The 56519-nt window shown below is 66.7% G+C and carries 59 protein-coding genes, 1 tRNA gene and 1 pseudogene (1 of these 61 running past the window's edge); 34 read left to right on the forward strand and 27 right to left on the reverse strand.

Going from position 1 to position 56519, the window contains the following annotated elements; all coding sequences use genetic code 11:
* From ON22_RS09780 to ON22_RS09790, 3 genes are all read right to left on the reverse strand, one after another.
* Positions 1-232 (reverse strand): hypothetical protein (locus ON22_RS09780; RefSeq protein ID WP_043739974.1); only part of this gene is annotated, 232 nt, incomplete at its 3' end.
* 39 nt (positions 233-271) lie between these two features.
* Entirely contained in the window at positions 272-874 is a 603-nt protein-coding gene (locus tag ON22_RS09785) for a maleylpyruvate isomerase family mycothiol-dependent enzyme (RefSeq protein WP_033245166.1), read from the reverse strand.
* 46 nt (positions 875-920) lie between these two features.
* Positions 921-2504, reverse strand: coding sequence for a serine/threonine-protein kinase (locus ON22_RS09790; protein WP_231508647.1), 1584 nt, complete (start codon positions 2502-2504; stop codon positions 921-923).
* Positions 2505-2700: 196 nt separating this feature from the next.
* Here ON22_RS09790 and priA point away from each other — a divergent pair, with 196 nt between their 5' ends.
* The 4 genes from priA (at position 2701) to hisI (ending at position 5509) form a co-directional block, all read left to right on the forward strand.
* Positions 2701-3432, forward strand: coding sequence for a bifunctional 1-(5-phosphoribosyl)-5-((5-phosphoribosylamino)methylideneamino)imidazole-4-carboxamide isomerase/phosphoribosylanthranilate isomerase PriA (gene priA, locus ON22_RS09795; RefSeq protein ID WP_033245167.1), 732 nt, complete (start codon positions 2701-2703; stop codon positions 3430-3432).
* 100 nt (positions 3433-3532) lie between these two features.
* Entirely contained in the window at positions 3533-4387 is an 855-nt protein-coding gene (locus ON22_RS09800; protein ID WP_033245168.1) for an inositol monophosphatase family protein, read from the forward strand.
* Positions 4384-5157, forward strand: coding sequence for an imidazole glycerol phosphate synthase subunit HisF (hisF, locus tag ON22_RS09805; protein WP_033245169.1), 774 nt, complete (start codon positions 4384-4386; stop codon positions 5155-5157). Before ON22_RS09800 ends, hisF begins: the two co-directional genes overlap by 4 nt.
* 1 nt (position 5158) lies before the next feature.
* A complete protein-coding gene (hisI, locus tag ON22_RS09810; protein ID WP_033245170.1) occupies positions 5159-5509 on the forward strand; it encodes a phosphoribosyl-AMP cyclohydrolase in 351 nt (116 codons plus the stop codon).
* A gap of 241 nt (positions 5510-5750) precedes the next feature.
* Here hisI and ON22_RS09815 read toward each other — a convergent pair whose 3' ends face one another.
* A complete protein-coding gene (locus ON22_RS09815) occupies positions 5751-6626 on the reverse strand; it encodes a sigma-70 family RNA polymerase sigma factor (protein WP_033245171.1) in 876 nt (291 codons plus the stop codon).
* A 470-nt stretch (positions 6627-7096) separates the two neighbouring features.
* Here ON22_RS09815 and ON22_RS09820 point away from each other — a divergent pair, with 470 nt between their 5' ends.
* On the forward strand, positions 7097-7453 hold the full coding sequence (locus ON22_RS09820) for a DoxX family protein (RefSeq protein ID WP_086007699.1): 357 nt from the start codon (positions 7097-7099) through the stop codon (positions 7451-7453).
* A 238-nt stretch (positions 7454-7691) separates the two neighbouring features.
* Here the strand turns inward: ON22_RS09820 and ON22_RS09825 are convergent, their stop codons facing one another.
* Entirely contained in the window at positions 7692-8159 is a 468-nt protein-coding gene (locus tag ON22_RS09825; RefSeq protein ID WP_033245173.1) for a MarR family winged helix-turn-helix transcriptional regulator, read from the reverse strand.
* Positions 8160-8305: 146 nt separating this feature from the next.
* Positions 8306-8770, reverse strand: a complete 465-nt coding sequence (locus ON22_RS09830; RefSeq protein ID WP_033245174.1) for a peroxiredoxin — start codon at positions 8768-8770, stop codon at positions 8306-8308.
* A 66-nt stretch (positions 8771-8836) separates the two neighbouring features.
* Here ON22_RS09830 and ON22_RS09835 point away from each other — a divergent pair, with 66 nt between their 5' ends.
* From ON22_RS09835 to ON22_RS09875, 9 genes are all read left to right on the forward strand, one after another.
* Positions 8837-10429 (forward strand): anthranilate synthase component I, encoded by a 1593-nt coding sequence (locus ON22_RS09835; protein ID WP_033245175.1) that lies wholly within the window; start codon positions 8837-8839, stop codon positions 10427-10429.
* Positions 10426-11562, forward strand: coding sequence for a TIGR02234 family membrane protein (locus tag ON22_RS35235; protein ID WP_063820566.1), 1137 nt, complete (start codon positions 10426-10428; stop codon positions 11560-11562). Before ON22_RS09835 ends, ON22_RS35235 begins: the two co-directional genes overlap by 4 nt.
* A gap of 144 nt (positions 11563-11706) precedes the next feature.
* Entirely contained in the window at positions 11707-12525 is an 819-nt protein-coding gene (gene trpC / locus ON22_RS09845; RefSeq protein ID WP_033245176.1) for an indole-3-glycerol phosphate synthase TrpC, read from the forward strand.
* Positions 12522-13814: a tryptophan synthase subunit beta gene (gene trpB / locus ON22_RS09850; RefSeq protein WP_051157386.1), complete on the forward strand. Its 1293-nt coding sequence runs from the start codon at positions 12522-12524 to the stop codon at positions 13812-13814. The genes trpC and trpB overlap by 4 nt, the downstream gene beginning before the upstream one ends.
* The gene (trpA, locus tag ON22_RS09855) at positions 13811-14611 is read left to right on the forward strand and encodes a tryptophan synthase subunit alpha (protein ID WP_033245177.1); all 801 of its coding nucleotides are present in this window, start codon (positions 13811-13813) and stop codon (positions 14609-14611) included. The genes trpB and trpA overlap by 4 nt, the downstream gene beginning before the upstream one ends.
* A 178-nt stretch (positions 14612-14789) precedes the next feature.
* Positions 14790-16085 carry a prolipoprotein diacylglyceryl transferase gene (lgt, locus tag ON22_RS09860; protein ID WP_051157401.1) on the forward strand — a complete coding sequence of 432 codons (1296 nt, stop codon included), beginning with the start codon at positions 14790-14792 and terminating at the stop codon, positions 16083-16085.
* 286 nt (positions 16086-16371) lie between these two features.
* Positions 16372-16947: a TM2 domain-containing protein gene (locus tag ON22_RS09865; protein WP_033245178.1), complete on the forward strand. Its 576-nt coding sequence runs from the start codon at positions 16372-16374 to the stop codon at positions 16945-16947.
* A 212-nt stretch (positions 16948-17159) separates the two neighbouring features.
* Positions 17160-18578, forward strand: a complete 1419-nt coding sequence (gene pyk / locus ON22_RS09870; protein ID WP_081595455.1) for a pyruvate kinase — start codon at positions 17160-17162, stop codon at positions 18576-18578.
* A 25-nt stretch (positions 18579-18603) separates the two neighbouring features.
* Complete coding sequence (locus tag ON22_RS09875) at positions 18604-19497, forward strand: acyl-CoA thioesterase (protein ID WP_231508649.1); 894 nt, start codon at positions 18604-18606, stop codon at positions 19495-19497.
* 15 nt (positions 19498-19512) lie between these two features.
* On the opposite strand, the gene ON22_RS09880 is transcribed toward ON22_RS09875, so the two are convergent.
* From ON22_RS09880 to ON22_RS09895, 4 genes are all read right to left on the reverse strand, one after another.
* Positions 19513-19920 carry a hypothetical protein gene (locus ON22_RS09880; protein ID WP_033245179.1) on the reverse strand — a complete coding sequence of 136 codons (408 nt, stop codon included), beginning with the start codon at positions 19918-19920 and terminating at the stop codon, positions 19513-19515.
* A 140-nt stretch (positions 19921-20060) separates the two neighbouring features.
* Positions 20061-20687 (reverse strand): arsenate reductase/protein-tyrosine-phosphatase family protein, encoded by a 627-nt coding sequence (locus ON22_RS09885; RefSeq protein ID WP_033245180.1) that lies wholly within the window; start codon positions 20685-20687, stop codon positions 20061-20063.
* Positions 20688-20739: 52 nt separating this feature from the next.
* Entirely contained in the window at positions 20740-21780 is a 1041-nt protein-coding gene (locus tag ON22_RS09890; RefSeq protein WP_051157387.1) for an SDR family NAD(P)-dependent oxidoreductase, read from the reverse strand.
* A gap of 29 nt (positions 21781-21809) precedes the next feature.
* Positions 21810-23099 (reverse strand): M24 family metallopeptidase, encoded by a 1290-nt coding sequence (locus tag ON22_RS09895; protein ID WP_033245181.1) that lies wholly within the window; start codon positions 23097-23099, stop codon positions 21810-21812.
* 203 nt (positions 23100-23302) lie between these two features.
* Between ON22_RS09895 and ON22_RS09900 the strand changes: the two genes are divergently transcribed.
* Positions 23303-24148 carry a helix-turn-helix transcriptional regulator gene (locus ON22_RS09900; RefSeq protein WP_033245182.1) on the forward strand — a complete coding sequence of 282 codons (846 nt, stop codon included), beginning with the start codon at positions 23303-23305 and terminating at the stop codon, positions 24146-24148.
* A gap of 4 nt (positions 24149-24152) precedes the next feature.
* Here the strand turns inward: ON22_RS09900 and ON22_RS09905 are convergent, their stop codons facing one another.
* Together ON22_RS09905 and ON22_RS09910 are read right to left on the reverse strand one after the other, a co-directional pair.
* A complete protein-coding gene (locus ON22_RS09905; protein WP_033245183.1) occupies positions 24153-24455 on the reverse strand; it encodes a hypothetical protein in 303 nt (100 codons plus the stop codon).
* The gene (locus ON22_RS09910) at positions 24445-24687 is read right to left on the reverse strand and encodes a hypothetical protein (protein ID WP_033245184.1); all 243 of its coding nucleotides are present in this window, start codon (positions 24685-24687) and stop codon (positions 24445-24447) included. Before ON22_RS09910 ends, ON22_RS09905 begins: the two co-directional genes overlap by 11 nt.
* A 216-nt stretch (positions 24688-24903) precedes the next feature.
* Between ON22_RS09910 and ON22_RS09915 the strand changes: the two genes are divergently transcribed.
* A complete protein-coding gene (locus tag ON22_RS09915; protein ID WP_483414268.1) occupies positions 24904-26223 on the forward strand; it encodes an NsdA family TPR-like regulatory protein in 1320 nt (439 codons plus the stop codon).
* Positions 26220-26801 carry a GNAT family N-acetyltransferase gene (locus tag ON22_RS09920; RefSeq protein ID WP_063820567.1) on the forward strand — a complete coding sequence of 194 codons (582 nt, stop codon included), beginning with the start codon at positions 26220-26222 and terminating at the stop codon, positions 26799-26801. Before ON22_RS09915 ends, ON22_RS09920 begins: the two co-directional genes overlap by 4 nt.
* A 46-nt stretch (positions 26802-26847) precedes the next feature.
* Here the strand turns inward: ON22_RS09920 and ON22_RS36625 are convergent, their stop codons facing one another.
* From ON22_RS36625 to ON22_RS09965, 9 genes and pseudogenes are all read right to left on the reverse strand, one after another.
* Positions 26848-26991 carry a hypothetical protein gene (locus tag ON22_RS36625; RefSeq protein WP_156052345.1) on the reverse strand — a complete coding sequence of 48 codons (144 nt, stop codon included), beginning with the start codon at positions 26989-26991 and terminating at the stop codon, positions 26848-26850.
* On the reverse strand, positions 26991-27389 hold the full coding sequence (locus tag ON22_RS34535) for a hypothetical protein (RefSeq protein ID WP_156052346.1): 399 nt from the start codon (positions 27387-27389) through the stop codon (positions 26991-26993). Before ON22_RS34535 ends, ON22_RS36625 begins: the two co-directional genes overlap by 1 nt.
* A gap of 48 nt (positions 27390-27437) precedes the next feature.
* Complete coding sequence (locus ON22_RS09930) at positions 27438-27782, reverse strand: hypothetical protein (RefSeq protein ID WP_051157389.1); 345 nt, start codon at positions 27780-27782, stop codon at positions 27438-27440.
* Between the two features lie 187 nt (positions 27783-27969).
* Positions 27970-28194 carry an AAA family ATPase gene (locus ON22_RS38495; RefSeq protein ID WP_373280848.1) on the reverse strand — a complete coding sequence of 75 codons (225 nt, stop codon included), beginning with the start codon at positions 28192-28194 and terminating at the stop codon, positions 27970-27972.
* Between the two features lie 845 nt (positions 28195-29039).
* On the reverse strand, positions 29040-29978 hold the full coding sequence (locus ON22_RS09945) for a hypothetical protein (RefSeq protein ID WP_043739980.1): 939 nt from the start codon (positions 29976-29978) through the stop codon (positions 29040-29042).
* Positions 29971-30285, reverse strand: a complete 315-nt coding sequence (locus tag ON22_RS09950; RefSeq protein WP_033245189.1) for a hypothetical protein — start codon at positions 30283-30285, stop codon at positions 29971-29973. Before ON22_RS09950 ends, ON22_RS09945 begins: the two co-directional genes overlap by 8 nt.
* Position 30286: 1 nt before the next feature.
* Positions 30287-31078 carry a hypothetical protein gene (locus ON22_RS36630; protein WP_156052347.1) on the reverse strand — a complete coding sequence of 264 codons (792 nt, stop codon included), beginning with the start codon at positions 31076-31078 and terminating at the stop codon, positions 30287-30289.
* Positions 31079-31265: 187 nt separating this feature from the next.
* A pseudogene (locus ON22_RS37895) lies at positions 31266-31730 on the reverse strand (transposase); the annotation flags it as partial.
* 446 nt (positions 31731-32176) lie between these two features.
* Positions 32177-32263, reverse strand: a tRNA-Leu gene (locus ON22_RS09965).
* A gap of 220 nt (positions 32264-32483) precedes the next feature.
* On the opposite strand from ON22_RS09965, the gene ON22_RS09970 reads away from it, so the two are divergent.
* The 9 genes from ON22_RS09970 to ON22_RS10005 all read left to right on the forward strand — a co-directional run bounded on the left by ON22_RS09970 (position 32484) and on the right by ON22_RS10005 (position 42859).
* Complete coding sequence (locus ON22_RS09970) at positions 32484-33080, forward strand: ANTAR domain-containing response regulator (protein WP_033245191.1); 597 nt, start codon at positions 32484-32486, stop codon at positions 33078-33080.
* Positions 33081-33311: 231 nt separating this feature from the next.
* The gene (locus ON22_RS09975; RefSeq protein ID WP_033245192.1) at positions 33312-34532 is read left to right on the forward strand and encodes a branched-chain amino acid ABC transporter substrate-binding protein; all 1221 of its coding nucleotides are present in this window, start codon (positions 33312-33314) and stop codon (positions 34530-34532) included.
* A gap of 91 nt (positions 34533-34623) precedes the next feature.
* On the forward strand, positions 34624-35661 hold the full coding sequence (locus ON22_RS09980) for a branched-chain amino acid ABC transporter permease (RefSeq protein ID WP_033245193.1): 1038 nt from the start codon (positions 34624-34626) through the stop codon (positions 35659-35661).
* Positions 35658-37061 carry a branched-chain amino acid ABC transporter permease gene (locus ON22_RS09985; RefSeq protein ID WP_033245194.1) on the forward strand — a complete coding sequence of 468 codons (1404 nt, stop codon included), beginning with the start codon at positions 35658-35660 and terminating at the stop codon, positions 37059-37061. Before ON22_RS09980 ends, ON22_RS09985 begins: the two co-directional genes overlap by 4 nt.
* 41 nt (positions 37062-37102) lie before the next feature.
* A complete protein-coding gene (locus ON22_RS09990) occupies positions 37103-38101 on the forward strand; it encodes an ABC transporter ATP-binding protein (RefSeq protein ID WP_081595470.1) in 999 nt (332 codons plus the stop codon).
* Complete coding sequence (locus ON22_RS09995; protein ID WP_033245195.1) at positions 38101-38853, forward strand: ABC transporter ATP-binding protein; 753 nt, start codon at positions 38101-38103, stop codon at positions 38851-38853. Before ON22_RS09990 ends, ON22_RS09995 begins: the two co-directional genes overlap by 1 nt.
* Positions 38854-39062: 209 nt before the next feature.
* Positions 39063-41807, forward strand: coding sequence for a DNA polymerase I (gene polA / locus ON22_RS10000; RefSeq protein ID WP_051157390.1), 2745 nt, complete (start codon positions 39063-39065; stop codon positions 41805-41807).
* 386 nt (positions 41808-42193) lie between these two features.
* A complete protein-coding gene (locus tag ON22_RS37900) occupies positions 42194-42328 on the forward strand; it encodes a hypothetical protein (protein ID WP_255218523.1) in 135 nt (44 codons plus the stop codon).
* A 90-nt stretch (positions 42329-42418) separates the two neighbouring features.
* Positions 42419-42859 carry a 2-isopropylmalate synthase gene (locus ON22_RS10005; protein WP_033245196.1) on the forward strand — a complete coding sequence of 147 codons (441 nt, stop codon included), beginning with the start codon at positions 42419-42421 and terminating at the stop codon, positions 42857-42859.
* Between the two features lie 103 nt (positions 42860-42962).
* On the opposite strand, the gene trxA is transcribed toward ON22_RS10005, so the two are convergent.
* Positions 42963-43346: a thioredoxin gene (trxA, locus tag ON22_RS10010; protein ID WP_033245197.1), complete on the reverse strand. Its 384-nt coding sequence runs from the start codon at positions 43344-43346 to the stop codon at positions 42963-42965.
* Between the two features lie 125 nt (positions 43347-43471).
* Entirely contained in the window at positions 43472-44005 is a 534-nt protein-coding gene (locus ON22_RS10015) for a 2'-5' RNA ligase family protein (RefSeq protein ID WP_033245198.1), read from the reverse strand.
* Between the two features lie 238 nt (positions 44006-44243).
* On the opposite strand from ON22_RS10015, the gene ON22_RS10020 reads away from it, so the two are divergent.
* The 3 genes from ON22_RS10020 to ON22_RS10030 are packed head-to-tail and all read left to right on the forward strand — an operon-like array spanning position 44244 to position 46752.
* Positions 44244-45107, forward strand: a complete 864-nt coding sequence (locus ON22_RS10020; RefSeq protein ID WP_081595457.1) for an ABC transporter substrate-binding protein — start codon at positions 44244-44246, stop codon at positions 45105-45107.
* The gene (locus ON22_RS10025; protein ID WP_373280849.1) at positions 45104-45976 is read left to right on the forward strand and encodes an amino acid ABC transporter permease; all 873 of its coding nucleotides are present in this window, start codon (positions 45104-45106) and stop codon (positions 45974-45976) included. Before ON22_RS10020 ends, ON22_RS10025 begins: the two co-directional genes overlap by 4 nt.
* Positions 45973-46752: an amino acid ABC transporter ATP-binding protein gene (locus ON22_RS10030; protein WP_033245199.1), complete on the forward strand. Its 780-nt coding sequence runs from the start codon at positions 45973-45975 to the stop codon at positions 46750-46752. Before ON22_RS10025 ends, ON22_RS10030 begins: the two co-directional genes overlap by 4 nt.
* A 359-nt stretch (positions 46753-47111) precedes the next feature.
* On the opposite strand, the gene ON22_RS10040 is transcribed toward ON22_RS10030, so the two are convergent.
* Positions 47112-48197, reverse strand: coding sequence for an isocitrate/isopropylmalate dehydrogenase family protein (locus ON22_RS10040; protein ID WP_033245201.1), 1086 nt, complete (start codon positions 48195-48197; stop codon positions 47112-47114).
* 196 nt (positions 48198-48393) lie between these two features.
* On the opposite strand from ON22_RS10040, the gene ON22_RS10045 reads away from it, so the two are divergent.
* Both ON22_RS10045 and ON22_RS37225 read left to right on the forward strand, forming a co-directional pair.
* Positions 48394-49278: an SPFH domain-containing protein gene (locus ON22_RS10045; RefSeq protein ID WP_033245202.1), complete on the forward strand. Its 885-nt coding sequence runs from the start codon at positions 48394-48396 to the stop codon at positions 49276-49278.
* The gene (locus ON22_RS37225) at positions 49278-49451 is read left to right on the forward strand and encodes a type II toxin-antitoxin system antitoxin (protein WP_169332459.1); all 174 of its coding nucleotides are present in this window, start codon (positions 49278-49280) and stop codon (positions 49449-49451) included. Before ON22_RS10045 ends, ON22_RS37225 begins: the two co-directional genes overlap by 1 nt.
* A gap of 72 nt (positions 49452-49523) precedes the next feature.
* Here the strand turns inward: ON22_RS37225 and ON22_RS10050 are convergent, their stop codons facing one another.
* Positions 49524-50384: a class I SAM-dependent methyltransferase gene (locus tag ON22_RS10050; RefSeq protein WP_033245203.1), complete on the reverse strand. Its 861-nt coding sequence runs from the start codon at positions 50382-50384 to the stop codon at positions 49524-49526.
* Positions 50385-50551: 167 nt separating this feature from the next.
* Here ON22_RS10050 and rpsA point away from each other — a divergent pair, with 167 nt between their 5' ends.
* Positions 50552-52012, forward strand: a complete 1461-nt coding sequence (gene rpsA / locus ON22_RS10055; RefSeq protein WP_033245204.1) for a 30S ribosomal protein S1 — start codon at positions 50552-50554, stop codon at positions 52010-52012.
* Between the two features lie 142 nt (positions 52013-52154).
* On the opposite strand, the gene ON22_RS35600 is transcribed toward rpsA, so the two are convergent.
* Positions 52155-52373 (reverse strand): hypothetical protein, encoded by a 219-nt coding sequence (locus ON22_RS35600; protein ID WP_081595458.1) that lies wholly within the window; start codon positions 52371-52373, stop codon positions 52155-52157.
* A gap of 196 nt (positions 52374-52569) precedes the next feature.
* On the opposite strand from ON22_RS35600, the gene coaE reads away from it, so the two are divergent.
* Positions 52570-53742 carry a dephospho-CoA kinase gene (coaE, locus tag ON22_RS10060; RefSeq protein ID WP_033245205.1) on the forward strand — a complete coding sequence of 391 codons (1173 nt, stop codon included), beginning with the start codon at positions 52570-52572 and terminating at the stop codon, positions 53740-53742.
* A gap of 496 nt (positions 53743-54238) precedes the next feature.
* Here coaE and ON22_RS10065 read toward each other — a convergent pair whose 3' ends face one another.
* Entirely contained in the window at positions 54239-54763 is a 525-nt protein-coding gene (locus ON22_RS10065) for a ribonuclease FAU-1 family protein (protein ID WP_033245206.1), read from the reverse strand.
* A gap of 111 nt (positions 54764-54874) precedes the next feature.
* Between ON22_RS10065 and uvrB the strand changes: the two genes are divergently transcribed.
* A protein-coding gene (gene uvrB, locus ON22_RS10070; RefSeq protein ID WP_269322826.1) for an excinuclease ABC subunit UvrB crosses the window boundary here: on the forward strand, positions 54875-56519 show its 5' portion. The gene runs 548 nt beyond the window's last position; the window shows 1645 of its 2193 coding nt (coding positions 1-1645); the start codon lies at positions 54875-54877; the stop codon falls past the right edge of the window.

Consider the following 56519-nt stretch of genomic DNA (forward strand, 5'->3'; position numbering starts at 1 on the left):
CACCGTTGCTGTCGTACTGCAGGACCTTCAGCCTCTCGGGGTAGGCGTCGTCGGTCCCCATGACCCAGGTTCTTTCGATAGCGGGATCGGGCACGGTATAGCGCACCAGGAGGAAGGCCTCGCCGGCCAGCCACTCGATCGTCGTCAGCCCGGCGACGTCGGGATACTTATCGGTGGTCGTCTTCCATTCACCGATCATCGCCGCCATGGCGGCGAGTGGCGAATCGGTCATCTGCGCATCTCCCATCGGTGAAGCGAACTTCCGGATGTTTCAGCTGCAGCGGCGGCGCAGTTCCCCGACGCCTTCGCCGTCGAGTTCGTCGAGGACCACGGGCCGGCCCACCATTGCCAACGCTAGCGCCTCACCCCGCCCGCGCACCGTAGGTCCCGATCCCTTGACCCAGTCGAAATCTGTCGCGACGAACTGTAACCCTCTGGTGAGGCGTCCGGGGCGCGCGAACGGGTCGGGATGGTCGAGTACGGCCTTCAACCGGTCGGTGGGGATTTCGCGGGGCCGGCCCAGGGGGCGCCGGATGTCCTGCTGGTGGACCAGTAGATCGGCCAGGCCCAGTCGCGGCCACAGCCGCGATACCGTGCGTGGCGCGGATTCGAATTCGGCCAGCAGTTCCGCCGGTGTCCGGCGCGCCCCCTCGGCGGCCATGGCGTTGTTGACGCCGTCGATGGAGAAGCGGTTGCGTACGGCGATACCGGCGTACTCGGTGAGCGGGATCGCGTCGTAGCGCAGATGCCCGGCCAGCTCCCGGACCCGCCAGCCGGTGCACAGTGTCGGCGCGTCCCATTCCTCGTTCCCCAGGCCGCGCAGCAGAGCGGTGAACTCGGCTCGCTCGGCGGCGAGCATCCCCCGAATATTCATGCCGCACACCATAGCCCGGCTCCGGGCGGTGAGTTCGGATTACGGATCAGCGGGTATCGCTGTCGATGAGTAGCGACCCGCCGGAACTCACCACTCGCAGTATCGGATTGCCGGTCTGACCGCCGTAGCTGAGGTTGTTCACCCGCATATCCACCGAACCGTCGGGGTTGTTGCCCTTGAAGGCTTCGATGCGGCTGAAGCTCTGCACCGTCCGGGTCGACCAGTACTGTTCGAACTCCTGCCGGCTGCCGTAGGCCTGTTGCGCGGCCGGGGTCAGCAGCGACCACGAACCCGCCGGATCCATGTAGAACTGCTCGAGCAGCCGGCCGGCCTGGACCCATTCGACCTGTCCGGTACTGGGCGTGCTCCCCAGCGCGGGGGCGGACGCCGCCGTGGTCCCGGGTGTCCGGGGCGCCGACGAGGTCACCGAGGTATCGGCCTGCGCCGATCCGCCGTCGCCGGAATCCGAGGAACTGAACCACAGGACACCGCCGACCACTGCCGCCCCGGCGATACCGCCGATGAGCACCGCCCGCCGGACCCCGCCACCGGAGCCTTCCGGAACGGGCTGGGTGGTGGTGGGGGGATTATTCGGTGCCCGCCGCGGTGGGCGGTCGCCGTTTCCGCCGTGGCCGGCGTCCGCGCGAGGTTCGGCCCGCCGGCGCGGGGCCGGGGCGGGTGCGGGGCCGCGGGTGCGGCCGGGGACCGGTGTTTCCATCGTGCTGACGGCGGCTCCGCCGGAGTGCCCGTTGCGGTCGAAGGCCTCGCGCGCCGGTACGAACCCGGCATGCTCGGAATTCGCGCCCGGATATCCGGCGAACTGCGCCAGCTGTTCGCGGGCCTCCTGCATGGTGGGCCGCAGCCGCGGATCGGCTTCCAGCAGGTCGAGCAGGAAATCGGTGGCCGGGCCGGCGTTCTGGGGTTCGCTGACCTGGCCGTTGGCCGCGGCATACAACACCTTGAGCGGGTTACCGGACCCGAAGGGCGGTTCCCCTTCGAGAGCGTGGAACAGCGTCGCGCCCAGGGCGAACACATCCGCGGCCGGCGTCGGATCCGCGCCGCGCGCGACCTCGGGTGCCAGGTAGGCGGCGGTTCCGCAGATCAACCCGGTCTCGGTGAGCGTCACATCGCCGGTGGCGCGCGAGATACCGAAATCGGTGATCTTGACGGTGCCGTGATCGTCGAGCAGGACATTGCCCGGTTTCACATCGCGATGCACGATCCCGGCCTGATGCGCCGCGATGAGTGCCGCCGCGACCTGTTCCCCGATCCGCGCGACCTGCGGTAACGGCAGCGGCCCCTCGGAGGACAGCACCTGCGCGAGGCTGCGCGACTTCATGTACTCCATCACCAGGCACGGATCGCCGCCGTGTTCGGTGATATCGAACACCACGATGGCATTCGGATGCTGGAAACGGGCCGCGTTGCGGGCTTCGCGGGTGGCGCGCTGGCGCAGCACATCGCGCTCGGCGGGCGGCAGGCTGGGCTTTATATGGATCTGTTTGATCGCCACCGACCGTTGCAGACGTTCGTCGACGGCACGCCAGACCACGCCTGTGCCGCCGCTACCAATCTGCTCGACCAGGCGGTAGTGATCCGCGATCAACTGACCGGTATCGATGGCGCCCACTCCGAACTTTCTCGAATCGTGACCTGACGCGTCGGTGACCTCTCACGCGTTCGGGACGAGTGTAGCGGGCACCCCGACCGGCCCAGTGGGTGATATCACCCAACGCTCGTCGCCCCCCGTTGCCGCAGCGCGCGGCCGACCGACTCGCCACCGGGCGCGCGGCGCGGGCGAACCCCGGGCTACTAGGCTATTGCGCGTGAGTCTTGTGTTGCTGCCTGCTGTCGATGTCGCCAATGGAGAGGCCGTCCGCCTGGTACAGGGCGCGGCGGGCAGCGAAACCAGTTACGGTTCGCCGCGCGATGCCGCCCTCGCATGGCAGGACGCGGGCGCCGAATGGGTGCATCTGGTGGATCTCGACGCCGCGTTCGGCCGCGGATCCAACCGGGAGCTGCTGGCGCGGGTGGTCGGCGAACTCGATGTCGCCGTCGAACTGTCCGGCGGTATCCGCGACGACGAATCGCTGAAGGCCGCGATGGCCACCGGCTGCGCCCGGGTCAACCTGGGCACCGCGGCGCTGGAAGATCCGCAATGGTGCGCCCGGGCGATCGCCGAATACGGGGACCGGGTGGCGGTCGGGCTGGACGTCCAGATCGTGGACGGCGACTACCGGCTGCGCGGCCGTGGCTGGGTCAGCGACGGCGGGGACCTGTGGGAGGTCCTGGAGCGGCTGGAACGGGACGGCTGCTCGCGTTACGTCGTCACCGATGTCACCAAGGACGGCACCCTCACCGGTCCCAACCTGGATCTGCTGCGCGAGGTGTGTATGGCCACCGACGCGCCGGTGATCGCTTCCGGTGGGGTCTCGGCCCTGGCCGATCTGACCGCGATCGCCGAACTGGTGCCGGAGGGCGTGGAAGGCGCGATCGTGGGCAAAGCCCTGTACGCGGGCCGGTTCACCCTGCCCGAGGCGCTGGCCGCCGTCCGTTGACCGCGCGCGGGGTCGTACCGGCCGGGCTCGGGCGCAAGGGCATACGCACCGTGCGGGCGCACGGCCGCACACCGACCGTGAGAAACCGGGAGCCGAAGCGATGACCAGGGCAGAGACCGAACTGGCGGGGCTGTTGACTACGGCGGCCGAAATACTCGACGGTGTCGGTGACCGTTTCCTCGAGGGACGCGGCGCTCCCAGCGCGGTGGCCAAGGGCTCCCGGGATTTCGCCACCGAACTCGATCTGGAACTCGAACGCACCATCTCCGAGCAGCTCGTGGCACGGACCGGTATCGAGGTGCACGGCGAGGAATTCGGCGGGCCGTCGCTCACCGGCGGCACCGCATGGGTACTGGACCCGATCGACGGCACCTTCAACTATTCGACCGGCCATCCGCTCACCGGAACCCTGCTCGCGTTGATCCGCGACGGCGAACCGGTTCTCGGGCTCGCGTGGTTCCCGCCGCTGGACCGCCGGTACGCCGCCGTCGCCGGCGGGCCACTCCTCGTGGACGGGGTGGCCCGGCCGCCGCTACCTCCTGCGCTGCTCGACGAGGCGATGATCGGGTTCGGTGCCTTCAACATCGAATCCACCGGGCGCGTCCCGGGCCTGTTCCGGCACCGGGTACTCGGCGCTCTGAGCCGGTTGTCGTCCCGTGTGCGCATGCACGGCTCCACCGGAATCGACCTCGCCTTCACCGCCGACGGAACGCTCGGCGGCGCGATCGTGTTCGGTCACCATCCGTGGGACAACGCGGCGGGCGCGCTGATGGTGCGGTGCGCCGGCGGGATCGTCACCGACCTCGAGGGTGCGGACTGGACGATCGAATCCGGTTCGGTGCTGGCGGCGGCGCCCGGGGTGCATGCCGAACTACTCGAAATGATCGCCGCGACCCGCGGTACCGGATTCGCCGCGCCCGGTAGTGATCGCGATACCGGTGAGGAGCGCTCATGACCCTGGCGACACGTGTCATCCCCTGCTTGGACGTCGATGCCGGGCGGGTGGTCAAAGGCGTCAACTTCCAGAATCTGCGCGATGCCGGCGATCCGGTGCAGCTCGCCGCCGCCTACGACGCCCAGGGCGCCGACGAACTCACCTTCCTCGATGTCACCGCCTCCAGCGGTGATCGCGCCACCATGTTCGACGTGGTCACCCGGACCGCCGAACAGATCTTCATCCCGCTCACCGTCGGCGGCGGCGTGCGCACCGTCGACGATGTGGACCGGCTGCTGCGCGCGGGCGCGGACAAGGTGTCGGTGAACACCGCCGCCATCGCCCGCCCCGAGGTGCTGCACGAGATGTCGCAGCGGTTCGGATCGCAGTGCATCGTGCTGTCGGTCGACGCCCGTACCGTGCCCGACGGCGAACCGGATACCCCGTCGGGCTGGGAGGTCACCACACACGGTGGTCGCCGGGGCACCGGGATCGACGCGGTCGAATGGGCGGTGCGCGGGGCCGAGCTCGGCGTGGGGGAGATCCTGCTCAACTCGATGGATGCCGACGGCACCAAGGCGGGGTTCGATCTGCCGATGATCCGCGCCGTACGTGTCGCGGTCTCGATTCCGGTGATCGCCTCGGGCGGTGCCGGCGCGGTCGAGCATTTCGCCCCCGCGGTGCAGTCCGGAGCGGACGCCGTACTGGCCGCCAGCGTTTTCCACTTCGGCGATCTCACCATCCCGCAGGTCAAGGACGCCCTGCGCGCGGCCGATCTGGTGGTGCGCTGAGATGGCCCTGGATCCGGCGATCGCCGTCCGGCTCAAACGTAACGATGCCGGGCTGGTGGCCGCGGTGGCGCAGGAACGCGCGACGGGCGCGGTGCTGATGATGGCGTGGATGGACGACGAGGCGCTGGCCCGCACCCTCGAAACCCGCCGCGCCACCTATTATTCCCGGTCCCGGAAGCAGTACTGGGTCAAGGGGGAGACCTCCGGGCATACGCAGTATGTGCACGAGGTCCGGCTGGACTGCGACGGCGATACGGTGCTGCTGGTGGTGGATCAGCGGGGAGCGGCCTGCCACACCGGCACACATACGTGTTTCGACACCGACGTGCTGCTGCCTTCCGAACAGGTGTGACGACAGGCCGGTTGGAGCGCAGCACTGTCGAGTGCCTGTGACGTCACACCGGCGGGCCGACTGCAGGTGGCAGGCCGGCGCCGGGATCGGCGATAGCTGGGTTCGTACCGGGAGTGGCCGAGGAATCGAGGGCTCCGCATGCTCGGACGTTCCGGGCCCGCCATCAGGCGGAGTTGCTCGGGCCGGCCACGACCTCGGTTGTGCCGATATCGGCACCGACGGCAGCTGGGACCGCGCGGTGTCAGCTCGGCGATATCGTGCCGGGCGTATAGCGGCTGATCTCGATTTCCCGGACGAACCGGCCCTCGATCCGGAAACGGATGAGTGCGAACGGGTGCCCGCCGGGGGCGATAACCGCCGCTGGGCGGTCGGCGAGGAGAAGTGTCGCGGTGACGGCGATCCGGTCGGCGAAGAACCGTGTCTCCTCGGCGACGGCCGTGGCGCCGCGAACCTCGGTGGCCGCGCCCGCCGGGAGCAGGCGCGGATCGGCGATCCGGACGGCATCGGGCGCCATGAGGGTGATCAGCCGGGCGATATCACCGCCGCGAGCAGCGGCCAGGAATGCCTCGACGATCTCGAGATGTGTGGCGATATCGGGAGGGCCGGGGGTGCCGGGATATCCGGTGGCAGTGCTGGATGCGGGTGGGCGGGCATCGCGCAGCCTGGTGCGGGCCCGGCTGGCGAGTTTCTTCGCTGCCGCCGGGGTCGCGTCGAGTACCGTGGCGACCCGGTCGAACGGCACCGCGAAGAGATCGTGCAGCACATAGGCCACCCGCTGGGCCGGTGACAGTTCGCCGAGCAGCACGAGTAGTGCCCGGGACACGTCCTCGCGCCGGAGGAACGCTTCGTCGGCTCCGGCCTGTTCACCGCCGATATCGTCGAGCACCAGCGGAAGTTCGCCGCGGCGCTCCCGGGCCCGGAGCAGATCCAGGCACAACCGCGCTGTCACGGTGGTGAACCAGGCGTCCGGTTCGGCCACCTCGGACAGGTCCGCTGCCTGCACCCGGGTCCATGTGGTCTGCACAGCATCTTCGGCGTCCTGGTACGAGCCGACGATCCGGTAGGCGAGCGAGAGCAGCCGCGGCCGGGCCGCCTCGAATTTCTCGACCGTTTCCACGAGCGCGTCACCTTTCGTGCGTGCGGGACGTCAGAAGGGGTGAGACGAACCATCCGACGTGCACGCCCCCGAGGAGGCATCATGAGCGTACCGATCCGCCGATTTCTTTCCGGAACCGATCCAACCCCCGGCAACATCGGCGCGAACCCGGGAGTCCGGGCGGCGACCGCCGGGTTCCCGTCGCCGAACCCGGCCGTTGCGCCGCCGGCCGCGACCGCGCCGCCTGCGTGCCCTGATCACGATTCCGTTCGGCACCGCAGTGCATTCGCCGCGGACACTCTGTGCCGGCTTCCTGGACACAGAGTGGGCAGGCGAAAGTTGGACTTCCGACCGGCCGCATCCCGCATCGGCGCCGCTGTGGCGCCGATATACGAGGTGGCGCCGGAGTTCGCGTCGTGGACCGGGCGCGGTGCTTGCCGCCCTGCCCCGGTGGCCATGCTGTGGCAGGGCGGCGTCCGGTGAACGGGGCGATCGAGATCGCACTACTCGCCGCGACCGTGGGTTGTGTGCTGGCCAATGCCGGGGAGGTGGTCGCGAAGGTCGTGCGCGCGCAATTCGTGGTGCAGAATTCCGCCGAGGTGGGCGTGGCGCCGACATGGATTCCGTACCTGGCGGTGATCGAGGGCGCCGGGGTGGCCGGGTTGGTGGCCGGATTGTTCGGGGCGGAATCTCTCGGGCTGGCCGCCGCGATCGGGCTGGTGCTGTTCTTCGTGGGAGCGGTCGCCGCCCATATCCGGGCACGGGTGTTTCACAACATCGCGTTTCCCGGAGGTTTCCTCGTACTGGCGCTGGCCGCCACTGCCTTCTTCGCCTGGGCAGCGGGCTGAACAGGAACCGGTTGCCGGCCACGGTGACCGGCGAATCGCCGCAAACCGGAACACCGACTGCTCCGGAGACCTCCGTACCCCGGTGTCGGAAGGAACCGTGCCTCGGCGCACCGCACCGCCCGCGTACACCACCATCAACCTGCCCGGCCGGATGGCCGATGGTGGTGCGGGCGGTCCGGCCGATACGCCTTCCCGGGGGTCGGCAGCGAACCCTCGCCGTGGGGTGCGCGGGCCCCGATTACGGGGCGGTGCGGCCGAGGACCGTGCCCAGGTGGGTGGCGAGCGTATCGCCGAGATCCGCCATCGCCGCGGTCTGCTCCGCGTTGAGCCCGTCGAACACCAGCCGACGCACCACATCCATGTACCCGGGCGCGGCTTCCACGACCTTCTGGTGGCCGTCGTCGGTGAGTTCGGCCAGGACGCCGCGGCGCCCGGTGGTCGCGGTGCGCGTGGCCCAGCCCATCCGCTCGAGTTTGGACACCACATGCGAAAGTCTCGATAGCGATGAATTTGCTCGATGTGCGAGCTCGCTCATCTGCAGCCGCCGGTCCGGCGCCTCCGAGAGCAGGGTGAGCACCCAGTACTCGAAATGAGTCACGCCGGACTCGCGCTGCAGATCGGTGTCCAATGCCCCTGGCAGGCGGTTCAGCACCGCGACCACTGCGCGCCAGGCCCGTCCCTCGACCGGGTTCAGCCACTCCGTCACTAATCCGCCTTCTCTCCGGCCCGGTGGCGATTCCGGCACATGCCACCGGGCTACCCGAAGAAAAGTTTGCCACGACTTCGCTCGAACTTGGGGCATCTCGGAAACGAAGGTGAGGCCATTCACACGAACTGAGCGGATCTCAGCCGCTACGCGCTTTTTCGCGTGCGGAGAAAATCCAGGGCGCGGTCGGCGTGTACATTCGCGCGCAATTCGCTGCTGATCACGGTGAGAACGCTGCGGTCGGTATCGATGACGAAGGTATGCCGTTTCACCGGCATGAGCTTGCCCAGCAGTCCGCGTTTGACCCCGTAACTTTCCGCGACCGCCCCGTCGGCATCCGACAACAGCGGGTATTCGAGTCGCTGCGCCCCCGCGAACCCGGCCTGGACATCGACGGCATCGGCACTGATCCCCGCGCAGCTCGCGCCGAGTGCCGCGAACTCGGCGGTGAGATCGCGGAAATGGCAGGCCTCGGCCGTGCACACCGGTGTATTCGCGGCGGGATAGAAGAACAACACCAGTGGCCCGCCGGCCAGCAGTGAATCGAGGGAACGGAGGGCGCCGGTCTGATCCGGGAGTTCGAATGCCGGGGCGGGCTGGCCGATCTGCATACCCGGACACTACCGCCGGCGGCGGGTCCCGCGGGGTGCGTCGAGCACGCCGGGCACCCGGCTGGAATGATGGTTCGAATGCACGGCGCGACCGCTCCCGCGACTACCACCCGCGAACGATTCCACGAACTCGCCGCCGAGCACCGGGTCGTCCCGGTGACCCGGAAGGTGCTCGCCGATTCGGAGACCCCGCTGTCGGCCTACCGCAAACTGGGCGGTGACCGGGCGGGCACGTTCCTGTTCGAATCCGCGGAGAACGGCCGATCCTGGTCACGCTGGTCGTTCATCGGCGCGGGCAGCCCCTCGGCACTCACCTCGGTCGACGGCGCCGCCACCTGGCTGGGCGCCACCCCCGCCGGTGCTCCCGCCGGGGGCGACCCGCTCGACGCCCTGCGCGAAACCCTCGAACTGCTGCGCACCGAACGGCTCCCCGGTCTGCCCCCGCTGACCGGCGGGATGGTCGGCTACCTCGGCTACGACGCGGTGCGCCGCATGGAACGGCTGCCCGAATACGCCGAAGACGATCTGCACCTACCCGAGATGGTGCTGCTGCTGGCCACCGATCTGGCGGCGTTCGACCATCACGAGGGCGCGATCACCTTGATCGCCAACGCCGTCAACTGGAACGGCACCGCCGACAATGTGGACGCCGCCTACGACGACGCCCTCGCCCGGCTCGACCGGATGACCGCCGCGCTCGCCGCGCCCGCGGTCTCCACGGTTTCCGTCTTCGACCAGCCCGAACCGGATTACCGGCGCGCCCGCACCCCGGACGAGTACGGCGCCGGGGTCCGCCGCCTGGTCTCGGAGATCGAGGCCGGGGAAGCCTTCCAGGTGGTGCTGTCGCAGCGTTTCGAAATGGACTACGGCGGCACCCCCATCGATCTGTACCGGATGCTGCGCGCGGCCAACCCCAGCCCGTACATGTTCCTGCTGCATATCCCGGACGGCGACGGGAACACCGCGTTCTCCATCGTCGGGTCCAGCCCGGAAGCTCTGGTGGCAGTGCAGGACGGGGTCGCGACCACGCACCCCATCGCGGGCACCCGCTGGCGGGGCGCCACCGAGGAAGACGATCTGCTGCTCGAAAAGGGCCTGCTGGCCGACGAGAAGGAGAACGCCGAACATCTCATGCTCGTCGATCTCGGACGCAACGATCTGGGCCGGGTCTGTGTGCCCGGGACGGTGCGGGTCACCGAGTACCGCCACGTCGAGCGCTACAGCCACGTGATGCATCTGGTCTCCACGGTGACCGGCCGCCTGGCGCCGGGCAAGATCGCACTCGACGCGGTACGTGCCTGTTTCCCGGCGGGCACGCTGTCCGGCGCCCCCAAGGTGCGGGCCATGCAGTTGATCGAGGAACTCGAACCCACCCGGCGCGGCGTGTACGGCGGCGTGGTCGGTTACCTCGATTTCGCCGGTGACGCCGATACCGCGATCGCCATCCGCACCGCCCTCCTCAAGGACGGCACCGCCTACGTCCAGGCGGGCGCGGGTGTGGTGGCCGATTCCGAGGCCGAATACGAGGACACCGAATCCCGGAACAAGGCGATGGCGGTGCTGCGTGCGGTCGCCGCCGCCGAAACGGTGCGCGCCTTCGGTGGGGAGGAGACAGCCGGCCGGGAATCGGTATCCGTGACATCCGGAGGCGGCGTATGACGGCCGACGACCCCACCCGCCGCCCGCTGACCGGGGACCCCGGCGGTGCAGCCCGCAGCGGCATCCAGGGGGAGTTCGTGGCCACCGGCACCGGTACGGACGGGACGGACTCCGCTGTTTCCGAAGCGGCTGAGGCCGCCACGAACGACGCAGGCGCTGTGGCGGCGACCGACCCGGGTGCCGGAGCAGCCGGCTCCGTCGCCGCGCGATCCCGGCCGATCGACTGGGGCGACGAGGAAATTGCACCTGCCGCCGAGGCCGGGACCGCTCGGGGTGGCCGGCAACCGGTTACCGCCCTGGTATTGCTCGCCCTCGGTGCTGCCGCGCTGTGGGGGTCTTCCCGGCTCACCTGGGTGACCGTGACTTCTGCGGACGGTTTGACCGAGCCACGCACCGACGAACTGAACGGCGGGGTCTGGTTCGGTGCGCTGACGCCGCTGGCGCTGGTTCTGCTGGCTGCCATCGCCGCTGTCCTGGCGACCCGGGGCTGGATGCGCCGGCTGGTCGGTGTGGTGGTCGCCCTGATCGCCGCTGTGACCGCGGTACCGGCGCTGGCGCTGCTCACCGGGTCCGGGGCCACCGAGCAGCGGGCCGCGGATCTGGCGGAGCTGCCGGGCCGGGCACAGGTACAGGAGCTGGTGACCTCGAGTGGTCCGGCTGCGCTCACGCTGTGCGGTGCGCTGGCCGCGTTCGGTGCGGGCTTGTTACTGGCCCGGATGCCGGCCGGTACCAAGCAGCTGTCCGGAAAATACGACAACCCGGCGACGCGAAAGGCGGCGGCCACCCAGGCGGTGCAGCAGCGTGAGTCCGGCGATGTGCTGCCCGAACGGGTGCTGTGGGACGCGCTGGATGCCGGTGCCGACCCGACCGACCCGACCGACCCGACCGGCGCGGACGACCCGACCGACCCGACCGACCCGACCGGCGCGGACGACCCGACCGGGGCGACCGATGCGGCCGCCGCAACTGGTGCGGCCGGCGCGACCGGTGCGGACGAGCCGCCCACCCGCACCGGCCCGGCGAACGAAACGGCTCGGTCTGCCTCGGCCGAATCGGCGAAACCGGCGGACGGCGACGCGACGGTCCGTGACGAAGATCGCTCGGCTGCGCCGCGGTCCGGTGATACCCCCTAGCAGCCCGGTCGCGGCAGGGTGACCCGCCCCCGGCGTCAGGGTGCCGCGGCCTGCCATTTACTCTTGTTCAGCATCGGTGAGACAGCTCCTGGGGGAATCCTTCAGGCGTAAGTTGCGTGTCTCCCCAGAAAGGATTCGAGCCAGATGACGGTACTCGACTCGATTCTCGACGGGGTCCGCTCGGATGTAGCCGCTCGGGAGGCGGTGCTCGACTTCCCGGCGGTGAAGGCAGCGGCCGCCGCCGCGACCCCGCCGCTCGATGCGAAGGCGGCCCTTCTCGAAGACGGTATCGGCGTGATCGCCGAGGTCAAGCGGGCCAGTCCCTCCAAGGGCGCGCTCGCCGATATCGGTGACCCGGCCAGCCTGGCCAAGGCCTACGAGGACGGTGGCGCCCGGATCATCAGCGTGCTCACCGAGGGCCGGCGCTTCCACGGATCACTGGACGATCTGGACGCCGTCCGCGCCACCGTCGATATTCCGGTGCTGCGCAAGGACTTCGTCGTCGGCCCGTACCAGATCCACGAGGCGCGGGCGCACGGCGCCGATGTGATCCTGCTGATCGTCGCGGCCCTGGAGCAGGACACGCTGGCTTCGCTCATCGATCGCACCGAATCTCTCGGGATGACCGCGCTGGTCGAGGTGCATACCGAGGAGGAGGCCGATCGGGCCCTCACCGCGGGCGCGAGCGTGATCGGTGTGAACGCGCGCAACCTGAAAACTCTCGAGGTCGACCGGGACTGCTTTGCCCGGATCGCGCCGGGGCTGCCCACCGAGGTCGTGCGGATCGCCGAATCCGGTGTCCGCGGCACCGCCGATCTGCTCGCCTATGCGGGCGCCGGCGCGGACGCGGTTCTCGTCGGCGAGGGCCTGGTCACCAGTGGTGATCCCCGGGCCGCGGTATCGGAGCTGGTCACCGCCGGCACGCATCCGTCCTGCCCGAAACCGGCCCGGCGGGGGCGATGATGGTGGCATCCGGGTCTTCCACCGACCATGCCCTGCCCGCCGCGAGCCGCGGGGTGGCGCAGCGTAGCGAACACGAACCCGACGAGGGCGGCCATTTCGGCGTCTACGGCGGCCGGCATGTGCCCGAGGCGCTGATGGCGGTGATCGAGGAGGTCACGGCCGAATACGACAAGGTCCGCCTGGACCCCGATTTCCTCGCCGAACTCGATCGGCTGCAACGCGACTACACCGGTCGCCCCTCGCCGGTCTTCGAATGCACCGGACTGGCCGAACACGCCGGCGGTGCGCGGATCCTGCTGAAACGCGAGGATCTGAACCACACCGGTTCCCACAAGATCAACAACGTGCTGGGGCAGGCGCTGCTGGCCAAGCGGATGGGCAAGACCCGGATCATCGCCGAAACCGGCGCCGGGCAGCACGGGGTCGCCACGGCCACCGCCTGTGCGCTGCTCGGGTTGCGCTGCATCATCTACATGGGTGCGGTCGATACCGCCCGTCAGGCCCTGAACGTGGCCCGGATGCGGCTGCTCGGCGCCGAGGTCGTCTCGGTGACCCTCGGTTCGCAGACGCTCAAGGACGCGATCAACGAAGCGTTGCGCGACTGGGTCACCAACGCCGACGACACCTACTACTGTTTCGGCACCGCCGCCGGCCCCCATCCGTTCCCGATGATGGTCCGCGATTTCCAGCGGGTCGTCGGGATGGAGGCCCGCGCCCAGGTCCAGAGCCTGACGGGCCGGCTGCCCGATGCCGTCGCGGCCTGCGTGGGCGGGGGATCCAATGCGATCGGGATCTTCCATGCCTTCATCGACGACCCCGGCGTCCGGCTGGTCGGTTACGAAGCCGCCGGTGACGGCGTGGAAACCGGCCGGCATGCGGCGACCTTCGCCGGTGGCTCCCCGGGCGCCTTCCAGGGCGCCTACTCGTACCTGCTGCAGGACGAGGACGGACAGACCATCGAATCGCATTCGATCTCGGCCGGCCTGGACTATCCGGGTGTCGGCCCCGAGCATGCGTTCCTGAAGGATATCGGCCGCGCCGAGTACCTGCCGGTCACCGATACCGCCGCGATGGACGCGCTACTGCTGCTCAGCCGTACCGAGGGCATCATCCCGGCCATCGAATCCGCGCACGCGGTCGCGGGGGCGCTCGAACTGGGCCGCGAACTGGGCGAAGGCGCAATCATCCTGGTGAACCTGTCCGGGCGCGGCGACAAGGATATGGATACCGCCGCCCGCTGGTTCGGGCTCTTCGACGATCCGGACACCGGCAAGGAGAACGGTCAGTGAGTTCCGAATCCCGGCTCGGCGCCACCTTCGCCGCCTGCAAGGCCGATAACCGCGCGGCGCTCATCGGGTACCTACCCGCCGGCTATCCGGATCTCGACGGGTCGCGCAAAGTCGTGCGGGCGATGGTCGAATCCGGTTGCGATATCGTCGAAGTCGGCGTCGCCTATTCCGATCCGGTGATGGACGGGCCGACCATCCAGGCCGCCGCCGATCAGGCGCTACGCGGCGGTGTCCGGGTCCGCGATGTGTTCTCCGTGGTCGAAGCGGTAGCCGATGCGGGTGCCCAGGCGGTGGTGATGAGCTACTGGAATCCGGTCCTCAAATACGGCGTCGACCGGTTCTCCCGCGACCTCGCCGCCGCCGGTGGTGCCGGCATCATCACGCCCAATCTCATTCCCGAGGAAGCGGACGACTGGTTCAGCGCCTCGGCCGCGCACCACCTCGACCGCATCTTCCTGGTGGCGCCGTCGTCCACCGAGGAACGCCTCGCCGCCACCCTCGACGCCAGTTCGGGTTTCGTCTACGCCGCGTCGACCATGGGCGTCACCGGCGCCCGGGACGCGGTCTCGACCATGGCGCCCGCGCTGTGCGCCCGGATCCGCGAGCACAGCGATATTCCCATCGGGGTCGGCCTCGGGGTCCGCTCCGGGGCGCAGGCGGCCGAGATCGCGGCCTACGCCGACGGGGTGATCGTCGGCTCCGCGCTGGTCAGCGCCGCCGCCGAGGGGCTGGACGCGGTCCACACCCTGACCGCGGAACTGGCCGGCGGTGTCCGCGCCGCCACGGTCGCGTCCTGAACCGTCCCCGGCGCGTATGACACCGCGGTAGGAGGCCGGCACCGGCCACGCCCGGGCGGGAGAGAACACGCGAGCCGGAGGCCGAACTTGCCAACGTGGCCTCCTGGACTACGGTTGCCCCGTGACCGTTCTCGCCGTACCGGAAACCACCTCGACCGTCGTATCGCCCGCCACCGAGCTGCTGGCCTATCTGCCCAGCCCGCCGCAGGGCGTCTGGGATATCGGGCCGTTCCCGCTCCGCGCGTACGCGGTCTGCATCATCCTCGGAATCATCGTCGCCATCTGGTGGGGCGAGAAACGCTGGCAGTCCCGTGGGGGTGAGGCGGGCACGATCCTGGACGTCGCCGTATTCGCCGTACCGTTCGGGCTGATCGGCGGCCGGATCTACCATGTCGCCACCGACTGGCAGAAGTACTTCGGGGAAGACGGCAACCCCGTGGACGCCCTGAAGATCTACCAGGGCGGTCTCGGCATCTGGGGTGCGGTGTTCTTCGGCGCGATCGGCGCCTGGATCGCCTGCCGGATCTACAAGATTCCGCTGCCCGCCCTCGGTGACGCGATCGCCCCGCCGATCCTGCTCGCCCAGGCCATCGGCCGGCTCGGCAACTACTTCAACCAGGAGCTCTACGGTCGCGAAACCGATCTGCCCTGGGGCCTGGAGATCTACCTGCGCTTCGACGACGCCGGCCGGCTCGACATGATGAACGGTGTTTCCTCCGGCGAGGTCCACTCCGTCGTGCATCCCACGTTCCTCTACGAGCTGCTGTGGAATGTCGCGATCGTGCTCGCACTGGTCTATATCGACCGGCGTTTCCGCATCGGGCACGGGCGGCTGTTCGCCCTGTACGTCGCCGGTTACTGCTTCGGGCGCTTCTTCGTCGAACTCATGCGTGATGACGAGGCCACCCTGATCGCGGGTATCCGGGTCAACACCTTCACCTCCGGTCTGGTCTTCCTGGCCGCGATCGCGTACTTCCTGTTCGCCACCAAGGGCCGGGAAACTCCGGAACAGCTCCGCCCCGGGTGGGGGCCGCGCCCGTGGCCCTGGCAGTTCGGTGCGTTGCGGACTGCAGCCGCGGCGTCCGAGACCGGTTCCGGCGCGGAAGCTTCCGCCGCACCCGATTCCGAGACCGGAAACGAGTCCGGGAAGTCCGGTCCTGCCGATCCGCTCGAGAAGGCGGCGGTGTCGAAGGAGGCCGGCGAGTCCGGCACCGGCGATGCGCTCACGAAGCGGCAGGGCAGCAGCGAATCCGCGAAATCGGACGCCCCCGCCGATTCCGCCGCCGGTCCGCAGGATTCGCCCGCCGATGCCGACTCCACGGAGCCGGGCGGGTCCGCGGAGTCGCCGAAATCCGCGACAAGCGAAGCGGCCGTCGATCCGAAGTCCAGCGCGAACGAATCCGACGCTGCACACACCGATTCGGTGTCACCAGCGGATCCGGATTCCGCGGCCACCGCACCGAAGAACCCCTGAGCCGACCGGAACAGCCTTCCACAGCCCGACCTCGAGATACGGGCCCCGAACCTCAGGCTGCCGGAGGCAGCGCCATGACACAGCGGGGGAGCGAGCAAAGAACAACGACACAGATACCCCGGCCCTGCGCCGCCGAAGAATCTCTCCGCCGAAGGGTCCGTCCCATGATTGCCCACCCCAATGGTTCGGGGCCCGTCTCGTTCTGGAGCGGCGGAGTGAAGAACGAGACCCATGGGGCCCCGAACCCCGCGGCGCCGGAGGCGGCGCCATAAACACAGGAGGAGCAGTGACCGATCCGTACCAGCAGGGCGGACCGCAGTACGGCCCGCCGGGCACCGGCCCGGATCTGGGTAAATCGCCGGGGTATCCGTCGCAGCCGCAGGCGCAGCCCTACCCGTCCCAGCCGTACGCCTCGCAGCCGCAGCCGTATCCGGGTCAGCCGGACCCGCAGTACGGGGCCGCACCCGGCTATGGGCAACCGGGCCCCGGGTACGGGCAGCAGGACCCTGCATACGGTCAGCCGGGCGCATATGGGCAGCCGGGCGCGTACGGTCAGCCGGTGCCTGGCTACGGCGCGCCCATGGGGTACAACCCGATGGATCCGGAGGCCCCTTACGGCCGCGATATGTACGGCGTACCGCTGTCCGACAAGCAGAAGCTGGTGGCGGGCCTGCTGCAGATCTTCCTCGGCTCGCTCGGGATCGGCCGGTTCTACCTCGGTGATACCGGGATGGGCGTCGGCCAGATCGCGGCCAGCATCGTCACCTGCGGTATCGCCGGAACGATCTGGGGTCTCATCGACGGTGTCCTGATCCTTACCGGCAAGGTGACCGATAACCACGGTCGTCCCCTGCGGGACTGAAATGCCCCGGTGTGCAGAGTGCGGGTCCACTACGGCGGGCCCGCATTCGTGTATCCGAGGCGATTCGTAGCGCCGAGATAACAGTCGCGTAAGGACTCCGGTTCATCATGAGGCGGGCGGCGTTGGGCCGCCGTTCACCCAGAGTTCGGTGCTCTCGCCGCCGCCCGCGGGCCGGGCGGGACGCCGTAGCGCGGCAGGATTAGGCTCGACACGTGATGCGACGGACGAAGATTGTGTGCACCCTCGGCCCGGCCACTGCCACCGAGGAACGTATTCGAGAGCTCGTCGAAAGCGGTATGGACGTCGCCCGGCTGAATTTCAGCCACGGCGAGCACTCCGACCACGCCGAAAACTACAAGAAGGTGCGGCAGGCCTGCGAAGATCTCGGCCGCGCCGTCGGTATTCTCGCCGATCTGCAAGGCCCCAAGATCCGGCTGGGGCGTTTCGCCGAGGAACGCACCATCTGGGCGACCGGTGAGGTCGTCCGCATCACCGTCGACGATATCGTCGGTGATCACGACCGTGTCTCCACCACTTACAAACAGCTCGCCGAAGACGCCAAATCCGGTGACCGGCTGCTCGTCGACGACGGCAAGGTCGGGCTGGAGGTGATCCGCGTCGAGGGTAACGACGTGGTGTGCGAGGTGACCGAAGGCGGCCCGGTCAGCAACAACAAGGGTGTGTCGCTGCCGGGTATGGACGTTTCGGTACCCGCGCTCTCCGAAAAAGATATCGAGGATCTGGAATTCGCCCTGAACCTGGGCGTGGATTTCATCGCCCTCTCGTTCGTCCGCTCACCGTCGGATATCGAACTCGTCCACGATGTGATGGACCGGGTGGGCCGGCGGGTCCCGGTGATCGGCAAACTGGAGAAGCCCGAGGCGATCGACAACCTCGAGGCCGTGGTCCTGGCTTTCGATGCGGTGATGGTGGCCCGCGGCGACCTCGGTGTCGAATTGCCGCTCGAGCAGGTGCCGATCGTGCAGAAGCGTGCCATCCAGATGGCGCGCGAGAACGCGAAACCGGTGATCGTCGCGACCCAGATGCTCGAATCCATGATCGAGAACTCGCGGCCCACCCGCGCCGAGGCCTCCGATGTGGCCAATGCGGTCCTCGACGGCGCCGACGCGGTGATGCTGTCCGGTGAGACCTCGGTCGGCAAGTATCCGATCGAGACCGTGCGCACCATGGCGCGCATCGTGCACGCGGTGGAAACCGAATCCACCAACGTGCCGCCCCTGACGCATACCCCGCGCACCAAACGCGGTGTCATCTCGTATGCCGCCCGCGATATCGGGGAACGGCTCAACGCCAAGGCGCTGGTGGCCTTCACCCAGTCCGGCGATACGGTGCGCCGTCTGGCCCGCCTGCACACTCCGATCCCGCTGCTGGCGTTCACCCCCCTTCCGGAGGTGCGCAGCCAGCTGGCGCTCACCTGGGGCACCGAAACCTTCATCGTGCCCACCGTGGACAGCACGGACGCGATGATCAAACAGGTCGATCAGGCGCTGCTGAGCATGAACCGCTACGCCAAGGGTGACCTCGTGGTCATCGTGGCGGGCTCCCCACCGGGTACCGTCGGGTCCACGAACCTGATCCACGTGCACCGTATCGGCGAGGAGGACCACTGATGCCGAGCAATTCCGGAGTCGCCCGGTGAGCGCGCCGGTCGACGAGACCGTGACCGGCCGGCACCGCGATCTCGACACCCTGCTGGAGCTGCTGGACCTCGAGGAGGTGTCCGAGGATGTGTTCCGCGGGCACCATCCGGAGAAGGTCGCCAGCCGCACCTTCGGCGGGCAGCTCGTCTCGCAGGCGGTGATCGCCGCCGGCCGCACGGCCGGGGATCGGCCGATCCACGTGCTCAACGCGCATTTCGTGCGGGGCGGCGATGTGAAGAAGCCGATCGATTTCCACGTCGAACGGCATCGTGACGGGCGTGCGTTCGCCAACCGCACCGTCACCGCGGTCCAGGACGGCCAGGAACTGTTCGTCATGCTGGCCTCCTTCCAGGGGTGGGGTAAGGGGCTCGAACACGCGCACGAACGGCCGGAGGTCCCGGATCCGGAGACGCTGCCGCGGATCCAGGAGAGTTTCGCCGGGTTCGAGGACAAGCTGGAGATGTTCGTCAACGCTCCGCACCCGATCGATATGCGCTACACCAACGATCCGGCCTGGATCCTGAAGGGCACCGGCGAGAAGCTGAACCACAACCGCGTGTGGATGCGCGCCGACGGCACCCTGCCCGACGATCCGTTGCTTCATGTGGCCGCGCTGAGCTATTCCTCCGACACCACGGTGCTGGATTCGATCATCACCACGCACGGCCTGTCGTGGGGTCTGGACCGGATCGTCGCCGCCACGGTGAACCACTCCATCTGGTTCCATCGCCCGTTCCGGTTCGACGAATGGGCGCTGTACGCCACCGAATCCCCCGTGGCCGCGGGCTCACGGGGGCTGGCGACCGGGCGTTTCTACTCACGGTCGGGTGATCTGCTGGCCACCACCGTCCAGGAAGGCGTTATCCGCCATTTCCCGGCGCGGCGCTGACCGCGGCCGAGCGGTTCAGAGCCGCTCGGCCGACAGCAGTTCGAGATCGACATCGGTGCGCTGTTCGGCGCTGAGCGTGAACGGTGCCCCGGGGCCGAATTCGTCCAGACCCCGCAGCAGCCGGTGCTCCAGCGCATCGATATAACCGTCGGTCAGTTCGGCGGGATCGCCGACCAGGCTGAGCGCGATCTCGAATGTTGCATGCCCGCAGGGTTCCGCGCCGGGATTCCCGGCGCGCCAGCGGCTGTCGAATTCCCGGTGCCGCGAATCGTCCTCGGCGACCGGCAGCGTGAACCGCCACGCGCAGACCTCACCGTCATCGAGGTGTTCGGCCAGATCCGTGCGCACGGATTCGACGAGTCTGTCCAGGGTTTCCGGTGTCACATAAACATGAAGCGAAACATCCGAAATGCGTTTCGGCATGCGCGATTCCTGTCGTGTGTCGAACCTGCAACGGGATGGGATTGTCGGTGTTCCGGACCGCGAGTGTAGTGGGCGCGGCCGGGAAAGTCAGACTCCGAGTCGCCATCGTTGTCGATTACCGAAATTCGCGGCGCCCGTATTCACGCGTACCAGCCGGTGTGCTGGGCGGCGACCAGCGGTGACAACCGTGCCGCCGAAGGCGCCGGCTGCACCACCAGCGGCGGCCGTCCCCACTGCCGCTCGGCCGGTGTGCTCACCGGTGCCAGCGCCACCAGCAACGGCACCAGTGCCTCCGCGATCGTATCCCCGACCTCGCAATACGCCTGCGCCGAAAGTCCTACCGGATCGCCGATGTTCTCCCGTCCGACCAGCGACAGGTTGTGCCGGCTGCGATGCAGTTCGGCCACGCTGCGCGCCCCGGTGACCCGGGCGATCCGATACGCCTCCGGCAATGTGAAAGTCCGTGGCCCCGCCGCCCCCATCTCGGCAACCTCGTCCCGGATGTTCTCGGTCATGGTGAGAACCAGATCCGCGCGATCGATATGCTCGGCTTTGAGTTTGCGGGCCCGGAAGTTACTCGGATCCCCGCCCAAGCCGGTGATGGCCTCGGCAGCCCGCGGTTCCACCGGAAAACCCACCAGAGCGCGGGTACCGGCGCTTTCGGCGGTGATCCCGGTCAGCCGGTATTCGACCGCGATGGAACGGGTGAGTCGTTCGGCTATCGCCGACCGGCACACATTGCCATTGCAGACGAACAGGATGTGCATGTGGCTACGGTAAGACGCCCGCGACCTGCGCAGAACCGGTGTTCGCTCAATATCACATCACCCGGCCGGTGAATTCATCTCCGCTTAGCACGGTGTTTCTCTGCGACCCCGGCGCGTTACGAAATCGCTGGCGCAGTGGGGCAGATTCCTCATCCGAGCGGAGGCCGACGAGCCGCTTCGAATCGTTCCACAGCGTAAGCGCGCGCTCCTCGTCGTAGGAAACCTTCGACGACCGCCGCTGCAGGAGCTTGCCCTCCTGGGCTTGAAAATACTTACCGGAGACCGTGGCGTACTCCTTGCCGACGGCGAGATCGGCCAGCGCGGCACCGGAGAACGCGACTGTCGATGTCGTGACGCCGATGCGTGTGGATACCGATTTCATCAGAGAGCTCGTTGCCAGCCGTTGCACCGCTTTCGGCATATCTCGTAAGAAGCCTGTCTCGGGAACCGATCCGGGGTCGTAGGCGATGGCCGAGATCCCACTGCCGGCGCGGTCGAGGCGGCGCGCCAGTTCGTAGGCGTACAGGACGGTGCACAGTTTCGAGGTCGAATAGCGTTTGCCGGCCGGTAAGGGCTTCGCCCCGTTCAGCCCGCCGCCGGCCAGCATGGTGGCGTTCGGCTCGACAGCGGCGCCGACCAGCTTGCCGTCCATGGTGGCGGGGTCGTGCGTACCGCTCGCGGTGAACACGATCCGACCGTTCGTGGATATCGCCGGAACCAGGAGTTCGACGAGGAGAAAATGACCGAGGCAGTTCGTCGCGAATGTCAGTTCGTAGCCGTCCGGGCTGTATTTCTCCTTGCCGTCGAACCGGCCACCTGCGTTGCAGATCAGCGCCTGCAGCGGCGCGGCCGCACCACGTTCGATCAGCGAACTGTACGTGGCGGCCGCCGTGCGCACCGAGGCGAGGGACGACGTATCCAGTTCGACCGTCGCCACGTCGATATCGTGCGCCGCGCGCAATTCTTCGGCGACCGTCTGCATTTTTTCCGGGCTTCGGCCGGCGAGTACGAGGTCGACTCCCCGGGCGGCGAGCTGCCTGGAGCATTCGAGTCCGATGCCGGAATGACCGCCGGTGATGAAAACTGTTGTCACACTGTCTCCTTGACTGGGGCGCGTAGCGGCTATGCCGATACGGCCGGGTTGTCGCCTTGGGCGCGCAGAATCTGCGCGGTGTACGGATTGAGTTCGATCGGGTCGGGGTCGCCGACGATCACGGTGCCGCCGAGGTAGGCCAGGTGCCGGCCGAAGACGTAGTTGGGCTCCATGGCGAAGGTCATGCCGGGCCGGAGTTCCAGGTCGGCACCGATCGTGGGGTGGTCGGTCTCGGGTGGGTAGGCCTCGGCGCCGGGAATCCACTGCCCGGCGTCTGCGGGGAAGCCGCTGAGCGCGATCGCCGGGTTGAGCGCATGCACGGACGGCCCGAACTCCCAGCCGTCGGCGGCGTCCAGCACCTCGCGCATGGCATCGACGACGTCGCCGAATGTCCGGCCCGGGCGCAGCGACTGCAGACCCGCGTCATACGTCGCGCGGGCAACCTCGGCGGCGCGCAGCAGATCCGGATGCGGTTCGCCGACCGTGATCGTGACCTGATGCTGCGTATGACGTCCGCCCAGGTTGGCGAAAACCTCCGCCGAAACGACATCACCGTCGGCCAGGATGCGCGGCGCCTGCGGACGGTAGCTCCACGGCGGCAAGGCCCGGGCCAAAGGGGCGGGGCCCGAGTACAGATGCATCGCAGCCGGCGTGGCGCCCCGTGCGTAACCCGCAGCCATTCCCGCGGCGTAGACGTCGCTTTCCGAGACACCGGCCGCAGCGGTGGCGACCATGGCTGCCACCATGGCATCTCCGATGCTGCCCGCGCGGCGGACGACGGCGATCTCTTCGGCACTCAGCGGCATGATCAGACGGGACAGCGGCCGGGCGACGGGGATGAATTCCGCATCGGGGAACGTATCGAGGATGGTGTTCCACTGCCGGTAGGGCACGAGCCCTTCGGGATGCCACGGCGGATACGGCTCCAGGCCTACGACGCCGATCGTTGCCGTCGACAGTCCGAGTGCGGTGAGCGTCTCGGCAATCGCCGCCGAGTTACGAGACGCCCGGATGTTATCGGGAGTGATCCAGGAGATGCCGCCGCGGCGGCTGCCCTCGAGATAGTCCCGCCAGAACATCTCCATCGGCAACAGCGACAGCGGGTCACCGTCGCGGGCAAAGACGACCGTCGTACCCGCCCTGGCGTTGGTGAACCACGTGTCGAAGGCGAACGGCGCGGGACCGGCGTCTTCGTGCTCACCGAAAACCAGCAGTGCATCCAGGCCTTCACGCTGCATGAATTCGCGCGCCAGGCGCCAGCGGCGATCACGCTCGGCGATCGAGTAGCCGGGCACTTCTGCGTTGTCTCCGCTGTTCATATCGTCCTCCTCGGGACTTTCCGACGATCGAATAGGTGGGGATGCCGGGAGCTGCCCCGTATGCGTAGTCGGGGGGAATCTGTGTGCTCGCGACCGGCACCTGACACCACGATGGCCCGGTGGTGGGAGGTGGTCCAGAGACCTCCGAAGCTAGGAGTCGCGGTACCAGGACAGCGAGCCTCCGGCCGAGGAAACTCGGATGCATGGATCGTGCCGAACTCGCCAATGTGCTGAAAGCCGCGCGGGCACGTATCGCGCCCGAAGAAGTGGGCCTCGCGGCGGGCCCCAGGAGGCGGGTTGCCGGTCTGCGACGTGAGGAGGTCGCGCAACTCGCCGGGCTCAGCGTCGACTACGTGGTGCGCCTCGAACAGGGTCGCGCGCCGCGCCCATCGATTCAGGTGCTCACCGCGCTGACCAGGGCGTTACGGTTCGACCGCGACGGACGCGATCAGGTCTTCCGGCTCGCCGGCAGCGCCCCGCCGCTGGCAGGGCGGGTCGAGATGTCGCTGAGGCCGAGTGTGCTGCGGCTGCTGCAACGGATGACCGATCTACCCGCGCTCGTACTCTCGGCAAAAGGTGATGTGCTGGTGCAGAATTCGATGGCCCGCGCTCTCCTGGGCGATCTCGCCGACCGGCCGGAGGGACAACGCAACCTGTTCCGCCAGCGCTTCCTCGGCACCGGCGACACTCGCGTGGCACTCGATCCGGAGGCAGCCGAATCGACGGAGCAGCAGGCAGTCGGATCGCTACGCACCGCGCTCTCGCGCTACCCCGACGACCCCCACCTGCGTGCGCTGATCGCCGAGCTGATGGCCGGCAGCCGCCGATTCCACCGGATATGGCAGGAGGGAAACTCCACGACATGGCGGTCGATGCACAAGACCATCGATCACCCGGACTTCGGACTGCTCGTCCTGGACTGCGATACCCTGCTGCTGCCCGACACCGACCAGTCGATGATCGTCTATTCCGCCGCAGCCGGCACCCGCGAAGCCTCGGCACTCGACATGATGCGCGTAACCGGCACCGAGCGGATGACCACCCGATGAGGTGTCACGCGGGATCGCACCCATAGCGGCCGCCGTCGACGGTGACGATATCGGCGAGCCCGGCTACCGCTTGCCATCGCCGCTCGGCCCGGATCTCGGCAGCGGTGAGATGCGGGATCACCACTACTTCGGCGTCGTGTTCGAGGATGTGCTGGACGGCGATCAGTGTGACCAGCTTCGGCGCCGAGGGGCCGAAGACTGTGAAAACCACCTCGAGATGGTGGCGAGTGATGAGTTCGTCCAGGCCGGAGATTTCGGTGCCGTATCTGCGGACGACGATCGCGCGTCGGCGCTTCTCAGCGGGCACGTCGCACCTCACTCGGGTGCGCGGCGCGCCACCGGGCGATCACACCGTCTATCTCGGATTGCGGTCCGGTGGTTGTCGGCGTATCGAGCGCGCGTAACCCCTCGAGGCACAGTTCGAGCGTTTCGCGGTCGCAGCATTCGGCTTCACCCCATAGGGGAAGTGCTGCGGCTATCGCCTGGTCGGTCGCCCGCCTCGGCAGCGGTGGCGGGGGCTGGGTTTCCTCGCTGTGCATGGCGTCTCCTCGCGTGTTCCCGTTGCGGAGCGCCCGGCGCCGGGGTGATCCACGGATCGGCGAGATGCGGTACCGAATGTCGTGATATCTGTGCCCACCCGGCGCCGGGGCTGCTCCCAGCGTTGTTCACCCATTGGTTCCGGAGAAGCCTCGAAAAGACCACGGAGGGAATATGCTTCGGATACCAGCAGGTGGGACATGACTTCGAGGGGCGGGATGGCGGTCAGTAGATGGTCGAGCACGGAAGTCCGGGCGCTCCGCGTGGCCGCGCTCCGCGAAACTCGAGAGGAATTCGCCGAGCGTGCCGGGTATTCGCTCGCGACGATCAAGAAATGGCATCGGGCGACATGGGATAAACCGGTGCGGGCGCGTTCGGCGGAAACGCTCGACACGATGCTGCGCGATCTGGACACCGATCAACGTGCCCGGTTCGACGCAGAAATAGCGGCTGTGAGCGATCCTGGGCGGCGTAGCGTGGAGGTCGTCGGACAGTCGAGCATGACGCTCGGTGGGTATGCCTGGGAAGTCGATAGTTGTATGAGGCGTCGTGATTTCGGGAAGCTGGCCACCGCGGCCACGGTGACGGCAGTGGCCTGGCCGTTCGGGGAACGCATCGGACCGGCAGACGCGCAGTGTCTGCTGAGAGCTGTTCACGAGCTGGGCGAGCAGGATCAGCAGATCGGCAGCGGGGCCCTGGTCCAAAGCGCTCTCGAACAACTCGCACACGCCAAACACACCCTGGATACCGCGAGTTATGACACCACGACCGGCAACGCCTTCGCCTCGGCGACAGGGTACTTGGCGGTGCTCGCGGGTTGGTTGGCCTACGATTCCGACCTCCACCAGGTGGCGCGGCGTTGTTACGCCGACGCCCTCGCGCTGGGCAGTGAAACGGGCGACGAGGACCTGGTAGCCCACACCTGCCTGTATTCGGCGAACCAGTCGATCGCACTTTCCCGGGACGGGCAGGGCAGCCCGCACCATGCCTTGAAACTGATCGACCGTGCTCGAGTACTGATGCGAGGTCGGCCGCCGGGCCGGATTCACGCCTTGATTGCTGTACGAGAAGCCCAGACGCAGGGATTGCTGGGGAACCAGATGGGGTTCGGACGTGCAATAGGCACTGCGTGGCGCGAGATGGAGCAGGCCATCGGTTTCGAAGCGCTCGAAGAGTGCCCCCAGTGGCTAAGGTTCGTGTCGCCCTCGGAAGTACGTGGACACGAGGCACGCGGTTTGGGCGAGATCGGCGAAACACGCAAGAGCATTGCGCTTCTCGAAGTTGCGGCGGCGGAGGAGACAAGCACCCGCAACGCTGCTAATGATCGGGCGCACGCCGCCGTAGCTCATGCCCGCATGGGGGACGTCGAGTCGGCTCTCGCTTTGGGGACAGCTGTGCTGGCCGACCTGGAGAACGTCACGTCGAGCCGGACACTGCGAGTTATGGAACCGATCCGAACCATCCACCATCCTGCGGCCGAAGAGTTCCGCGACGGGTTCGCGGCACTGGAGAGTTCCACCCGAAAGGAAATGGTGTGATCGAACCAGATTTCCGGCATCACACTGCTGCCCAAGCTCGCGAGATACGAGCTGTTGTCGAAGACGTCTACCAGCGTTCTTATACCGATGCGATTGCTTCTGGCGACCCGTTCGATTCCCCTGAAGCGTTCATGCACAGATACGACGCCTACACCGACCCCGCACGTAGCTTGGGGTTCGACCTGGTGGTCGCGTATATCGACGGTGCTGCGGCAGGGCAGACGTGGGGCTGGCCGCTTCGACCCGGCGCAGCGGGGTGGGATGGCCTGCACCTCGACGACGGCGGTCTCGAAGACAACAACCTGGATGAGTTCACCGCCGAGACCGGTGACCGGACATTCGCCCTGTCGGAGATCATGGTGTGCGCCGACCACACCGGCCGCGGGCTCGCCCGCGCCTTGCACGACGAGCTGCTGCGCAGCCGGCCCGAGCAGCGCGCGACATTGCTGGTGGAGCCGGACAACGAACGCGCCTATGCGCGGTATCGGAAATGGGGCTGGTACCGGGTCGGTTGGCTGCGCCCGAACTGGGAGAACGCCCCCACGTTCGATGTGCTGATGCACAACCTGCCACTCTGAACAGGTCCGGCGGACCGAGCGTTGCGGACAGGTTGGCGCGCCGGCATCAAATCCAGCGAGCCAGGTGCCCCCGGGCCCGGTTGACAGCCAGATCCAGGTCCACAGCATCTCCGGTGGCAGCAGCAGTCTCGTTGGCGGGCCATTCGATAGACGCGCTGTCCAGCCGGGCCAAGACATCCGCCGCTGCCACTACTCCTGCGTCGACCAGTGCGTAATGAACGTCTTGTCCTTTTCCCTGCCGGCTATAGCCTTCGCGACGCAGAGGTCGACAGGATCGAGGCAGTACCCGATGTGACCGTATTCGGCCAAGGGGGTGAAGCGTACGAGGCGGCCTTCCCATCCGCGAGGAAGGGCAACTGTGTCCCGGTGGATAGCTTCGACGTAGAAGCCGAAGGTCTCATGGAAGGGGGAGTTCTCGCCTAGATCAGCATTGACCTGCCAGAGTTTCATATTCAACTCTGGTTCGGAAAGGCTGTGCTGTACCGCCTTGCCTGGGGTGATATCGACCTCTATCGAAAGCGCCGCTTCTGGTGGTAGTTCAGACTCCGGATGCGAGCCCAGCAGTGATTGGGATCCGAACACCACCACACAGGGTTCATTGAGCAGCGCGCATCGCGTGCGCGAGTTCTTCTTGGTTCATACCGGCTGCAGGGTGTTCGAAACCCCGTGTAACTCGCGCAGAACCTCGAGCCGCTGATCCTCGCTGAGCAGGGCATTCAACGGCGAGAGCGTAAGCATCTGCATCGAGTACTCGTCCTCCGACCCGTCCAGGCGGCGAATCGAGTCAACATCTCGCAGGAGGATCCAACGTTCCCACTGATCGAGGTATCGATGCATTCCGGAGCCGTGAACCCCTCTCCGGAGCAGCTCGAGCCGCCATAGCACACAGGGGTCGTCGATGCGCACCTCGCCGCGCTCCAAGAGGGCGAGCACGCGACTGAACATCAACCCGGAACGCCGGTCTTTCATCGTCCGGATCATCGGGGCTCTCCTTCCTGGCTTGCGATGGATAAAGCACGGTCTACGTGCATTGTGGCACAAATTGCCAGCACTGGAACCGGGGTGCGGTGAGCAGTGCGGGGACTCGCTGGATCTCAGCGATCGCGAGAAGTCCCCCGGGGGTACTGCGCAGCGAACCCATCGGGATCGGCCTCGGCGGCCTCGTAGTCTACGGTGTCGTCGAGGCTACTACCCGTGCGTCATGGTCACGGACGAGTTGGTGCATGAGCGTGGTCTTGCCGACCTGCCGCGCGCCACTGATGACCGTGATCGGTGCATCGGCGAGAGTCTCATGGGCGAGACGAGTCGCGTTCCGCCTGATCAGATCGCTGTTATGCCTGCCATGGTAGGCATAAGTTGCGGATTTCTCGAGGTACTTCTGCGGATTTATCAAGCAAACTTTGCGGATTTCTCGAGGCAGAGTTGCGGATCTATCACGCTGAGGTTGCGGATTTCTCGAGCGTTGGTCGCGATCCGCAGGACGCGCCGAGGATGCGTATACGTCGGAGTCGGGGTCGGCGCGGTGACGACGTAGCGCGCAGTCGAACCACCCGCGCTTCAGCGGGCAGCCCCCGCCACTCCGGCAACGACACCACCGAAAACAAGTAGCGGCTCAAACCGACGCCCGGATTACCGGCGCAAGCTATCTGGACGGGCATTAGGTTGTGGACAACCGCCGGGTCAGTGTGATAAGGAATTGACCGAGCTTCCGAGTGTTCTCCTCGTTCACAGCCAAGGTGCCATCAGTGGTGCGTATCTCTGCGTCGTGGATGATCATGAGTCTCGCATTCCAGCTACCGACTCGTGTGGCAAGTCTTTGGTCGGTTACGTATGACACGGCGTGCCCGGGATCGATCCATCGTTCCTCATCGTATTGCAGGATCCATACCGGGTGGTCGAACTCTGTCGACTTCTCGAAACCCTCTCCCCCCTCGGTCGGATCGGGATCGTTAGGGGCGTCCCGGGACTCCCAGCGGGCAATCTGATTAACCCCTTGAGCTATCGAGCAATTCCCACTCAGTTCGACGATTGACTCTGGTCGGAACGGCGAGATCCACCTCAAATCCACGACGTGGAGCTCGTCTCTGAAGAAGGCGACCACCTCGTCACATAGCTGTGACAGTGTCATCGCAGGTAGCGCACTGTCTGACGTGGGTGTTGATGGTACCGAAGAGGGAGGGGAGCACGCCGAAATGAGCGCTAAAGCTCCGATCGCGATGACTGCCCTGAGTTTGGATCTCATTGCTGTGCGACTCCCACGGCAGGCCCGATTTCCCAGGGGTCGTCGCTAGCGGCCGTGGAGGTCCCGTTGCCGATCGACTGCTTGATTCCGCCTGGGTACACCGATGTCTGGACACCAGCTGGCCACTTGTTGTCCGGCAACCCCGTTTGGTAACCCGCGTTCTGCTTGATTCTGTTGGTTTCGATCATCAGGGTGGCGGCAGCCTCTGCCATGTCTCCGATGGTGTCGACAATAAAGGTCTTCGCTGCTTCCGCAACGTTCGCAAGATCACCTGCGGCGGAAACCGGCCCCCAGGGCGCATCAAATGACTTACTGAATGCACCACTGGCAGCGTCTACTATCGCCGCTTCGAGTTCCTGCAACTTTGTCGCGAGATTTTTGTACAGTTCGAGTTCCGCCGTCGCGATATTCTCCAAGCTGACCGCGATTTCCTCGAAGACCTGAGGTAACGCGACTATGCTCAGCGGTTTCTTCTGTGTCGTCAGCATCTCGTTGTACCGGGTCGCGGCTTCACCGTGCCAGAAGGAACTGAGCGTGGTCTTGTCGACATCTGATTCCGCCTGCTGCACCATGGTCTTAAGATTTCGCCATTCGTCGGCAACCCTGATGATCGTCACCGGGACTTCCATATCCGGATCGAAGTTCGCGAGGGTAAGTTTGGAATCCCCCAGTGCTGTGATTATCTTGTCCCGCTCGTCCCAGACCTTGTCCACGGCTTGTTCGATTACGGCCGGCGCGACCGGAGCGGCCACGAGCGTAGCGCCGAACGTAGCGACGACCGAGGCTGCATATCCCCCGTAGCCTGCGGATCGGACGATTTTGACCAGGTCTCCACAGAATGCCTCGACATCGTTCGGCAGGTCATCGAGACGCTGCGCCTTCTCTCGAATGTATGCGATTTTTTCGGTCAACGCTGTTTCGCTTGCGCTAGTCATTTATCTCGCCTTCCAACTGATGCAGCTTGCCCTGGTTGGCTGCATCAGTCGCCTCGTACTGGCGCCGGGCGTTATTTAGCGCTGTAGCGATGTCATCGAACACGGTGGCGCCTTCGTTGAAGCGATCCCGAAAGTAGTCGGGCACCTCCAGGTACGTTTTCAGTGACTCCGTGAAGGTTCCAGCCTCCCTGACGGGGATGTGGAGCTTGGAAGTCTGCCGACTTGCCGCCGTCAAGTGGTCTGCGGCGAGGCCCCAGTGGGTGGCTGCGGCGTTCATCGCGGTCAGCGAGGCTCTGAGTTCTGCCATATTAGCTCGTCTTTTCCAGCAGGAGCCGGAGGCGGTGTCGGCTCAAATGGTACTCGAGATCGTCATCGGAATATCGTGAATAGTCTTGCTGTGCTACGAACTCGGGACGTGCCGAGCGGATTTGATGTGCGCATTCCAGAATCTTGTCGCCGATATCGTCGGGGTGAGCAGTCGCCGCCCACTCGCTCGATACGGTGATGGAACGTATATAGCGGCGGTCGGCAAGGAGGGTGACCGCGCGATTCCCTGCAGTCCCGGCAACGGTTTCCGCGCGGTATCGTCCGCCGTTTATCATGCTGCTCGACACCTCGCAGAATTGCTCCCACGTCTGAGTTTCGAGCAGTACCGCCAGTCTTGTTCGGTGACCGGGTATCGCAGTGGTCGACACATCCTGTGGTGTGGGCAAGCGGCTGGAAGTGGATGAGTAGGCCCTGTTGAGGTATACGACTACTGCACCGCGATACGCCGCCAAGAGTTCTTCGCCAACTTCACCAGGCGCCACATATCGGCGCCAGCTTGGGTGGAACTGAACATGGATAGGCAAGAACCCTGGGTCGACTTCCATCGACGCAAAGGACGAACCCACTCGCGATGCTGGTTCCTGACTGACAGTCTCGAGATGTGAAACCGCCGACTCACGGCGACGAATCTGAGTTTCGGACGGGGGAAGAGAAGCGGACGAGGTGTGCACTGATAACGTCGACTCGTTCTTGACAATCGGTTCGTCGTCCCAAAACTCGTCTGGGTCATCATAATGGTTGAAAAATCCACCGGTATATTCGGGCGGTGACATACTGGCGAGTCCTGCCTGTGCGCGCTTACCGTTTCGACGCGATGCTGCTTCTTACCTGTTCAAAGCCGCTGGTACCCCCCCCTTTTTTACCTTCAAGCAACTCACTTCTATACCGCGGATCAGCTTCTCCAAACCGTGCACGCTTGTCAACCCGGCTGAGGGCTGCTGCACGGTCAGTTGACAGTGGTTATGCAGCATGGCCAGCTGCTGCTGGTGTCATGATCGCTTCGTATTCGATCGGGGTCAACCGGCCGAGTCGGGCTTGGCGGCGTCGGCGGTAGGTGCGTTCGATCCAGGTCACGATCGCGATCGGTAACTGTTCGCGGGTGTCCCACCATTGCCGGTCCAAGACATGGCGTCGAATGAGGCTGACGAAGCTTCCATCGTTGCGTTGTCCCCGACCGCACCAACGCAGCCCATGGATTCGACCATGTCGAAACGGTTGAGCGCGTTGACGAATCGTCTGGATCGAAACTGTGACGCGCGGTCGGTGTGCAGGATGTGACTGGCCACCTCACCTCGGCGTGCGACGGCGTTGTCCGATGCGGTGACCGCGAGCCTAGATTTCATGCGTGAGTCGATAGGTGTAGCCCATGATCCGGTTCGGGAACACGTCCTTGACCGCGGAGAGATACAGTTTTCCTTCACCGGTGCCCAGTCAAGGGATCGTGGAAACGGACACGAAGAACCACACAACTAGGTGGTGCCGATTCCGGCCTGCTGGCCAAGGACATGGAGAACCTGTTGGCGGGCGCCGGGCGGGTGCGCTGGTTTTTCCGAGCCAACAAGGGTGGTTCCTGACCGCAACGGATCTGCTGGCGTGTTCGATTCGGTGGCGGGAGACGTCGATCTTGCCGGTGTCGCTGCCAATGGCCTACGACATACGGCGGGGATGGTTGGTCATCAGCGTCGGCGGAAGCATCAAGGTGGCGGATGTTCAGGCGCAATGACGGCCACGCTGACGCTCGACGTGAACAGGCACCTGTTCCCGGACGATCTGGACGCGGTGGCGAATGGAACGGACCTCGGTGCGCGGACTCCCTGCGGACCGCGTGAGGCCGGGGGAGATGGGCAGCGCTGCGAAATATTGTCCGACCTTGGTGCCGAGTGTGGGACTCGAACCCACACGTCCTTTCGGACAACGGTTTTTGAGACCGTCGCGTCTGCCAGTTCCGCCAACTCGGCGCACCGGGTGCAAATGATAGCCCGAGCCGGCCGAATCGCCGAATTCCGGGTCGGGTGCAAGGGTGGGAGGGGCGGTAAGCAGGGTAAATGCGACGGCGTTCCTGGTGAACGGTAGTCTCTACACCACCCGATCGCGTGACGGCGGATCGACGGCCGGGCGTCGGTGTCGATCCGCCGTCCGCGATATCGGGACGAGGCATCGGAACCAGAGGGGTCGTTTATGGGCACTAGTGCGGACGCCGCGGCGAAACGTGTGGTTGTCGCCGAGGACGAGGCGTTGATCCGGATGGATCTGGTGGAGATGCTGACCGAGGAGGGCTACCAGGTCGTCGGGGAAGCCGGCGACGGGCAGCAGGCCGTCGATCTGGCGGTGGAGCACCGACCCGATCTGGTGATCATGGATGTGAAGATGCCGCGCCGCGACGGGATCGATGCGGCGGCCGAGATCGCGTCGAAACGGGTTGCGCCCGTAGTGATTCTGACTGCGTTCAGCCAGCGGGATCTGGTGGAGCGGGCGCGGGACGCCGGTGCCATGGCCTATCTCGTGAAACCCTTCACCAAATCGGATCTGGTGCCGGCGATCGAGTTGGCGGCGAGCCGGTTCCACGAGATCACGGCGCTGGAGAGCGAGGTCGCGAATCTGGGGGAGCGGCTGGAGACTCGTAAGCTCGTCGAGCGGGCCAAGGGGGTGCTGATGCAGACGCAGGGGTTGAGTGAACCGCAGGCGTTCAAGTGGATTCAGCGCACCGCGATGGATCGCCGTACCACGATGAAGGCGGTCGCGGAGGTCGTCCTGGAGAATCTCGCGCCGCAGTGAGGCGACCCGCTCGCCGGCGGTGCGTTATCGGTGAGTGGGACGGTTTTACCAGCTCGAAACAATACTCGGGCAAGAATCTGCGACGAGATCATCGCGATGACCCGAATGTCACGCGGGATCAACATACCGGAGTTATGTTTCTCACAGGCCGGCGTAGTCGGCTACCCCGGTCCGGCCGGGGAATGATGAGGAACATAGGGGTAGATCGTGTTCGTTTCGACATGGTCGGGTATGCCGCGGCGAAGCCGCCGAGTACGTGGAATTCTGGCGGTCGGCGCAGCGGCCGCATTGGTTCTGTCAGGTTGCGGGGACAAATCCGCGAGTGATCCGGAGGGGCCCGGTGCCGGCGGGCTGTCCATCCAACCGCTGATGCAGATCGATGCCGCGGGCAAGGAGGTCCCGGCCGCCGACGCCGCCACCGCGGCGGATCCGGCGGGTGACGGTAAGGCGACCTGTCCACCCACCACGTCGATCGCCATGGCCGGTGCGCTGACCGGCCCCGATGCGGCGCTCGGTATCAACATCGTCAACGGTGTGCACCTGGCGATCGACCAGCACAACACCGCCAATCCGGGCTGCCGGATCCAGCTGAAGCGGTTCGATACCGAAGGTGACCCGCAGAAGGCGAGCCAGGTCATTCCGCAGATCGTGAACGATCCGTCGATCATCGGTGTGGTCGGCCCGGCGTTCTCGGGCGAGACCAAGGCGACCGGGCAGATCCTCAGCGATGCCGGGCTGGTCGCGGTGTCGTCGTCGGCCACCAACGCGACCCTCACACAGAACGGCTGGAAGACCTTCTTCCGCGGTCTGGCCAACGACGATGTGCAGGGACCGTCGGTGGCGAAGTACCTGGTCGATACCGCCGGCTACAAGAAGGTCTGCGTGGTCCAGGACAACACCGATTACGGTGTCGGACTGGCGAAGAGCGTCACCGCCGGTCTCGGTGCGGCCGCCGATCCGGCATGCGCGGCCAGTATCAAGAAGGGCGACAAGGATTTCTCGGCCACTGTCACCAAGATCGCGAACGCGCAGCCGGACGCGATCTTCTACTCCGGCTATTACGCCGAGGCGGCGCCGCTGGTGCAGCAGTTGCGCGACGGCAATGTGGAAGCGACGTTCGTCTCCGCCGACGGCACCAACGATCCGCAGTTCGTCAGCCAGGCAGGCGATTCGGCGACCGGTGCGGTGCTGTCCTGCCCCTGTGGTCCGGCCCCGGCGGAGTTCGCCACCGCCTACGAGGAACTGCACGGCCAGGCCCCCGGCGTGTACTCCGTGGAGGCCTACGATCTGGCCACCATCCTCGCGACCGGTATCGACGCCGGTGAATTGACCCGCCCCGACCTGCTGGAATACGTCCGCGGCTACGACGGTGACGGTCTCGCCCGGCACTACAAGTGGGACGCGGACGGGGAACTGTCCGCCGCGTTGATCTGGGTGTACGAGGTCGGCTGACCGCTGCGCGAGTGGTACGCGCACCGGACGGGATCCGGGGCGCGTACCGCTCGCTGCCCCGGTGCAGATCCATGGTGAGGGCGGATAGCCGATGAGAGCAGCCACTACGGCCGATACGGTCGTCTGGGCGCAGGGATCGATCGATTTCAACTACGAGGGGGTCATAGACCAGTTCTGGCGGCTGACCGTCGACGGACTGTCCTACGGCGCGATCTATGCGCTGGTGGCGGTGGGCTACACCCTGGTCTACGGGGTATTGCGGCTGATCAACTTCGCCCACTCCGAAGTGTTCATGCTCGGGATGTTCGGCCAGTATGTGGGCCTGATGCTGCTGGGTTTCGCGCCGAGCGGTAACGCTTACAGCGAGGGCATCCTGCTCACTGTCGTCTACCTCGGGATCGCCATGCTCATCGGTATGGCGGTGTCCGGGGCGGCCGCGGTCGGGTTGGAACGGGTGGCCTACCGGCCGCTGCGGCGTCGCGGCGCCAAACCTCTGACCTTCCTGATCACCGCGATCGGTATGTCGTTCGTCCTGCAGGAGTTCGTGCATTTCGTGCTGCCGGAACTGTGGCCGGGCCTCGGCGGGAACAACGCCCAGCAGCAGATCACCCTGGTCGAACCCGAAACACAGTTCACCATCGCCGGGGCCGAGGTCACGAATGTGACCCTGGTGATCGTGGTATCGGCGGTGACGCTGGCGCTGCTGGCGGAGGTGCTGATCAATCGCACCCGGTTCGGCCGCGGGATCCGCGCGGTGGCCCAGGATCCCGATACCGCGACGCTGATGGGTGTTTCGCGGGAGCGGGTCATCATGCTCACCTTCCTCATCGGCGGCCTGCTGGCCGGCGCCGCCGCCATGCTGTACGTGCTGAAGATTCCGCACGCCGTGATCTTCAACGGCGGATTCATCCTGGGAATCAAGGCTTTCGCCGCCGCTGTGCTGGGCGGTATCGGCAATCTGCGGGGCGCAGTGCTCGGCGGCCTGCTGCTCGGTCTGGTGGAGAACTACGGGCAGATGCTGTTCGGCACCGAATGGCGCGACGTGGTGGCATTCCTGGTGCTCGTGCTGGTGTTGTTCTTCCGGCCGACCGGCATCCTCGGGGAAAGTCTCGGAAGGGCGCGCACATGAGTATTGCGGCGACCGAGAAGAAAGGTCACGGATTAGGCGACGAGCTGCGGGCGTGGTGGACGGGGCTCAGCAGGCCGGCGCAGTGGGCGGTCGGGATACCGGCGCTGTTGCTGCTCGCTGCGCTTCCGTTGTTCCCCCCTCCGCTGCTGGACACCCCCGGCACCAGTTTCGGTGGTGTGCTGGCGCAGTTCGCGATGTACGCGCTGATCGCCATCGGCCTGAACGTGGTTGTGGGACAAGCAGGTTTGCTGGACCTCGGTTATGTCGGGTTCTATGCCGTCGGCGCGTACACGGTGGGTCTGCTGACCAGCCCGAACAGTCCGTGGAACCAGACCGGCGACGGCTGGCTGAACTCCGATTGGGCCTGGCTGGCCTGTGTACCGCTGGCGATCATGGTGACCGCCGTATCGGGTCTGCTGCTCGGTTCGCCCACCCTGCGCCTGCGGGGTGACTATCTGGCCATCGTGACCCTCGGCTTCGGCGAGATCGTCCGCCTGCTCGCCGACAACCTGGGTGAGCTCACCAACGGCAGCCTGGGCCTGTCCGGTATCGCCTACCCGCGGGTCGGCGAATCCGAGGCGCACCCCAACGGTGTGTTCTCCGCGGGGAACGTCGGCGCACCGGAGAGTTCGAATCTGCTCGACCGCGCCAGTTCCGGCACCTGGTGGTACTGGGTCGGTATGTTCGCGGTGGTCGTGGTGCTACTCGTGGTCGGCAACCTAGAACGGAGCCGAGTGGGCCGGGCCTGGGTGGCGATCCGCGAGGACGAGGACGCCGCCGAGATCATGGGCGTACCCACCTTCAAGTTCAAACTGTGGGCGTTCATGATCGGCGCCGCCATCGGCGGTCTGTCCGGGGCGTTGTTCGCCGGGCAGGTGCAGTTCATCAATCCCACCGGGTTCAACATCATCAACTCGATGCTGTTCCTGTGCGCGGTGGTGATCGGCGGTCAGGGCAACAAGCTCGGTGTCATCGTCGGCGCCTTCCTCGTGGTGTACCTGCCGAACCGGCTGATGTCGGTGTCGATCGTCGAGACCCGGGCCGACGCCTATGTGCAGCTGACGATTGTCGCGATACTCTGCGCGGCGCTGCTGGTGGGCCGGCGGTGGCGGTTCCGGGCGCTGACGGGCTGGTCACGGTGGGTGTACCTCGCGGCGAGCGTGCTGGCGGCGGTGTACGCCGTACTGCTGCTGAGCAGCCTGCTGCTCTTCGACGAAGGCGGGGAACAGCGCCTCGGCGACCTGAAGTATCTGTATTTCGGTATCGCACTGGTGGTGATGATGATCCTGCGCCCCCAGGGCCTGTTCCCGGTTCGCCAGAAACTGCTCGCCTTCGGCCGGCAGATCGTGCGGGCGGTCCGGCGTCCGGTGCCCGGCAAGACCGTGGAGGTGACGTCGTGACCGGCCCGCACGCAGGCGACGCCCTGTTCGACAACGAGGATATGGCCGCGGGCTATACCGCCGAACCCCGCGCCGAATCGGCGGGGGAGGTGGATGTGACCGCGGTCGATCCGGCGCTCGCCGACGACGCCGCCGTTGCCGAAGCGGTGGCCGCGCACCGGGAGATCCGGACCCAGGTCGGCGAACCGCTCCTGCGCACGGAGGGCCTCACGGTGCGGTTCGGCGGGCTCACCGCCCTGGATTCGGTGAGTTTCGACATCCGCCGCGGTGAGATCCTGGGACTGATCGGGCCGAACGGTGCGGGGAAGACCACCTGCTTCAACGCCATCACCGGGGTGTACCGGCCGAGCGCGGGGGTGGTGTTCTTCGACGGGAAACCGCTCACCAAGACCAAACGGCACGCGATCACCCGGCTCGGTATCGCGCGGACCTTCCAGAACGTGCGCCTGTTCGGTGAGATGACCGCCCTGGAGAACGTGGTGGTGGGAACCGATGCCCGCCACCGCACCTCCGTGCCGGGTGCGATTCTGCGGACCGGGCGGCACCGGCGCGAGGAACACGATGCGATCGCCCGGGGGATGGCCCTCCTGGAATTCGTCGGTATCGCCCCCCGCGCGGTGGAGAAGGCCCGCAATCTCTCCTACGGCGATCAGCGCCGGTTGGAGATCGCCCGCGCACTGGCCACCGAGCCGAAACTGTTGTGCCTGGACGAACCGGCCGCCGGATTCAATCCGAGCGAGAAATCCGCGCTCATGGATCTGATCCGCAAAATCCGCGACGACGGGTTCACGGTACTGCTGATCGAACACGATATGCGGCTGGTCATGGGCGTGACCGACCGGATCGTGGTGCTGGAATTCGGCCGCAAGATCGCCGACGGCCTGCCTGCCGATATCCGGACCGATCCCGCGGTGATCGCCGCGTATCTCGGGGTGCCCGACGACGAACTGACCGCCGAGGATGTCTCGGTGTCCACTGTGGCACTGCGCGCGGAACACGATCCGGCCGCCGGTGCCGGCGAGGAATCGGAGGATCGGTGATGACCGCATCCGAGCGCGGGAAACCCGGCGGCGAACCACTTCTCGAGGTCGAGGATATCGTCGTCGGCTACGGCAGAATCGAGGCACTGCACGGGATTTCACTGCAGGTCGCCGAGGGGGAGCTGGTGACGCTGCTGGGCGCCAACGGTGCCGGGAAGACGACCACCATGCGCGCGCTCTCCGGTCTGCTCCCGCTGACCCGCGGCCGGATCCTGTTCGAGGGCAGCGATATCAGCCGCGTACAGGCGCACCGGCGGGTGCTCGCCGGGCTGGTGCAGGCACCGGAGGGGCGCGGAGTGTTCCCCGGGATGACGGTGCGGGAGAACCTGGATATGGGGTGCTACGCCCGGCCCTTCCGGAACAAGAGCGATCATGCCGCTGCCCTGGACCGGGTGTTCGAACTGTTCCCGCGGCTGCGGGAGCGGGAGAAACAGGTGGGCGGCACCCTGTCGGGCGGCGAACAGCAGATGGTGGCCATCGGCCGCGCGCTGATGGCGCGGCCACGGCTGCTGCTGCTGGACGAACCGTCCATGGGGCTCGCGCCGATGGTGATCCAGCAGATCTTCCGGATCATCGCCGAGATCAACGCCACCGGGACCACGGTGCTGCTGGTGGAACAGAACGCGCGGCAGGCGCTGGCACGCAGTGATCGCGGCTACATCCTGGAGACCGGTGCGGTCACCAAATCCGGGCCCGGTCGCGAACTGCTGGACGATCCTGCTGTACAGGCGGCATATCTCGGCGTCGGCTGATACAGGGCGCCCGCCGGGCGGCGCACACGCGGTCGACAAACCAAGCGACAGCGCGCGCTCTCATCACAGTGCCGACGGTCGTTGCGGGCCTCGGGGCCGAGGGCCCGCGGCTGTGCCGACCGCCGAGTCACCGGTATTTCCCGGCCGGCGATGGAACCGGCGACACTCACTGGGTCCTGTGTCGGAGGTAGTCCCTAGACTCTCCGGGTGTGACCCCACCGACCACTGCGCAGCCGAGCCTCCCCGCCACCGCCGATACTTCCGGATCGCCGGAAACCCGGCCCACGCTGCTGCTACTGGACGGACATTCCCTGGCCTACCGCGCGTTCTACGCGCTGCCGGCGGAGAACTTCCAAACCGTCACCGGCCAGACCACGAATGCGGTGTACGGGTTCACTGCCATGCTCATCAACCTGCTGCGCGACGAGAAGCCCACCCACGTCGCCGCCGCCTTCGACGTGTCCCGGCAGACCTTCCGCGTGGATGCGTTCCCCGAGTACAAGGCGAATCGGGCCAAGACTCCGGACGAATTCCGCGGCCAGGTCGAGCTCACCAAAGAGGTGCTGGGTGCCCTCGGTATCCCGGTGATGGCGATCGAGGGCTATGAGGCCGACGACATCATCGCGACCCTCACCAGCCAGGCGGTACCGCAGGGCTACCGGGTGCTCATCGTCACGGGCGACCGCGATGCCATCCAGTTGGTCGACGAGAACGTCACCGTCCTCTATCCCCGTAAGGGCGTCTCCGAACTCACCCGGTTCACTCCGGAAGAGGTGGACAAGAAATACGGTCTGAGCCCGGCCCAGTACCCGGACTACGCGGCCCTGCGTGGCGACCCGAGCGACAACCTGCCCGGCATCCCCGGGGTGGGCGAGAAAACCGCCGCCAAATGGATCCGGGAATACGGCGATCTGAACACCTTGGTCGACAAGGTGGACGAGGTACGCGGCAAGGTCGGCGACGCGCTACGCGCCAATCTCAGCAGCGTGGTGCTCAACCGCCAGCTCACCGAGATGGTCCGCGATGTCCCGCTGCCCTACACCCCCGACCAGCTCGCCCAGGGCGCCTGGAACCGGGAGCGGATCCATCAGTTGTTCGACGATCTGGAATTCCGGGTCCTGCGCGACCGGCTGTTCGAAACCCTCGCCCCGCCCACCGTCGAGGCCGAATCCGGTTTCGAGATCAGCGGGCAGACGCTGACGCCGGGCAGTGTGGCGGACTGGCTGGCCGAACATGCGAAAGCCGGAGCCCGGCACGGTATTTCGATCGTCGGGAGCGGCGTTCCGGCCGCCGGGGATGTGCGTGCCCTCGCGATTTCGGCCGCGGACGAAGAGTCCGCCTATATCGATATCACCGCCCTCACACCCGAGGACGAGGCGGCGCTCGGGGCGTGGCTGGCCGATCCCGGCCCCGGCAAAGCGCTGCACGAGGCCAAGAGCGCGCTGCACGCGCTACGGGGCCGCGGCTGGACCTTGGCGGGACTCACCAGTGATACCGCCCTCGCCGCCTACCTGGTCCGTCCGGGCCAGCGCAGTTTCAACCTGGACGATCTGTCGCTGCGCTATCTGCATCGCGAACTGCGCACCGAAACCGAGGCGGCACCGCAGCTTTCGCTCTTGGACGCCGAGGACGCGGTCGATACCGAACTCGCCCAGGGCGAGATGCTGCGCGCCCGCGCCGTGGCCGATCTGGCCGGCGCCCTGGACGAAGAGCTCGGCAAGATCGAATCCCGGCCGCTGCTGGACGAGATGGAACTGCCGCTGCTCGGGGTGCTCGCCGAACTCGAGGACGCCGGCATCGCGGTGGACAACGATCAGCTCACCGCGCTGCAACGTCAGTTCGCCGACAAGGTCGCCGACGCCGCGAACGCCGCCTACGACGTGATCGGCAAGCAGATCAACCTCGGCTCGCCGAAACAGCTGCAGGTGGTGCTGTTCGACGAGCTCGATATGCCCAAGACCAAACGCACCAAAACCGGCTACACCACCGATGCGGACGCGCTGGAATCCCTGTACGAGAAAACCGAGCATCCGTTCCTGCAGCATCTGCTCGCCCACCGCGACGCCACCCGCCTCAAGGTCACCGTCGACGGCCTGCTGAAAGCCGTCGCCGACGACGGCCGGATCCACACCACCTTCAACCAGACCATCGCCGCCACCGGCCGGCTGTCGTCCACCGAACCCAATCTGCAGAACATCCCCATCCGCACCGATACCGGCCGCATGATCCGGGATACCTTCGTGGTCGGCGACGGCTACGAATCGCTGATGACCGCCGACTACAGCCAGATCGAAATGCGCATCATGGCGCATCTGTCCGGTGACGAGGGGCTCATCGAAGCGTTCAACTCCGGCGAGGATCTGCACAGCTTCGTCGCGTCGAAGGCCTTCGATATCCCGATCTCCGAGGTGTCGCCGGAACTGCGCCGCCGGATCAAGGCCATGTCCTACGGGCTGGCCTACGGCCTGAGCTCCTACGGGCTGTCCGCCCAGCTGAAGATCAGCACCCAGGAGGCGAAGGAGCAGATGGAGGTCTACTTCGCCCGGTTCGGCGGGATCCGCGATTATCTGCAGGCCGTCGTGGACCAGGCCCGCAAGGTCGGCTACACCCAGACCCTGTTCGGCCGCCGCCGCTACCTGCCCGATCTCGACCACAGCAACCGGCAGCGCCGCGAGTCCGCGGAACGGATGGCGCTCAACGCCCCCATCCAGGGCACGGCCGCCGACATCATCAAGGTCGCCATGATCAACGTGCACCGGGCGCTGGCCGATTCGGGCCTGCGGTCCCGGGTGCTGCTGCAGATCCACGACGAACTCGTCCTCGAGGTGGCGCCGGGAGAGCAGGACCAACTGCGCGACCTGGTGCGCGACAATATGTCCTCGGCGATCGAACTTTCTGTGCCGCTGAGCGTTTCGGTCGGTATCGGGCGTAGCTGGGACGCCGCCGCACACTGACCGAAGTGCCGCGGGTCGCGTCGGATATCGGGCCGTCGAGCAGCCTGACGCAGCCGCGGCCCGAAGGCTCGGTCCCGCGCCCGGACCGCCCGGCGGTACAGCCGCGACAGGGAAGGCGGAGCGTGGCCCGGGCTCGCCCGGCGCAGGTCGACACGAGGCGGTGCCGACCTGCGTCGTCATCCACATGTCCAGGCAGGCCCCTGACGGTCGGCCGGAAGTTCGCCCCGAGCGGCGGGACTACCGGCGCGGAGTCTGCTTCGTCACCGGCGGGTCCGGGAAATTCTGGGTTACGTGCCGATGACCAGCGGAAACACTACTGTGGGGTAGCGCGAACCGCGGCGTGTATGTGGTTGCTATCCGCCGGGTGAGTCTTTATCCTCGACACCGTGCAGATCCACGCCGACGGCCTACGTGCCGCGCCGATTCTCGCGGACCGCGAGGGCGCGGCGCTTCTTGCGCGTATCGCGAAGCCGGCCGGGCGGGTTCTTGCCGTAGTAGTAACCCGCCGTAGCGGGGTCTGATTCGGACCGGCCCCCTCGCTGCGGGCCCCTTTTCTCGATTTTTGCTGGTCCCCCAACCTGCCGACCTTCTCTGGGAAGACCTACGTGCTCATGACCACACTGACGCTGGACAACGACGCCCTGACCACTGCCGCTCCCCGTAGCCTGCGCACCGAATGCGCGGAGCTCACCGCGGCCCAATTCCATGAACGCTTCGGCGAATGTGCCGGTCCGATCAGCCTCGCGGGCTGGTCGTCCACCGGTGCCCGCGGCGGCGCGTTCACCGCCACCCTAGAGTTTCCGGGGTGGTCGCGTTCGGTGGTGGCCGCCGGTAGCCCGATCGCGGCCATGACCTCCGCCCTCTACGAGGCGGGCTATCCCGTGGAGATCCTGCGCTTCCATCAGCGCCGGACCGCCGCGGGAACCGCCACCTTCGTGCAATGCGAATTCGACGGCCGGCGCGGCTGGGGCGTGGCCCTCGCGGCGGACGGTGCGCAATCCTCGGTGCGCGCGATGATCGCCAGCGTGAACCGCTTGGTCGCCCGGCGCTGATCCGCTGATCCGGCACCGGGGATCGACCCGGTGCCGGATACGACACGACGGCGGGCTCTACACCATCCCCGGAAAGTGTGGAGCCCGCCGTCGTTCGTCGATTCTATTCGGCCACTTCGCCGTTGGCTGCTTGTTGCTCGGCGAGTTGCTTACGAACCTCGTCCATATCGAGGTCCTTGACCTGAGAAACCAGATCCTCGAGCGCGGCGGGCGGCAGCGCACCCGGCTGGGCGAAGACCAGGACGCCTTCGCGGAAAGCCATGATGGTCGGGATGGACTGGATATTGGCGGCCGCGGCCAGGCCCTGTTCGGCCTCGGTATCGACCTTGCCGTGCACGACATCGGGATGCTTGTCCGCCGATGCCTCGTAGGTGGGTGCGAAACTGCGGCACGGTCCGCACCAGGAAGCCCAGAAATCGACGAGTACCACGTCGTTGCCGGTGACTACCTCATCGAAGTTCTGTTGCGTCAGTGTCTGGGTGGCCATGACGTCCTCTCGTGGTCGGTATACAGGCTGCAACGCCGGCCCCGGCCGCGGTTGTTCCACGGCGGTGTCGTACGCCACCGGGCCCCACCCTACGTTGTCATATATCGGCTCGTGTGGGCGTCCGGTCAGCCGTGTTCGGCGATCGGCCAGGCCTGGCGGCGGTTCCCGTCCCAGCGTCGCAGACCCACCACGGTCGCGGCGGTGTCCTTGTCCGTGGCCACCGCGCTCACCGCCTCTCCGATCCGCTGCGGCAATACCCGCCGGGCCAGCGTGATATGCGGAGTCCACTGGTTCGGATGCAGGTTCGCCGGAACATCCGGGCACGGTGCCACGATCTGATACACCCGCCGATGCCAGGCCAGTAGTTGTTCCGACGGCACCACCGCGCGCACCAGAATCGGCCGCCGCGCGCCGAACACCAGTACACCGCCGAGACGGATCGGGAACGGCCGGAAAGGTAAACGGTCCAGGTCGGTGTCGATCCGCGGCCAGATCTGCCGGGCCACCGCCACGGTGATATGGGGCCGGTGACTTTCGGCGTCGCCGGCGCGGGCCCCGCGTCCCAGGCCGGGCAGGCCCGCTTCGGCGAGCAGTTCCCACTGTCGCCGGATCCGCTGCTCGGACTTGTCGTCGAGCAGTAATTCCACCGACTGCACCATGATCTGCAGACGGTAGCCGTTCGTCCGCGGGATATCCGGCGGATCGGCCGGGCTCGTGCTGCGCGTGGGTCAAATCTCGGTTACTACGGCCGTGTTGCACCCGCGGTTCGCCTACTGTGCTGACAACGTCCTCGAGTGGAAGTGCCGGCCGCGTCCACCGAGCGGACTGCGGGCCCGATTCCTTGCGACGGCAGGTGGTGTGACGGTGGCTGATCGATCCGGTTCCCGGATCCGGCGGATGGTGTGCGTGATCGCCGGTGTGCTGCTGGCGGCCGGGTGCGTAACCAATATCGAGGACACCGGGCCGGTCCCCCCGAAGATCACGGTGCAGACCGTGCCGGAGCTCGCGGCCCGGGTACCACCGGATATCGCCGCGGCAGGGGAAGTGGTGGTCGGCGTGAACGTGCCGTATCAGCCGAACGAGTATCGCGACCGGCACGGCGCGATCGTCGGCTTCGATATCGACCTGATGGATGCGGTGACCGCGGTACTGGGAATCCGCGCCCGCTACACCGAATCGGCGTTCGAGAAGATCATCCCCGCCGTTCAGGCCGGAACCTACGACATCGGGATGTCGTCGATCACCGATACCCCCGAACGGGAGCAGCAGGTCGATTTCGTCACCTACTTCAGCGCCGGTGTGCAGTGGGCACAGCGCACGGGTGACGATATCGATCCGGAGAACGCCTGCGGTAAACGCGTCGCGGTCCAGGCCACGACCGTGGAACATATCGAGGAGGTCCCGGCCAAGAGCGAAGCGTGTGTCGCCGCCGGGAAGGATCCGATCATCATCGACGCGTTCGACGAGCAGAGCTCGGTCACCAACGCCTTGGTCCTGGGCCAGGTCGACGCCATGTCCGCGGATTCCCCGGTGACGGCGTACGCCATCAAACAAACCGGCGGGAAGATCGAACCGGCGGGCCCGGTATTCGATGCCGCACCGTACGGCTGGGCGGTGGCCAAGGGGTCCCCGCTCGCACCGGTACTGCGGGATGCGGTGCAGCATCTGATGGACAGCGGGAAGTACCGGCAGATCACCGAGAACTGGGGTGTGCAGGAGGGTGCGCTGGGCACCTCCGTGATCAACGGCGCGAGGAGCTGACCATGGCCACCGACCCGGGTGTGACCCGCGACGACCACGAACCCGAACCGATCAAGGCGGTCCCCCTGCGGCGCCCGGGCCGGTGGCTCGCGGCGGTCCTGATCCTGGTCCTCGTGGGCCTGTTCCTCTACGGTGCGGCAACCAACCCTGCCTATCGCTGGGATGTGTACTGGCAGTACCTGCGGGATACCAGAATCGCTTCCGGTGCCGTGGTCACCCTGGAGCTGACCGTGCTGGCGATGGTGATCGCCGTGGCGCTCGGCACAACGCTGGCGGTGATGCGGTTGTCGCCGAACCCGGTACTACGCGCCACCGCCTGGGTGTACCTGTGGATCTTCCGCGGCACCCCGGTGTATGTGCAGCTGGTGTTCTGGGGCCTGGTGCCGTCGCTGTACCAGCATGTCGCGCTCGGCGTGCCGTTCGGGCTGGGCCTCAACGAGGCGGCGTATATGGCCGAGATCGTCCGGGCCGGTATCAATTCGGTAGGGGAGGGGCAGCGCGAAGCCTCCACGGCCCTGGGAATGTCCTGGTCACAGACCATGCGCCGGACGGTGCTACCGCAGGCCATGCGGGTGATCATCCCGCCGACCGGTAACGAACTCATCAGCATGCTGAAGACCACCGCCCTGGTCACCGCCATCCCGCTCAGCACAGACCTGTTCGGGCGGGCCCGCGATATCTACGGCGTGAACTTCCTGCCCATCCCGCTGCTGCTGGTCACCGCGACCTGGTACCTGGCGATCACCAGCGTGCTGATGGTCGGCCAGTACTACCTGGAGAAATACTATTCACGCGGGATATCGCGGAAGCTGACGGCCAAACAGCTCCAGGAGCTGGCCGATGCACAAGGGGAGGCACGGGCGAAATGACCGCGACCAGTACGGAGCCGATGGTCCGCGCGGACCGGGTGCACAAGAACTTCGGTGCGTTGCGCGTGCTCAACGGGATATCGCTGGAGGTACGGCACGGTGAGGTGCTGTGCCTCATCGGCCCCTCCGGATCGGGAAAATCGACATTCCTGCGCTGTATCAACCATCTCGAACAGGTGAGCGCGGGGCGGTTGTATGTGGCCGGGGAACTGGTCGGCTACCGCGAGAAAGCCGGACGGCTCTACGAACTGCACCCTCGTGACGCCGCGCGGCAGCGCCGCGGGATCGGGATGGTCTTCCAGCATTTCAACCTCTTCCCGCACCGGACCGCGCTCGGCAATGTCATCGAGGCACCGATGCAGGTGAAGAAAATGCGCAAGGCCGACGCGACCGCCCGCGCGAAGGAACTCCTGGATCGAGTCGGGTTGGCGGACAAGGCAAATGCCTATCCCGCCCAGTTGTCCGGCGGGCAGCAGCAGCGGGTCGCGATAGCCCGCGCCTTGGCGATGGACCCGAAACTCATGCTCTTCGACGAGCCCACCTCCGCCTTGGACCCCGAACTGGTCGGCGAGGTACTCACGGTGATGCGCGAACTCGCCGATTCCGGAATGACGATGGTGGTCGTCACCCACGAGATGGGTTTCGCACGGGAGGTCGCCGACAAGCTGGTGTTCATGGACGGCGGTGTGGTGGTCGAAGCGGGGCCGCCGCGGGAACTGCTGGCGAAACCGGAACACGGGCGTACGAAAGAGTTCCTCTCACGATTGCTGGAATAGTAGTGCGTGGGAAACGTCCCAGCGCACGACATTCGGGTTGCCGCGCACCCCTGGGGCGGTCGCCGGGACCGCAGTGCACCGAGTGTTGTCCGGTGCGCCGGAGTCGTTGCGGGGGAACGCTCGGTGCGCAAACCTTGCGCACCGGCCGGCGGTGTCGGCGGCGATCTCCGCCACCTGTTGCCGCCGGCGCAGACTGCGCCGGATCACGAAGTACGCGGCCACAGCCGGCGCCGGCGCGCCGATCACCGCTGCGACCTGGTTCGATGTCTGTCCGGCGTCCGCTCGCACCGGCGGTTCCGCGCGCCGTGACCGGCGAATCGTTACCGGCAATCGTCAAGGAGCTTCGCGCGTGACATGCGTCAACGGCGGTGGATGCGTGCGGTGACCTGCTCGGTGAATTCCGCGGTCGAGGCCAGTCCGCCGAGATCCGCGGTGGCGATACCGGCGGCGAAGGTCGCGGCCACCGCGCGGTCGATCCGATCTGCCGCGTGCGCCAGCGGCGGATCCTCGCGGCGCTGCGCGAGCCAGCGCAGGAGCATGGCCGTGGAGCGGTGCAGGGCCACGGGGTTCGCCCGGTTGTGGCCCGCCAGCTCCGGCGCCGCGCCGTGGACCGCCTGCGCCATCGCGTGAGTGGTGGAGCAGTTCAGCGAGGCCGCCGTGCCCAGCGATCCACCGAGCTGGGCGGCGAGATCGGAGAGGATATCGCCGAACAGGTTCTCGGTGACGATGACGTCGTAGTCGCCGGGCGCGCGGACCAGATGGGCGGCTGCCGCGTCGACGTGCTCGTCGTCGACCGCGATCCCGGGGTATTCGTCCGCCACCGTGTAACAGGCATCCTTGAACAGGCCCATGGTCAGTGGCAGCACATTCGCCTTGTGCACGATCGTCACCCGGCCACGCCTGGTGGCGGCGAGCCGGAACGCCTCGTGCGCGATCCGCTCGCTCGCCGCGCGGGTCACGAGGCCGACCGACAGCGCGATATCCGGGGTGGGACAGAACTCGCCGGACCCGACGGCCATGTTCCGGTCCGCGTAGAACCCTTCGCTGTTCTCCCGCACGATCACCAGATCGATATCCGGCGCGACCGCACGGATTCCGGGAAAAGCCTGCGCCGGACGGATATTGGCGTACAGGCCGAAGTGGCGGCGGATCGCGCCGCCCGGAGCGATGCGGTGCTGCGGGGGATAGGACGCATTGTCGTGCGGTCCGAGGATCCAGCCGTCGGTGCCGGCCAAACCCTCGAGGGTGGATTCCGGTAGCGCCGATCCGAATTCGTCGATCGCCCGCCGGCCCATCGGCAGTTCGGCCCATTCCGCGGCGAGGCATCCGGTGGCCGTCAGCGCTTCGTCCACCACCCGCCGCGCCGAACCCACCACCTCCGGCCCGATCCCGTCGCCTTCGACGAGACCCAGTCGAAGCCGCTGTCCCGATTCCGTCCCGTCCATCCGGTCATCGTCGCAGAATGCGCGCTGGGTCCGGACCGGCAGGCCGGTGTCGCGAGCCGGTGCGAAGGCCGTGGCGGTGGCCGTCGATCCCGCACTGTTCCGGTTCCTCTGGCTGCTTGCGCCCTTGGGCCGGAGCTTGCCGGGACCACCGCTCGTTGCTATCTTAGTGATATCACTTTGATAGAGGGAGGATGTCATGAAGTTTCGGGACGCCGCACGGGTCAACGGGTTCGTGGTGTTGCTGATCTGGCTGGTTCTGACGATCGCGCTGGCGGCCGTGGCGGTGGCCGGTTTCGTCGCCTTCGGGCAGAACGAGAACGCCGCCGCGCTGGCCGGGGCCATCGTCGCCTGCGTCGTGGCTGTACTGCTGTTCCTCGGAATCACCGGGCTGACCGTGGTGAACCCCAACGAGGCCAAGGTCGTCCAGTTCTTCGGCCGCTATATCGGGTCGGTGAGCGATCCCGGCTTCTTCTCGGTCCTGCCGCTGACCGACCGGCGCAGCATCTCCCTGCGGGTCCGCAACTTCGAAACGCAGAAACTGAAGGTCAACGACGCCGACGGTAACCCCGTGGAGATCGCCGCGGTGGTGGTCTACAAGGTGGTCGACAGCTTCAAGGCCGCATTCGCCGTGGACGACTACGAAGAATATGTGGCGACACAGTCCGAGGCCGCGGTCCGGCATCTGGCCACCACCCACCCCTACGACGCCCACGACGACGACCGCACCAGCCTGCGGGACGGCGCCGAGGTCGCCGGAGAACTCACCGTCGAACTGCGCGATCGCACCGAAACCGCGGGTATCGAGGTCATCGAGGCGCGGATCACCCACCTCGCCTACGCGCCGGAAATCGCCCAGGCGATGCTGGTGCGCCAGCAGGCGAACCAGGTCGTCGCCGCGCGGGCCCGGATCGTGGAGGGCGCGGTCGGCATGGTCGGGATGGCCTTGGAACGACTCACCGCCGAAGGCATGGTGGATCTGGACGAGGAACGCAAGGCGACCATGGTCTCGAACCTGCTTGTAGTGCTGTGCGGTGACCGGCCCGCCCAGCCCGTGGTCAATGCGGGATCGCTGTACAGCTGATGGCCGAGCGCAAGAAGGTCCTGCTCCGGCTCGACCCGGCGGTATACGACGCCGTGGCGAAATGGGCGGCCGACGATCTGCGCAGCGTGAACGCGCAGATCGAGTTCGCGCTACGGCGCGCTCTCGACCAGGCCGGCCGTTCACCGCGGGCTCCCCGCAGCGACGACTCCTGAACAGTTCCGGCGCCCCCCGGGCCCGCGGCCACCGCGGGCCCGGGGGGTGTTTTCTGCGCGTGCTACGGGTCGCTATTCCGGTTTATGGCTGACGAATATGGCCGTACCCGGGAATATCTGTCCCCGCAGCGGGCTCCACTGCCCCCATTCCCGGTCGAGCCATTCCGGCCAATCGGGCTCGACGATATCGTCGAGCACCAATCCCGCGCCCACGATTTCCCGGACGCGATCGCCGATCGTGCGATGGTGCTCCACATAGGTGCAGCGGCCGTCGCTGTCGAATTCGGTGTACGGGGTGCGGTCGAAATAGGGGAGCACGGCCTCGAGGCCGTCCGGCCCCGGATCGTCGCGGAAGATCCAGCGCATCGGATGGTTCACCGCGAAAACCCAGCGACCGCCGGGCCGCAGCACCCGGGCGACCTCCCGCATGACGCGGGCGGAATCGGCGACGAACGGCACGGCACCGAAGGCCGAACACGCCAGATCGAACGATTCGCCGGCGAACGGCAGATCCTCCGCGCCCGCCTGGACCAGCGGGACCCGGGGCCCGCCCTGCGCCATCGCGGCAAGCCCCCGAGACAACATTCCCATCGACAGATCCAGGCCCACCGGATGCGCCCCCTGACCGGCCAGCCAGCGCGCACAGGGTGCCGAACCGCAGCCGAGTTCCAGGATCCGTTTCCCAGCGATCTCCCCGAGCAGCCGCATATCGCCTTCGTGCAGCCCTTCCGGGCACCACACGAACTCACCCCCCGGACTAGCGGTGCCCAGGAACTCTCCGTGGGTATCGTGGTAGTCGCCGGCGTCGGCATCCCACCAGCGCCGGCTCGCCCGCTCGCTTTCTTTCGAATCGACTCGCGAGCGTGCGGCACCCGTGGTTCCCAGTAGTGCGGTGGCCTGAGCGTGGCGATCTTGAACGAGGTCGTCGGACACGACGCGAAGCTTATAGATCCGCAGCGGGGGGTCGTTTGCCCGGCTGGATACGGGTCGCGTACGCTGAACCCGCAAGTGATCACACCCGGAGCAGCTGGGTGTATCGCAGCGTACCGAAAGTCTCAATGTCCGCAACCGATCACAATCCGTCCGGAGCAAACCGCCACATGCCCACCACCGTCACCTCGCCGCAGGTAGCCGTTAACGACATCGGCTCCGCCGAGGATTTCCTCGCCGCCATCGACGCCACGATCAAGTACTTCAACGACGGCGATATCGTCGAAGGAACCATCGTCAAAGTCGACCGCGACGAGGTCCTGCTCGACATCGGTTACAAAACCGAAGGCGTCATTCCGTCTCGCGAGCTCTCCATCAAACACGATGTCGACCCGAACGAGGTCGTTTCCGTGGGCGATGAGGTGGAGGCCCTTGTCCTCACCAAGGAGGACAAAGAGGGTCGCCTGATCCTGTCCAAGAAGCGGGCTCAGTACGAGCGCGCCTGGGGCACGATCGAGGAGCTCAAGGAGAAGGACGAGGCCGTTCGCGGCACTGTGATCGAGGTCGTCAAGGGCGGTCTGATCCTCGATATCGGTCTGCGCGGCTTCCTGCCCGCGTCGCTGGTCGAGATGCGCCGCGTCCGCGATCTGCAGCCGTACGTCGGCAAGGAGATCGAGGCCAAGATCATCGAGCTGGACAAGAACCGCAACAACGTGGTTCTGTCGCGTCGTGCCTGGCTGGAACAGACCCAGTCCGAGGTGCGCAGCGAATTCCTGCACCAGCTGCAGAAGGGCCAGGTCCGCAAGGGTGTGGTCTCCTCCATCGTCAACTTCGGCGCCTTCGTCGATCTCGGCGGTGTCGACGGTCTGGTGCACGTCTCCGAGCTGTCCTGGAAGCATATCGATCACCCGTCCGAGGTGGTCGAGGTCGGCAACGAGGTCACCGTCGAGGTCCTCGACGTCGACCTGGACCGCGAGCGTGTCTCGCTGTCGCTGAAGGCCACCCAGGAAGATCCGTGGCGGCAGTTCGCCCGCACCCATGCCATCGGCCAGATCGTGCCGGGCAAGGTCACCAAGCTCGTCCCGTTCGGCGCGTTCGTCCGCGTCGAGGAGGGCATCGAGGGCCTGGTGCACATCTCCGAACTGGCCGAGCGCCACGTGGAGGTCCCGGACCAGGTCGTGGTCGTCGGCGACGACGCGATGGTCAAGGTCATCGATATCGACCTGGAGCGTCGCCGGATCTCGCTGAGCCTCAAGCAGGCCAACGAGGACTACAGCCCCGAGTTCGATCCGTCGAAGTACGGCATGGCCGACAGCTACGACGAGCAGGGCAACTACATCTTCCCCGAAGGCTTCGATCCCGAGACCAACGAATGGCTCGAGGGCTTCGACAAGCAGCGCGAAGAGTGGGAAGGCCGCTACGCCGAGGCGGAGCGCCGGCACAAGATGCACACCGCGCAGATGGAGAAGATGGCCGCCGACGCCGCGGCCGAGGCCGTCAACGGCAGCGGTGCGTCGAACTACTCCTCCGAAAGCGGCGCGCAGACCAGCGCTCCCGCCGAGTCGGGTGGTTCGCTGGCCAGCGATGCCCAGCTCGCGGCCCTGCGGGAGAAGCTCTCCGGTAACGCCTGAGGCGTAATCGGGTAGCCCCGAAGATCTGACGAAGACCCCCGGTTCATCGCGAACCGGGGGTCTTCGCTATCGGTACCTGACGAGTACGGAAAACGACGACGGCCCGGCACCTCGGTGCCGGGCCGTCCACCAGTATTTTTCGTCAGCCTGCGGGCGCGGGAATCCAGCGCATACGCACTCGGGGTACGACGGGCCGGTGGCGTTTGGCGGCGAAACTGTGTTGCGCCGGGACCAGGAAAACGGTGAACCACGAACGCCGGTTTTCGCGCAGATATCTCGCGACGGCCGGAATAAAAACGCAATGCACGCGACCCGCCGAACCCAGCCGGTGGCGGCCTGTACGGATTTCTCTGGTGCGCATACTCTTTCCTTTGCTTGTCGTAACAAGTGCTATCGGAAAAAGGGCAATTCCCGTCGATATTGCGGCAAACGCAGATTATCCGAGTGAATCTCGTGGTCCGGACATTTCCGGATCGGGCACCCGTGGGCGTGTCGGACCAGCGACCGCGGTACCACCTGTCGGCCGCGGTTCGAGCCGTGGATGCGAAACTGAGCCAATGTTACGAATCGGCCTCACCGGAGGTATGGGCGCGGGCAAATCGACGGTCGCGCGGGCACTCGCCGAACACGGGGCGGTGATCATCGACTCCGACGTCATCGCCCGGGAGGTGGTGGCACCCGGAACTCCCGGACTGGCCGCCCTTGTCGAGGCGTTCGGCGCGGATATCCTGGCCGCCGACGGCAGCCTCGACCGGCCCGCCCTCGCCGCCAAGGCGTTCCGCGACGACGAATCCCGCGCGACCCTGAACTCCATCACCCATCCCCTGGTGGGGCAGCGCACTGCCGCGCTGCTCGCCGCGGCTGCACCGGATGCCATTGTGGTGCAGGATGTTCCGTTGCTGGTAGAGAACAATATGGCGCCGTTCGTGAACTTGGTGCTGGTCGTGGACGCCGCCACCGAAACCCGGTTGCGGCGGCTGGTCGAATTCCGCGGCGTGGATGAAGCCGATGCGCGCGCCCGGATCGCGGCGCAGGCCACCGACGAACAGCGCTACGCCGCCGCCGACGTGCTCCTGGACAACAACGGTGCCGCGGGCGCGGTGGAAGCCGAGGTCGCGCGCCTGTGGGAGCGGCGGCTGGTGCCGTTCGAAGCGAATATGCGCGCCGGTATCGCGGTGCGGCCCGAGTTCGGCATCGTGGACGTGGAAGCCAGGCCGGAATGGGCCGCGCAGGCGCAGCGGTTGATCGCGCGGTTGCAGGTCGCGGCCGGTGCGGCAGCCGAGCGGGTGGACCATATCGGTGCCACCGCGGTGCCGGATCTACCCGCGCCGGATGTTCTCGAATTTCAGATCACGGTCGCTGACCGGGCCGGCGCCGACGGTATTCGGGACGCGTTGGCCGGTGCCGGATTCCCGGAACTTCCGGCGCCGTTCCGCGAACCGGCACTCGCGGAAGGAGACGGATTCACCGAGGGCCGGCTGCACGGCAGCGCGGATCCGGGCCGTCCTGCTTTCGTATACCTCCGGATGGAGGGAAGCCCCCGGCAGGAATTCGCCCTGGCGTTCCGCGACCGGTTGCGGGCCGATGAACAGCTCCGCGCTGAGTACACCGAGGTGATCCGTGCGGCGGCGGCAAAGACCGAGGGGCTCGCGGGGGACGAGGCGTGGGCGGCGTATACCGCGGCGCGGGAGCCATGGTTGACCGGAATGGTCCAGCGGGTGGTCGACTAGAACACCGAGCGCCGGGGATGTCGAGCCGACCGGAGGCCACCGGGGGCCCGGCCTCGCCGAGTCCGCGGTCTCGACTGCCCCGGCTGGTCGGCGGGTGGGGCGCCGTGCTCCCACGTCCGGGCAAGGGCGGTGCCCGAGGAGCCGGCCGGGTGTCGTATCGCGCCGGTCGGTGCTGCGCAATTCCGCGGGACTTCCGGTCGGCGCAGCTCGATAGCACCGTGACGCGCCGGCCCCGGTTCGCGATCGGACCGTCGGAGCGCAGCCACACACGGCTGCCCGACGTGTAGGGCGCCGCTCGACGCGGGCGAGCCCCGCACCGTTGTCCCGGTCGATCGGTCTGCCCGGCCATGCTGCTGCCCTTGTACAGACCTCACCGTCGGTTTCCGGGTCCCTGGGCGAACGGATGCCTGAGCGGCGGCCTCTGGACGTCTGCTATGCCACCCAGGTGCCTGGGCCATGCGGAATGGCCGCGGCCCCGGGGAGGGTGAAGAGGAGTTCACATCCAAGTCAGCGGCATCTCCAGAGACTCGGTCCAGGCCAGGAAGTCGTGGCCGTGGGCGGCGATACCGTCGATTGCGCGGGTGGCGGTGGCCACGGCCTGCTCGGCGGTGGCCGCGTCGAGGAGGCCGGTCGCGTGGGCCGCCAGGAGTTCGTCGACGTCCAGCAGTTGGGTTTCGCGGCCCGTCCGGACCACCAGGTCCAGGTAGTGGTCGACCGATCGCCAGCGTTTCGGCTCGAATTCGCCGAACTCCCCGATATCGATGTAGTAGTCCTGGTCGCGCATATGCGCGGGATGGAAGTGGAACACCGTCGCACGTATGCCGAGCGTGGGCAGCAGCCAGGATTCGAGGTAGTGGAACTGGGGGTGGTCGGCGGTGCGGGCCATGTACAGGCCCCAGGGCTCGAGATGGTAGCGCTCGACCGCGCGGATGAACCCCTTCGGATCGGTATTGGTCAGTTCCGCGATATCGAAGTACTCCACCTTCGGCCGGTGGACGTGCACACTGGCTGCCTTGGTCACAGCTGGAGAATCTACCCAGGACCGCGGTGATGTGCGCGGTGCCGTACCCGGCGGGGCCGCCACCGTGGTGGAGTCCGGAATCGTGTCGGTGGGCGGGCTTAGTCTGGGGATATGGCATTCGCAACCGAACTCCGTGCGGCCGGCGTCAGCGGAACCGAGGCCGACGGGCAAACTCCCCTGGCGAAATCGGAGTTCCGCCCGGTCGGGGAGATCGAGCGGACCGGCGGGCAGTTCGAGGTCGTCAGTCCGTATCAGCCCGCCGGGGATCAGCCCGCCGCGATCGAGGAGCTGGAACGCCGGATCACGGCCGGGGAACCCGATGTGGTGCTGCTGGGTGCCACCGGTACCGGTAAATCCGCCACCACGGCCTGGCTCATCGAACGATTGCAGCGGCCCACGCTGGTGATGGCCCCGAACAAAACCCTCGCGGCGCAGCTGGCCAACGAGCTGCGCGAAATGCTCCCGCACAACGCGGTGGAGTATTTCGTCTCCTATTACGACTACTACCAGCCCGAGGCCTATATCGCGCAGACCGATACCTATATCGAGAAGGACAGCTCGATCAACGACGATGTGGAGCGGCTGCGCCATTCGGCCACCTCCGCACTGCTGTCCCGGCGCGATGTGGTGGTGGTGGCCTCGGTGTCCTGTATCTACGGCCTGGGCACCCCGCAGTCGTATCTGGATCGTTCGGTGCTGCTGGAGGTGGGCGCGGAGGTCGACCGCGATGCGTTTCTGCGCATGCTGGTGGACGTCCAGTACACACGCAACGATATGGCCTTCACCAGGGGATCGTTCCGGGTGCGCGGCGATACCGTCGAGATCATCCCGTCCTATGAGGAACTGGCGGTGCGGATCGAATTCTTCGGTGACGAGATCGAGGAACTCTATTATCTGCACCCCCTCACCGGGGATGTGGTGCGCAAGGTCGATATGGTGCGGATCTTCCCGGCCACCCACTATGTGGCCGGGCCGGACCGGATGGCGCGGGCGGTCACCGATATCGAGGCCGAGCTGGAAGAACGCCTGGCAGATCTGGAAGGCAAAGGCAAACTGCTCGAAGCGCAACGGTTGCGGATGCGGACCCAATACGACCTGGAAATGATCCGGCAGGTCGGTTTCTGCTCGGGTATCGAGAATTATTCACGGCATATCGACGGGCGGCCCGCGGGCTCGGCTCCGGCCACCCTGCTCGATTATTTCCCCGACGATTTCCTGCTGGTCATCGACGAATCCCATGTCACGGTGCCGCAGATCGGCGGTATGTACGAGGGGGATATGTCGCGCAAACGCAACCTCGTCGAATACGGGTTCCGGCTACCGTCGGCGGTGGACAACCGGCCGTTGACGTGGGAGGAGTTCGCCGAACGGATCGGTCAGGCCGTGTACCTGTCGGCCACCCCGGGCGATTACGAACTCGGCCGCGTCGGCGGTGAGGTGGTCGAACAGGTCATCCGCCCGACCGGTCTGGTCGATCCGCAGGTGGTGGTCAAACCCACCAAGGGGCAGATCGACGATCTGGTGCACGAGGTCCGGCAGCGGATCGAACGCGACGAGCGGGTACTGGTCACCACACTCACCAAGAAGATGGCCGAGGATCTCACCGACTATCTGCTCGGGCTGGGCCTGCGGGTGCGCTACCTGCATTCCGAGATCGACACCTTGCGCCGTGTCGAGTTGCTGCGCCAGCTGCGTCTCGGCGAATACGACGTACTGGTCGGGATCAACCTGCTGCGTGAGGGCCTGGACCTGCCGG

The organism is Nocardia carnea NBRC 14403, from assembly GCF_000308515.1.
Lineage (GTDB): Bacteria > Actinomycetota > Actinomycetes > Mycobacteriales > Mycobacteriaceae > Nocardia > Nocardia carnea.

Bases quoted from the DNA above. Each gene is read 5' to 3' on its own strand.
- ON22_RS09950 (WP_033245189.1), bottom strand. From the start codon at position 30,285: ATGGCAGAACTCAGAGCCTCGCTGACCGCGATGAACGCCGCAGCCACC.
- ON22_RS09885 (WP_033245180.1), bottom strand. From the start codon at position 20,687: ATGCACATCCTGTTCGTCTGCAATGGCAATGTGTGCCGGTCGGCGATA.
- ON22_RS09785 (WP_033245166.1), bottom strand. From the start codon at position 874: ATGAATATTCGGGGGATGCTCGCCGCCGAGCGAGCCGAGTTCACCGCT.
- ON22_RS09995 (WP_033245195.1), top strand. From the start codon at position 38,101: ATGACCGCATCCGAGCGCGGGAAACCCGGCGGCGAACCACTTCTCGAG.
- ON22_RS10020 (WP_081595457.1), top strand. From the start codon at position 44,244: ATGGTGTGCGTGATCGCCGGTGTGCTGCTGGCGGCCGGGTGCGTAACC.
- ON22_RS10045 (WP_033245202.1), top strand. From the start codon at position 48,394: ATGAAGTTTCGGGACGCCGCACGGGTCAACGGGTTCGTGGTGTTGCTG.
- trpB (WP_051157386.1), top strand. From the start codon at position 12,522: ATGATGGTGGCATCCGGGTCTTCCACCGACCATGCCCTGCCCGCCGCG.
- ON22_RS10040 (WP_033245201.1), bottom strand. From the start codon at position 48,197: ATGGACGGGACGGAATCGGGACAGCGGCTTCGACTGGGTCTCGTCGAA.
- ON22_RS35600 (WP_081595458.1), bottom strand. From the start codon at position 52,373: ATGCGCACCAGAGAAATCCGTACAGGCCGCCACCGGCTGGGTTCGGCG.
- ON22_RS10030 (WP_033245199.1), top strand. From the start codon at position 45,973: ATGACCGCGACCAGTACGGAGCCGATGGTCCGCGCGGACCGGGTGCAC.
- ON22_RS09915 (WP_483414268.1), top strand. From the start codon at position 24,904: ATGGCGGTCAGTAGATGGTCGAGCACGGAAGTCCGGGCGCTCCGCGTG.
- ON22_RS10005 (WP_033245196.1), top strand. From the start codon at position 42,419: ATGACCACACTGACGCTGGACAACGACGCCCTGACCACTGCCGCTCCC.
- ON22_RS09990 (WP_081595470.1), top strand. From the start codon at position 37,103: ATGGCCGCGGGCTATACCGCCGAACCCCGCGCCGAATCGGCGGGGGAG.
- ON22_RS37225 (WP_169332459.1), top strand. From the start codon at position 49,278: ATGGCCGAGCGCAAGAAGGTCCTGCTCCGGCTCGACCCGGCGGTATAC.
- trxA (WP_033245197.1), bottom strand. From the start codon at position 43,346: ATGGCCACCCAGACACTGACGCAACAGAACTTCGATGAGGTAGTCACC.
- ON22_RS09900 (WP_033245182.1), top strand. From the start codon at position 23,303: ATGGATCGTGCCGAACTCGCCAATGTGCTGAAAGCCGCGCGGGCACGT.
- ON22_RS09895 (WP_033245181.1), bottom strand. From the start codon at position 23,099: ATGAACAGCGGAGACAACGCAGAAGTGCCCGGCTACTCGATCGCCGAG.
- rpsA (WP_033245204.1), top strand. From the start codon at position 50,552: ATGCCCACCACCGTCACCTCGCCGCAGGTAGCCGTTAACGACATCGGC.
- ON22_RS09910 (WP_033245184.1), bottom strand. From the start codon at position 24,687: ATGCACAGCGAGGAAACCCAGCCCCCGCCACCGCTGCCGAGGCGGGCG.
- ON22_RS09830 (WP_033245174.1), bottom strand. From the start codon at position 8,770: ATGCAGATCGGCCAGCCCGCCCCGGCATTCGAACTCCCGGATCAGACC.
- ON22_RS09835 (WP_033245175.1), top strand. From the start codon at position 8,837: ATGATGGTTCGAATGCACGGCGCGACCGCTCCCGCGACTACCACCCGC.
- hisF (WP_033245169.1), top strand. From the start codon at position 4,384: ATGACCCTGGCGACACGTGTCATCCCCTGCTTGGACGTCGATGCCGGG.
- trpC (WP_033245176.1), top strand. From the start codon at position 11,707: ATGACGGTACTCGACTCGATTCTCGACGGGGTCCGCTCGGATGTAGCC.
- ON22_RS09800 (WP_033245168.1), top strand. From the start codon at position 3,533: ATGACCAGGGCAGAGACCGAACTGGCGGGGCTGTTGACTACGGCGGCC.
- ON22_RS35235 (WP_063820566.1), top strand. From the start codon at position 10,426: ATGACGGCCGACGACCCCACCCGCCGCCCGCTGACCGGGGACCCCGGC.
- ON22_RS09930 (WP_051157389.1), bottom strand. From the start codon at position 27,782: ATGATCCGGACGATGAAAGACCGGCGTTCCGGGTTGATGTTCAGTCGC.
- ON22_RS09985 (WP_033245194.1), top strand. From the start codon at position 35,658: ATGAGTATTGCGGCGACCGAGAAGAAAGGTCACGGATTAGGCGACGAG.
- ON22_RS10015 (WP_033245198.1), bottom strand. From the start codon at position 44,005: ATGGTGCAGTCGGTGGAATTACTGCTCGACGACAAGTCCGAGCAGCGG.
- hisI (WP_033245170.1), top strand. From the start codon at position 5,159: ATGGCCCTGGATCCGGCGATCGCCGTCCGGCTCAAACGTAACGATGCC.
- ON22_RS09880 (WP_033245179.1), bottom strand. From the start codon at position 19,920: ATGCCGAAACGCATTTCGGATGTTTCGCTTCATGTTTATGTGACACCG.
- ON22_RS36630 (WP_156052347.1), bottom strand. From the start codon at position 31,078: ATGTCACCGCCCGAATATACCGGTGGATTTTTCAACCATTATGATGAC.
- coaE (WP_033245205.1), top strand. From the start codon at position 52,570: ATGTTACGAATCGGCCTCACCGGAGGTATGGGCGCGGGCAAATCGACG.
- ON22_RS09980 (WP_033245193.1), top strand. From the start codon at position 34,624: ATGAGAGCAGCCACTACGGCCGATACGGTCGTCTGGGCGCAGGGATCG.
- ON22_RS09975 (WP_033245192.1), top strand. From the start codon at position 33,312: ATGCCGCGGCGAAGCCGCCGAGTACGTGGAATTCTGGCGGTCGGCGCA.
- ON22_RS09970 (WP_033245191.1), top strand. From the start codon at position 32,484: ATGGGCACTAGTGCGGACGCCGCGGCGAAACGTGTGGTTGTCGCCGAG.
- ON22_RS09945 (WP_043739980.1), bottom strand. From the start codon at position 29,978: ATGACTAGCGCAAGCGAAACAGCGTTGACCGAAAAAATCGCATACATT.